This is a genomic window from Saccharopolyspora karakumensis (assembly GCF_004349225.1).
In the GTDB taxonomy this organism is placed as follows: domain Bacteria; phylum Actinomycetota; class Actinomycetes; order Mycobacteriales; family Pseudonocardiaceae; genus Saccharopolyspora; species Saccharopolyspora endophytica.
The window spans coordinates 112,928-169,957 of the sequence record NZ_SMLA01000006.1 but is presented as its reverse complement, the minus strand read 5'-3'; the positions used below and the strand labels follow the sequence as shown (position 1 = coordinate 169,957).

The following is a 57,030-nucleotide window of genomic DNA, read 5'->3' as shown; positions in this document are numbered from 1 at the left end:
ACCCGGAGTTCGGCAAGGACATCAGCTTCTACGTCTTCCAGCTGCCGTTCTGGCGCATGGTGCTGTCCTGGGCGTTCATCGCGGTGACCGTGTCGTTCCTCGGCGCGCTGGTCACCCACTACATCTTCGGCGGCATCCGGCTCACCGGCCGCAGCGGCCAGCTGTCGATGCCCGCGCGGGTCCAGCTCGGCGTGCTGGCCGGTCTGTTCGTGCTGCTCAAGGCGGTCGACTACTTCTTCGACCGGTACGACCTGCTGCTGTCCCAGCGCAACAACCTGTTCACCGGCGCCAGCTACACCGACCTCAACGCGGTGATGCCGGCGAAGCTGATCCTGATGTGCATCGCGGTGTTCTGCGCGCTGGCGTTCTTCTCGGTGATCTTCCTGAAGAACCTGCAGATCCCGGCGCTGGCGACGGTCCTGCTTCTGCTGTCCAGCGTCGTGATCGGCGCGGTGTGGCCGGCTCTGCTGGAGCAGTTCTCGGTCCGCCCGAACGCCAACCAGCGCGAGGCCGTCTCGATCGAGCGCAACCTCGCGGCGACGAAGTCGGCGTTCGGCATCGGTGACGACAAGGTCAACTTCGTCGACTACCCGGGCAAGACGCAGCTGCAGCCCAGCGAGGTCGCCGACGACAAGGGCACCATCCCCAACATCCGGCTGCTCGACCCCAACGTGCTGTCGGCGACGTTCACGCAGCTCACGCAGCAGTACAACTTCTACGGCTTCCCCGACAAGCTCGACGTCGACCGCTACCGGGACGCCAACGGCCAGCTGCAGGACTACCTGGTCGCGCTGCGCGAGATCAACACCGACGGCCTGGCGGTCAACCAGCAGAACTGGATCAACCGGCACACCGTCTACACCCACGGCAACGGCTTCATCGCCGCACCGGCCGACCGTGTCGACTCGACCTTCAACGAGGGCGCCACGCAGGGCGGCTACCCGGTCTTCCAGATCAGCGACGTCGCCAACAAGGGCCAGGGCGGCATCCCGGTCGAGCAGCCGCGCGTCTACTACGGCGAGCTACTCGGTCCCGACGACTACGCGATCGTCGGCGGCAACCCGGGTGAGGCCCCGCGCGAGTACGACACCGACACCCAGCAGTTCACCTACGACGGCCGCGGCGGCGTGCCGATCTCCAACCCGTTCCAGCGGCTGGCCTTCGCCGCCTACTACGGCGAGCGGAACTTCCTGTTCAGCGGTGTGATCGGCGAGAACTCCAAGCTGATCTACGAGCGCAACCCGCGCGACCGCGTCCAGAAGGTCGCGCCGTGGCTCAAGCTCGACGGCGACCCGTACCCGGCGGTGGTGGACGGCCGCATCAAGTGGATCGTCGACGGCTACACCACGCTGAACAACTACCCGTACTCGAAGCTGACCGAGCTGGGCGAGGCCACCAACGACACCCTCACGGGCGTCGAGCGCCAGCCCAACCAACAGATCAACTACATCCGCAACTCGGTCAAGGCCACGGTCGACGCCTACGACGGCACCGTCGACCTCTACGCCACCGACGAGAACGACCCGGTCCTCAAGACCTGGGAGGGCGTGTTCCCCGGCGTGGTCAAGCCGGCCAGCGCCATCTCGCCGGAGCTGCGCGAGCACTTCCGGTACCCGGAGGACATGTTCAAGGTGCAGCGCAAGCTGTTGACCGAGTACCACGTGGACAACCCGGGCGACTTCTTCTCCACCCAGACCTTCTGGGAGGTGCCCAACGACCCCACGGCTCGCGGCACCGTCGGCAGCAGCGAGGGCCAGCAGCCGCCCTACTACGTGCTCGCCCAGGTCGAGGGTCAGGAGCAGCCGAACTTCCAGCTGACCAGCGCCTTGACCGCGCTGCGGCGGCAGAACCTCTCGGCGTGGGTGTCGGTGTCCTCGGACCCGCAGAACTACGGGCAGATGACCGTGCTGCGGTTGCCGACGAACACGCTGACGCCGGGTCCGAACCAGGTCCAGAACCAGATGGAGTCGACCCCCGAGGTCACCGAGAACCGGACGCTGTTCAACAACCCGAACGTCACGGCGATCTTCGGCAACCTGCTCACGCTGCCGGTGGCCGGTGGGCTGCTCTACATCGAGCCCATCTACATCCAGCGCAACGAGCAGGAGTCGTACCCGCAGCTCGCGCGGGTGCTGGTGTCCTTCGGCGGCAAGGTCGGCTTCTCCGAGACCTTGCAGGGTGCGCTCGAGCAGGTCTTCGGTTCCGGAGCGGGCCAGGCGACCCAGCCGGGCACGCCCGAGGGGCAGCCCCAGCAGCCGGGTGAGCCGCCCGCACCGGGGACGCCGGAGACCAGCCAGGAGGTCGGCGCGATCCGCGACGCGCTGGAACGAGTCCGCAAGGCCCAGCAGTCCGGCAACTTCGCCGAGATGGGCCAGGCGTACCAGCAGCTCGACGACGCCATCAAGCGCTTCGAGCAGGGGCAGGGCACCGGCGGCTGAGCCGTCCTTGTGTAAGTCGGCGGGGTGGGCGACCGGCGCGGTTGCCCACCCCGCCGACGCATCTGAAGGCCAGGTCAGGACAGGTGCGGAACGCTTTAGCCACCCCCGGTTTGAACGGCCTTCACCCGGTCCGTAAGCTAGTGCCTACAACAGAACGAAGCGGCTGGAATCTTCAGCCGACGGCGCGGGGTGGAGCAGTTCGGTAGCTCGCTGGGCTCATAACCCAGAGGTCGCAGGTTCAAATCCTGTCCCCGCTACGAGAAGCGTGTTCAATCCCCTCGGCTGGCGCCGAGGGGATTTTTCCGTTGTTCCTGTGTCTTTACGGGGGCCGAGCCCCCGCAGGCCCCCCACGGCGCGGTGGTTGGGCCGGGGTTGATCGTGGCGGTGGTTCCCGGCTTGGTGAGCTGGGGAAATCGGTTTCGGGACCCCCGTGCGAAGAGTGGTTTTCGGGGGTGTAGAGTTCTACTTACAACAGAACGAAGCGGCTGGAAAGTTCAGCCGACGGCGCGGGGTGGAGCAGTTCGGTAGCTCGCTGGGCTCATAACCCAGAGGTCGCAGGTTCAAATCCTGTCCCCGCTACGAGAGAAAAAGTGCCTCCGGTCTTCCGGAGGCACTTTTCTTTGCCTTCAGTCCTTCAGTCCTTCAGTCCTTCAGTCCTTCGGCCCACTTGCGAGCGCAGCCGGGGGAGCAGACCCTGCCCTCGCCTCGGACCACGGCCGTTTGGCGCATGGTGCGGCCGCAGACCATGCAGGAGTCCGTCTCGGCGCCGCGCTGCACCGGGACCATGGACTTGGCTCGTTCGGTGACCTTCTGGGTCACCTTCTCCTTGCTCTCGTTGACCTTGGTACGCAACCAACTGCGATGCACGCCCGAACCTCCTGCTTTCCATGCCGTGCGCCCGCCGGCGACCCGGCGGCCAACAGCAGCGTGAGGGTTACCACCTGTAGTTGTGCAGTTTCAGAACGTGATAGCACCTCATTGCGCGGCCAAGAACCCCCATACAGGCGAACGAGCGGGCGGGCGGTTGCAATGCGTGCACCTAGCAGGGCTGCATTCGGGTGGGATCTGTGATCGTCGAGGCCCCGCGCGCCGAAAAACCGGTAATCCCGGTCTGGAACCAATGGCGGAATGGTTCGTCCACTCGGACCAGTCAAGTGCAACCACTGTGGACAGAAGCGCCGACCACTGTGGACAGCTCCCTCGGGACGTGGCACCGTTGGTGCCGTGAGCGAGCTGAATGCGACATCCGCTGCCCTGTTGGGACTACTGCACGAAGGGCCGAAGACCGGTGGCCAGCTGGTCGCCGCGGCCACCGAGCGCTTCGCCGGGTTCTTCAGCGTCACCCGCAGCCAGGTGTACCGCGAGCTGCCCGCGCTGACCGAGGACGGTCTGCTGCGCCTCGGCAAGCAGGGTCCGCGCTCCAGTCAGCAGTACGCGATCACGGCCGCCGGGAAGAAGGCCTTCAAGGCGTGGCTGAACACCGCGCCCGGGCCTGACAACGTCCGCAGCCCGCTGATCCTCAAGCTGGTCTACTCCGGCACCCTCACCCCGCGCCAGCGCGCCGCGCTCGTCGAGTCCGCCCGCGCGCAGACCGCCGTGAAGATGGACGAGGCCCGCAACGCCGCCAAGACGGCGGGCGACCCCTACGAGAAGGCCGCCGCCGACTTCACCGTCGCTTACAACCGCGCGATCAACAAGCTCCTGGATTCGATTCCCGACTGACGCCCGGGACCGCTCGCGAACAACGGCTGCGCCGCTCGATCGGCGCAGCCGTTGTTCGCGTTCGCCCGCAGGAGAAAGCCGATCAGTGCCGTCCTCGTGGGCGGCCGCTCATCGGTGAAGTACCCTGAGCTCTGTGAATCCCGACGTCGCGGCCTCCCTCAAGGAACTGTCCAACACGCTCGAAGGCATCGAGAGCGTGATGGATCTCGACGCACTCCGCGCGGAGATCTCCGAGCTGGAGCAGGAGGCGGCCAAGCCCGATCTCTGGGACGACGTCGAGAACGCGCAGCGCGTCAGCAGCCGGCTGGTGCACCGGCAGGCCGACCTGCGCCGCATCTCCGAGCTCCGCCAGCGCGTCGAGGACCTCGAAGTCCTCTACGAGCTCAGCGAGGACGAGGGCGACAGCTCCGGTCTGGCCGAGGCCGACGAGGAGCGCGACCACCTCGCCAAGGACCTCGAAACCCTGGAGGTCCGGACCCTGCTCTCCGGCGAGTACGACCAGCGCGAAGCGATGGTCACCATCCGCGCCGAGGCCGGTGGCGTCGACGCCGCGGACTTCGCCGAGATGCTGATGCGCATGTACCTGCGCTGGGCCGAGCGGCACTCCTACCCGGCCGAGGTCTACGACACCTCCTACGCCGAAGAGGCCGGCCTGAAGTCCGCGACGTTCCGGGTCAACGCGCCCTACGCCTACGGCACCCTGTCGATCGAGCAGGGCACGCACCGCCTGGTGCGGATCTCGCCGTTCGACAACCAGGGCCGCCGTCAGACCTCCTTCGCCGGTGTCGAGGTGCTGCCGGTCGTCGAGGAGACCGACCACGTCGAGATCCCGGAGAAGGACATCCGCGTCGACGTCTTCCGCTCCTCCGGCCCCGGCGGGCAGAGCGTGAACACCACCGACTCGGCCGTGCGCATCACGCACATCCCGACCGGCGTGGTGGTGTCCTGCCAGAACGAGAAGTCGCAGCTGCAGAACAAGGCCGCCGCGATGCGCGTGCTCCAGTCCAAGCTGCTGGCCCGCAAGAAGGAGGAGGAGCGCGCCGAGCTCGACGCCCTCAAGGACGGCGGCTCCAGCTGGGGCAACCAGATGCGCTCCTACGTGCTGCACCCGTACCAGATGGTCAAGGACCTGCGGACCGAGCACGAAGTGGGCAATCCCGACGCGGTTCTCGACGGCGACATCGACGGTTTCCTGGAAGCCGGGATCCGCTGGCGCCGCCAGCAGCAGAGCGTGGCCTGATCGACGCCCAGCGCGTCCGTTAAAATCCCAGGTCACAAGAGGTGCGACCACCTCTGTGGGTGAGTGCGGGTCGCCCTATCGGGCGGGGGTAAACTCCCGGCCGTGATCCGCCTTGAGCACGTGTCCAAGACGTACAAGACGTCGACCCGGCCCGCTCTCGACGATGTCTCTGTGGGCATCGACAAGGGCGAGTTCGTGTTCCTCATCGGGCCATCGGGCTCCGGGAAGTCGACGTTCATGCGCCTCCTGCTGCGCGAGGATGTGCCCAGCCGTGGCCGGGTCTTCGTCGCGGACTGGAACGTCGCGAAGCTGCCCCGCCGCCGGGTGCCCCGGCTGCGTCAGCGCATCGGCTGCGTCTTCCAGGACTTCCGGCTGCTGAACAACAAGACCGTGGCCGAGAACGTCGCGTTCGCGCTGGAGGTCATCGGCAAGCCGCGCGCCGACATCCAGCGCGTGGTGCCGCAGGTGCTGCAGCTGGTGGGCCTCGACGGCAAGGCCGACCGGATGCCCAACGAGCTCTCCGGTGGTGAGCAGCAGCGCGTCGCCATCGCGCGCGCCTTCGTCAACCGGCCGCTGGTGCTGCTGTGCGATGAGCCGACGGGAAACCTGGACCCCGACACGAGCCAGGACATCATGCTGCTGCTGGAGCGGATCAACCGCACCGGCACCACCGTCGTGATGGCCACGCACGACCACGGCATCGTCGACTCGATGCGCCGTCGCGTCGTGGAGCTCAGCCTCGGCCGGGTCATCCGCGACGACGCCCGTGGCGTGTACGGCGTCGGCCGCTGATCCGGCGCGACCCGATCGCCCGGCCCGTGCACCCGAGGACACACACCCCCGAACGGCAGGAAAGCTGACCCAAGATGCGTGCGAGCTTCGTATTCAGCGAGGTCGTCAACGGCCTTCGGCGCAACGTGACGATGACCATCGCGATGATCCTGACGACCGCCATCTCGGTGGGTCTGCTCGGTGGCGGTCTGCTGGTGGTCCGGCTCATCGACAAGATGCAGGACACCTACCAGGACCGCGTCGAGGTCGTGGTGTTCATGACCGACGACGTCAGCGCCAATGACACCGACTGCAGCCAGCAGCCCTGCGCCTCGGTCATGTCGTCGCTCAAGAAGGCCGAGGGCGTCGAGTCGGTCAAGTACGAGAACCGGGAGCAGGCGTTCGCCAGCTTCAACAAGGTCTTCGAATCCCAGCCGGAGCTCAAGGACGTGGCCCGCGCCGAGGCGATGCCGGCCTCGTTGCGCGTGAAGCTCACCGACCAGGAGCGCTTCCCGCAGATCCAGGCCGAGTTCGCCAGCAAGCCGGGCGTGGACAGCGTCGTCGACCAGGCCGAGTACCTGGACCGGCTGTTCGACATCCTCAACGGCGTCCGCAACGCGACGTTCTCGATCGCGCTGGTGCAGGCGTTGGCCGCGTTGCTGCTGATCTCCAACACCATTCAGCTCTCGGCGTTCACCCGACGCACGGAGACCGGCATCATGCGCCTGGTGGGCGCGACCCGCTGGTACACGCAGCTGCCGTTCCTCCTGGAAGCGATGGTGTCGGGTCTGATCGGTGCGGTGCTGGCGATCGCCGGTCTGCTGATCGCGAAGGCGGCGTTCATCGACAGGGTCATGGGGCCGGTGCTGGGCACCGGCATCATCCCGGCCGTCGAATGGGGCGACATCGCGCTGATCTCGCCGATCCTCCTGCTGGTCGCGGGGGCGATCTCCGCGGTCACCGGTTACGTCACGCTCCGCCTGTACGTGCGGCTGTAGCCTGGTGCTCGGCGGCCCCTGCGGAAGGGGCCGCCGAGTTCGGCTTAACCGGGTGACACGAGGACTAGAGTTGTTCGCATGGTGAAGGAACGCGGCCGCAAGGTCATCTCGCAGAACCGCAAGGCGCGGCATGACTGGTCGGTGCTCGACGTCTACGAGGCCGGCATCGCGCTGACCGGGACCGAGGTCAAGAGCCTGCGCCAGGGCAAGGCGCAGCTCGTCGACGGCTTCGCCACTGTGGACGACGGCGAGGTCTGGCTGCGCAACGTCCACATCCCCGAGTACACCGAGGGGACCTGGACCAATCACGAACCGCGGCGCTCCCGCAAGCTCCTGCTGCACCGGCACGAGATCGAGCGGCTGGTCGGCAAGATCAAGGAGAGCGGGCTGAGCCTGGTGCCGATGTCGCTGTACTTCAGCGACGGCAAGGCCAAGGTCGAGCTCGCGCTGGCGCGAGGCAAGAAGGCGCACGACAAGCGTCAGGACATCGCCAAGCGCGATATGGAACGCGAGATCCAGCGCGCCATCGGGCGCGCGCGAAAGGGCCGGCGCTGACTTGACGGCACCGCACGACGACAACCGAATTCCCGCTTGGCTGGACGAACTCGGCTTGCCGGGTCTGGTCGACATCCACACCCACTTCCTGCCGCCGAACGTGCTGGACAAGGTGTGGGCGTACTTCGACAACGCCTCCGAGCACTACGGGATGCGGTGGGACATCTTCTACCGGCACGACGAGTCCACCCGGGTGCGGCTGCTGCGCGAGTTCGGGCTGCGGGCGTTCGCCCCGCTGGTCTACGCGCACAAGCCCGCGATGGCCGCGTGGCTCAACGACTGGGTTCGCGATTTCGCCCAGCGCACGCCGGACGCGGTCCCCACCGCCACCATCTACCCCGAGCGCGGCGTGGGCGACTACCTCGCTCGCGCGCTGGACGCGGGGGCCCGCTGCGTGAAGATGCACGTCCAGGTGGGCTCGTTCGACCCGCGCGACCCGCTGCTGGACCAGGCCTGGGGCCTGCTCGGCGAGACCGGCGTGCCGGTCGTCGTGCACTGCGGGCACGGTCCGATCGGCGGCGCCTACACCGGGCTGGACGTGTTCGAGGGCGTGCTGCGCAGGCATCCGAGGCTCACCGCGGTGCTGGCGCACGCCGGAATGCCCGACTACCTCGCGGCGTTGAACCTGGTGGAGCGCTATCCGCGGGTACACCTGGACACGACCATGGTCGGTGTGGAGTTCAGCGAGAAGTTCGCGCCGCTGCCCAAGGACTGGGCCGCCCGGATCGCCGCGCACCCCGACCGGATCGTGCTGGGCACCGACTACCCGAACATCCCGTACCAGTACGCCGACCAGCTCGCGGCCATCGCCGATTGGGCGGGCGGCGACCCCCGGCTCGGCAAGCCGTTCCTGCGCGCGGTGCTGCACGACACACCGGCGAAGCTGCTGGGTTTGAAGGTATGAGGGGTACGGGAATGATCGCCGGGGCCCGAGGCGTTATCCTGATGGACACCGGTTCGACAACCGGTGGCAAGTGGAGCATGGACATGGGGGTGAACGGTTTCGACTCCGTACGTTGATCCTTGGGAAGCGTGCCGGTGCAGGCGGGAGACCACCGTGAGCGTCGCCGCAAACAAATAAGCGCCGACAAGAGTCAGCGCGAGTTCGCCCTCGCCGCCTGAGCGAGGAGCGACTCTGTCGGACCGGGAACGCCTCCGTCCCGGAATCCGGCATCAGCTAGGAGGCTCTTACCGCTGGGTTCGGTCGCGGGACCCAGCGGGACATCAAACAGCGACTGGGCTCGTCACACCGGCTAGTTCGCGTGACCGGTGGAGCCGAGTAGAGGCATAGCGGACTGCGCACGGAGAAGCCTTGGTGAAGCGACGGAGGACCCGGGTTCGATTCCCGGCACCTCCACGGACCTCGGGGCGAGGTGTGTTCGCGGAATGCGCGGACCACCTCGCCCCGTCGTGTTAGTAGCGGGGGCCGAGCCCCCGCAGGCCCCCACGGTGCGGTGGCCGGGTTCGGCTTCGTCCCTCGTGGTGTTCCCGGCCTGGTCTCCGCAGGCAAACGCGGCTCTCCTGGTGCTCCTCGTCTTCTTCCCGGTGTTTCATGGGGTGACGATGGTGAAGTTCGGGTTCGGGTTGGCCAGGTAGCTGAAGAGTTCGGTGATTCTTCCCGGGTTCCCCGTTGTTCGTGCGCGGCCTTCGGCTACCAGGTCGTCGGTGGTCGTGGCGCCCAGGAGGACTTCTCGGAGGCTTTGCTCTTCGAGGGTGACCTCGGCGTCGGGTTCGCCGGCCGCCGGTCCTGTTCCTCTGATGTGGACCATGACCCCGTTGCGGAGGCGCTGGGTGTGCTGCCGGCCGCCGTCGACGTTCCAGCGGATCGTGATGTCCGCGTCCCAGCACTTCGGACCGTCCACCCTGATGGCCAGCGCCGCGAAGAGCTGATCCAGGTCCAGCGCGCGGAGCACGTCCGGTGACGAGGTCACCGTGGGCGTGCCGACCGGTCCGTGGCGCAGTTCGTGGGCTCCCATGAGGTAGAAGTTGCGCCAGGGACCGTTCTCGCAGCCGTAGCCGAGCTGCTCCAGGGCGTCCGCCTGCAGCGCCCGGGCCTCCTCGTGGTCTGGCCGGGCGAACACCACGTGGTTGACGACCTGCGCGACCCAGCGGAAGTCACCCTCCTCGAAGGACTCGCGGGCGCGCCGGACCACCTCGTCGGCGCCGCCCATGAACTCCACGTACCGCTCGGCGGCCTCGGCGGGAGGGTGTTCCCACAGGTGGGCCGGGTTCCCGTCGAACCAGCCCAGGTACTTCTGGTAGACCGCCTTGGTGTTGTGGCTGACCGAGCCGTAGTACCCGTGGGTGTGCCAGGCGCGCTCCAGCCCGGGAGGCATCTCCATCCGCTCGGCGATCTCCAGCGGCGTCAAGCCCTCGTTGATCATCCGCAGCGTCTGGTCGTGCAGGTAGGCGTAGAGGTCGCGCTGCTCGGACAGGAATTCGACGACGCGGTCGCGGCCGACCACGGGCCAGTGGTGGGAGGCGAAGGCGATGTCGGAACCCTCGGCGAACAGGTCGATGGCCTCGGTGAGGTAGTCCGCCCAGGCGTGCGGGTCGCGCACCTCCGCTCCGCGCAGGGTCAGCAGGTTGTGCAGGTTGTGGGTGGCGTTCTCGGCCATGCACAGCGCCGCGTGGTCCGGGAAGTGGATGTTGAGCTCCGCCGGGGCCTCGGTGCCCGGCGTGAGCTGGAAGACCATCCGGATCCCGTCGACGATCTCCGACTGGCCGGTCTCGGTGATGTCGTGGGTCGGCGGCACCATGCCGAGAGCACCGGTCGAGGTGGTCGGGCCCAACCCCGCGCCGATCTGTCCCCGTGGCCCCTTGGCCAGCGCGGCTCCGTACATGTAGGCCGCGCGGCGGGCCATGGCGGTGCCGGCGTAGACGTTCTCGCTGACCGCGTGCGCCACGAATCCTCGCGGCGCGAGCACCGGAATGCCGGCCTCGAGCTCCGCCTCGGTGACGACGCCGCGAACTCCGCCGAAGTGGTCGGCGTGGCTGTGGGTGTAGAGCACGCCGGTCACCGGGCGGTCGCCGCGGTGACTGCGGTAGAGCGTGAGCGCCGCAGCAGCGGTCTCCGCGGACAGCAGCGGATCGATGACCAGCACTCCGCGGGAACCTTCCACGACCGTCATGTTGGACAGGTCGAAACCGCGGACCTGGTAGATGCCCTCCACGACCTCGAAGAGACCGTGCTCGACGCACAACCGGCTCTGCCGCCACAGACTGGGGTTGGCCGTGTCGGGGCAGTCCTGGGCGAGGAAGCCGTAGGCGTCCAGGTCCCACACGACCGCTCCCGACGAGTCGCGGATGAGCGGATCCTCGGCCGTCCCGAGGAAGCCGCGGCGGGCGTCGTCGAGGTCGCGGGTGTCGTCGAACGGGAACGTCTCGCGCACCGCCGCGTTGCCCGCCGCGATCGCCGGCCGAGCGGGCTGAGGACTGGTTTCCAGGGACATCACGACCTCCCGTTCGGCGGGTTGGCGACACCGCCTTCGCGACCTCCGGCAATCGTCACCGGAGACGTCCGCCTGCGCCAACCGGGCGCGGGACACCGCGTGCCGACCCGTCCGGGTGACACGAGCAGGCCCGGGCGGCGGGCGCGGGATCGCGTTCGGAATGCGCCGGGAGCTCGGGAACCTACGCTCGGTTCGGGCGTTCGGGAGGGCGGTGCGGATGTCGGCGAACACGTCGGGCGAACGGCGGGGCGGACCGGATCCGCTCCTGCGCCACGCGCAGATCGCCTGCGTGTACCTGGCCGTGGGCGTGCTCGCGGTCCTCGCCTACGCGGTTCGCGGCATGCTCGTGCTGGTGTTCCTGGGCTTCTTCCTCGCCCTCGGAGTGGAACCGGTGGTCGGCTGGTTGCAGCGGCATCGCTGGCGACGCGGCCCGGCGGTCGGCGCGGTCGTGCTGGGGCTGCTGCTCCTCCTCGGAGTGGCGATCCTGCTGGTGCTCGTCCCCGCCATCAGCCAGGTCGGGCACTTCGTCGAGCGCATCCCGAGCCTGGTGTCCGGAGTCGGTGCGAACCTCGGATCCGGTGAGCTGCGCGCCCATCTGCGCGATCCGGCGCTGCACGAGCAGGTCAAGGCCGCGGCGAGCAGCGCGGCGAGCGTCGTCCTGCAGGCGCTCACCGCTGGGTTCACCGCGCTGGGAGTGGTTTTCGGCGGTGTCTTCGCCGCCGTCACCGTCGGCGCGCTGATGGTCTACTTCTCGCTCGCCATGCCGCGACTCCACAGCGCGGTGGCGCGCTCCGGCGAAGGGCATCCGGGCCGGGCGGACGCCCTGCACGCCGCGATGGGCCGGGTGAGCGGCTACGTCACCGGTCAGGTCGTCGTATCGTTGTGCGCCGGTGCCGCGTCGTACGTGTTCTTCCTGGTCGTGGGCGTGCCCTACCCCGCGTTGCTCGCCGTGGTGGTCGCGCTGCTGGACACGATCCCGCAGCTCGGCGCGACGCTCGCCTCGCTGGCCGCGACGCTGGTGGCGTTGAGCCAGGGGCTCTCGCTGGCCGTCGTCACGCTGCTGTTCTTCGTCGTCTACCAGGCGGTCGAGAACTATCTGATCGCTCCGCGGGTGTTCGCCCGGACCGTCGAGTTGAGCCCCCTGGAGGCGTTCGTCGCGATCCTCGTCGGAGGTGCGTTGGCCGGTGTGCTCGGCGCGATGCTGGCGCTCCCCGTGGCCGCCGCGTTGAAGATCCTCGTCCGCCACGCGCAGGTGGAGATTCGGGGGAGCGCGACGTGATCCCCGGCTCCGCGAACGGTCCCGATGATGTCGTGCACCGGGTCGAAAGTCCTGGTCAGGCTGCGGATTCGGGGAAACGGAGTGATGCTGGCCCCACAACACCTCGGCGAGGAGGAGGCGTTCGACATGTCCAGTCCGAACACGGGACAACAGGCCGGCGGCGAACGGCCGACCGAGCGGCAGGTATCCGAGCAGCGCCAGGCGCCTGAGCAGCGGCAAGCGTCTGAGCCGCGGCACGCGGCCGAGCCGCAGCAGGCGGATGAACAGCGGCAGGCAGCCGGGCAGCGGCAGGAATGGGCGATGTCCAGGGCCCGGTCGGATGCCGGTGGAGCGGGGTGGCTGGCCTTCGGCGGCTGGGTGCTGGCGCTGGCCGGTGCCTTCAACATCATCGCCGGGCTGACCTCGCTGTTCCGCCCCGACTACTTCGTGGTCGGCGGTGGCGAGCTGCTGGTGTTCAACTTCGACGCGTGGGGATACATCTGGCTGGCCTTCGGACTCCTTCAGCTGCTGGCCGGTGCGGGGTGCCTCGCCGGGCAGCGGTGGGCTCGGATGACCGGGATCGGCCTGGCCGGGTTGTCGGCGATCGGGCACCTGACCTTCCTGGCGGCCTTCCCGGTCTGGGAGCTCGCCTCGATCGCGCTCGCGGTGCTGGTCATGTACGCCCTGGTGGTGCCGGACAAGAACGCCGTCGCCTGAGCTCGGCGGGGCGCAGCGGCGGTTCCGGTCCGAACCGCCCATGATCGGACTCCCCTTCGTCCGGTGAGTTCGGACCAGAACCGCCCGCGGCTTGCGCCCCTCACCAAGCGGACCGGGTCGCTCGCGCCCGGTCCGCTTGGTGGCGAGTGGGGCGGATGAGCTCGATTTGGAACGAACGATTTTCAGATTCTCCCGAGGATGTGAGTCCAGACGCAGCGATCTGCGTGACATCTGGCCTGGGTTTACCCCCATTCGGAACAGCGCTCATCACGCTACGACCTCTCCGGGCCGATGTGGGTGAGGCAACGGGTGGCCGGACCAGCCTTGCCTGACTCTCAAGGCCGGGGTGCCCATCCGGACGGTGTTGGTCCGAATCGCCCGTGGTCGAGGTTCGATGGGCCTGGTCGCGGCTGCCGCTGGGTGGGGGAGGCAGCGGGCCGCGCCCTGGCGGAATGGGCGCTCGACGACACCGGGCTGACCAGGCTGGAGCGGATCGCGGACGCCGCCAACGGGGCCTCGGCGGCTGGCCGAGCGCATCGGCTTCACGCCCGCCCGGACGTTGCTCGACCACGTGGAGAACCGCAACGGCACCTCCTCGGACGCCGTGCTCGTCGTGATGCGCGAGGCACGCTGAAGTTCGACCCGACCGCGTCCTCGCGGGTTCCGGCGCCGCTCCACCGATTTCGGCCCCACCGGCCGGAATCGGCGGGCGCTGGTGTCGCGGCACGACCCGAGCGCCCGGTTCACCCACGCGCGGTCCGCGCCCAGTCCGGCCCGCCCGCCGACGTCGGGTTCGCCACCCCGGAGGAGGCCGCCCGGCTGGTCCTCGACACCCTGGGGCGATGATGACGGTGAGCAGGCGCTGAAACCGAGCGTGGCAGAATGCGCGTGTTCGAAAAACCCAGAGTATCCACATGACCACGGGCGATGAAGGGTTCGGAACCGGTGACCGAGAGCAGCACACCGACGATGCAGGACGCGCTGCTGGCGCTGCAACGCTACTGGACCGAACGAGGTTGCATGATCATGCAGCCGTTCAACACCGAGGTCGGAGCCGGCACCGCCAACCCCGCCACGATGCTGCGGGTGCTCGGTCCGGAGCCCTGGCACGTCGGATACGTCGAGCCCAGCGTCCGCCCTGACGACGCCCGCTACGGCGAGAACCCGAACCGGCTGCAGACGCACACCCAGTTCCAGGTGATCCTCAAGCCCGACCCGGGCAACCCGCAGGAGCTCTACCTGGGCAGCCTCGAAGCGCTCGGCGTGGACACCAAGGCGCACGACATCCGCTTCGTGGAGGACAACTGGGCGTCCCCGGCGCTGGGCGCCTGGGGCCTGGGCTGGGAGGTCTGGCTCGACGGGCTGGAGATCTCGCAGTTCACCTACTTCCAGCAGGCCGGTGGCCTGGTGCTCGACCCGGTGTCGGTGGAGATCACCTACGGCATCGAGCGCATCATCATGGCGCTGCAGGGCGTCGACCACTTCAAGGACATCCGCTACTCCGACGGCGTCTCCTACGGCGAGATCTTCGGCCAGTCCGAGTACGAGATGAGCCGCTACTACCTCGACGACGCCGACATCGAGGCCACCCACCGCATGTTCGACACCAGCGCCGCCGAAGCGGACCGGCTGCTGGACCTGCGGTTGCCCTCGCCGGCGTACGTGCACGTGCTCAAGTGCAGCCACATGTTCAACGTTCTCGACGCGCGCGGCGCCATCAGCACCACCGAGCGCGCCAAGGCGTTCGGGCAGATGCGCAGTCTCACCCGCCGCGTCGCCCAGCTGTGGGCGGAGCGCCGCGACGAGCTCGGCCACCCGCTCGGCGTGGTCGAGGCGGTGCCCGCCGCGACGGCCGGTGAGCTGCCGACGGTGAGCGAACCTGCGACGCTGCTGTTCGAGATCGGTCTGGAAGAGCTCCCGCACGCGGACGTGTCCACGATGGCCGGTTCGGTGCGCGACTCGCTGGAGTCCAAGCTCGCCTCGACCCGCCTGGCGCACGGCGAGATCAGCGCCTTCGCGACGCCGCGGCGCATCATCGTGCAGGTCGCGGACGTCGCTCCGGCCGAGCCGGACGCCGAGCGCACCGTGCGCGGCCCGAAGACCTCCGCCGCCTTCGGCGAGGACGGCACGCCCACCAAGGCCGCGCAGGGCTTCGCGGGCAAGCACGGCGTCTCCCCCGAGGAGCTCAGCCGCGTCGAGGCCGACGGCGTCGAGCACGTCGCCGTGGTGCGCACCGAGCAGGGCCGCACCGCCCCGGTCGTGCTGGCCGACCTGCTCGCCCAGCTGGTGGGCGAGCTGCGCGCCGACAAGAACATGCGCTGGCGCGACCCGAAGCTGTCCTTCAGCCGCCCGGTCCGCTGGCTGCTCGCGCTGCTCGGCGACACCCCGCTGCCGGTGGCGGTGTCCTCGCTGGTCAGCGGCACCACGACCCGGGTGCACCGCACCGCCGCCGAGCCCGAGGTGCCGGTGGCCTCCGCCGACGGCTACCTGGAGTTCCTGGCCGGGCACGGCATCGTCGCCGATGCCGCCGAGCGTCGCCGAGCGATCGTCGGTGCCGCCACCGAGCTCGCGGCGAGCGTCGGCGGCACCGTCGACCTCGCCGGTGAGGCCGGGCTGGTCGACGAGGTCACCAACCTGGTCGAGCGGCCCAACCCGATCCTGGGCGGTTTCGCCGAGCGCTACCTGGAACTGCCCGAGCAGATCCTCACCACCGTGATGCGCAAGCACCAGCGCTACCTGCCGGTGCGCGGCGAGAACGGCCTGCTGCCCCACTTCGTGGCCGTCGCCAACGGCGACTGCGACGTCGACCTCGTCCGCGAGGGCAACGAGTCGGTGCTCCGCGCTCGCTACGAGGACGCCGCGTTCTTCTGGCGCGCCGACCTCAAGCGCAAGCCCGAGGAGCTGCGCGAGGGTCTGCACAAGCTGACCTTCGAGGAGCGGCTGGGCTCGATGGCCGACCGCGCCGACCGCATCACCCGGGTCGGTGTCGCCCTCGGCGCCACGACCGGGCTGTCCGGGGCGGATCAGGAGACCGTCGCGCGCGCCGGTGCGCTGGCGAAGTTCGACCTCGCCTCGCAGATGGTCGTCGAGCTCTCGGGCCTGGCGGGCACCATGGCCCGCGAGTACGCGCTGCGCGCGGGCGAAACCCCGGCCGTGGCAACGGCTCTGGCCGAGATGGAGCAGCCGCGCGGAGCCGGTGACAAGCTCCCGGAGAGCAACCCGGGCGCGGTGCTGGCGCTGGCCGACCGGTTCGACCTGCTCGCGAGCCTGTTCGCGATCGGTGCCAACCCGACCGGCAGCTCCGACCCGTTCGGCCTCCGCCGCGCCGCCGGTGGTGTGGTGACGATCCTGCGTGCCACCCCGGCGGCCAGCGCCATCACGCTGCGGGCGGGTCTGGAGGCCGCGAGCACCGAGGTCGCCTCGCAGGGCTCCACGCTCAGCGACGAGGCCCTGGCCGAGGCGCACGAGTTCATCGTCCGCCGCTACGAGCAGCAGCTGCTCGACGCCGACCACGAGCACCGGCTCGTGCAGGCGGTCCTCCCGCTCGCCGACGCCCCGGCGGTGGCCGACACGACGCTGGCCGAGCTGGAGAAGCGGATCAACGACGAGGACTTCGCCGCGCTGGTCGCAGTGATCCAGCGGGCCCGCCGCATCGTCCCGGAGGGCACCGAGCCCGCCTACGACGCGGACCGCCTCACCGATCAGGCCGAGCGCGACCTGCACACCGCGGTCGCCGAGGTCGCCGGCCGGTTGTCGGACACCACGACCCTCGCCGAGTTCACCACGATCGCCGGCCCGCTGGTGGCCCCGATCAACACGTTCTTCGACGAGGTCATGGTCATGGCCGAGGACGCCGAGCTCCGCAAGGCCCGCCTCGGCCTGCTGGCCACCATCACCGGCCTCGCCGACGCGGTCCTCGACTGGCGAGCTCTCTGACGCACACCACCAGGGGGGCCCGGATCCGTCGAGGATCCGGGCCCCTTGTGCCACGCCCGCGAAGTTCGCGATGAGCGAGTTCGACCGCGCCATCGGTCACCACCGCCGCTACCGCACCGCCGGTCTCGCGCGGGTGCTGGGCGACGCGGGCCTGGAGGTGCAGCGCTGCCACTACATCAACGGCCCCGGGCTGCTGGCCTGGTACGTCACCTGCCGATTTCTGGGCGGTCGGCCCAAGGAAGGCGCCCTGCTGACGGCCTACGACAAGCTGTACGTGCCGATCGAGCGGCGCATCGAGCCCAAGATCCGGATGCCGTTCGGGCAGTCGGTGTTCGCGGTCGCGCGGTGCCGCTGATTCAGCCCGCCAGGGTCAGGGTGGGGAGGTCGGTGCCGATGGTGCCGACGACGACCTGTCCGTGGAGGTAGGGGACGCGCAGGGCGCTGAGGCCGTCGGCGCTGATCCGGGTGCCCGAGGTCGTGGCTCCGGCGAAGGAGATCTCCACGGGCTCGGGGACGGCGGCCTGGGCGCGGTCCCAGCTCTCCCTGGGGCTGGTGCGCTTGAGCTCCTCGTACGAGGAGTGCCGGAAACGCAGGAAGGTGCTCAGCACCTCGGGCAGCAGGTGCTCCTCGACCTCCTCACCGGCCATCGGGATGCTGGTGATCACCACGACGTCCGAAGAACGGCCGGTGCCGTAGGCCAGCCGCACGTCCCGCAGCTGCAGGCCGAACCCGGAGGTGCCGACGACCACGGGCTCTCCGGGGCCGTCGGCGAGCACCGCGAGCGGGTGGCCGAGCGCGAACGCCGCCTCGGCGACGGTGGGCTTGGTCTTGCGAGAGATGTGGACCAGCCGCAGCGCGTCGTCGTAGCTGCGGCCGGTTTTGGCGGTGAGGTCGCGGGCCTTTTCCTCATCGGACTTTCGGGTCATCGAGCGGGTCTCCCCAGGGGTGTTGGAACGTTGATCGAACGCTAGCGGCGCCCCCGGCGAAACCCAACCCCGAGATTCGACCCTGACCCTTCTGACCTGCTACGACCTCACGAACTTCAGGGTGTCAGCAGGCGTCCATGCCCGCCACGTCCTCCAGGCCGAAGTCAGCGAGGTACCCGTCGTCCTTGAACGCGAAGATGTAGCGCACTCCCGGCCGTCCCGGAACGTCCGCGCCGTAGGTGAAGTCCATCGGCGGCACGTTGTACAGGTCCGGGTAGATCGCCCGGACCTGGTCGAGGGTCTGACCGAACCCGGCGCCCTCGGGCGTCCGCATCCTGTCGGTGCCCTGGATCTCCACCACGCCGCGGGTGGGGTGGACGAACACGCCGTTGCCCGGGTGACCCTGGCCCTCCTCGGGCCGGAAGTCGAGCACGTTGCAGCCCTGCGGCGGCTCGCCCGGGGTCTCGTCGACGACCAGTCCGGTGGCCAGCGCGTCCTGCTCGGACTGGCCCAGGCACAGCGTCTTGTAGCAGTCCGGCCCGATCGGGACGGGTTCCTCCGCGGCGCTCGCGAGCCCGGTGCCCCCGACGGTCAGCGCCGCGGCCAAAGCCCCCGCGATCCCCAGTGCACGTCGCATGTTCACTCCCCCAGTGAGTCGGTGCGTCCAACACCCAGCAGACGTCCCGGGCACTCCGGAGGTTGCCGCGGTGGGCTCCCGCGATTCAGTTCGAGGACCGATCGTTCTCGCTCGGCGGAGGCCGGGTTCCGCGTCAGTCGAGTTCGATGGGGACGGTGCCGAGAACGCCGTAGCTGACGGCCCAGTACACGACATAACCGGCGAGCAGCACGAAGCCGTGCCAGCGGCGCAGGCGCCCGGTGGACAGGAAGTACGCGGCCAGCGCCGTGAGCACCACCAGAGCGGGCAGGTGCCAGCTGAGCACGCTCGAATCCACCACGAGACCCCCTGCGAGCAGGATGATCCCGAGCTTGCCGGTCACCGAGAACACGACGCTGCCGATGACGTTGCCGACGCCGATCTCCGGAGCTCCGCGCCGGGTGGGTTCGACGGTGAGGAAGATGTCCTCGATGGTCAGCACGAGCGTGGCGATGGTCGCGCCGAACAGCGTGCCTTCGAGGCCGAACTCCTCCAGGATCCCCTCGGTGCCCATGCCGGTGGCCCACGCGCCCGCGATGAGCCCGGCCAGCGCGAGGACCGCGAGCGCGGCTCCGGCCCAGCCGGGCAACCTGCGCGCCTCGGCGAAGGGCATCCGGTCGGCGAAACCGGGCTCCTTCGGCACGTCCGGAGGCAGCTCGGCCACCGCGGTCCCGCCGCCCTCGCGGGTCGTCGCGAACGCCTCGTACAGCTCGGCGTCGCGGAACACCGGTCGCGCGCCCCGGGATTCGCGCACCACGACGTAGCCGAGGAACGCCACGAACAGCGCCAGCAGCACCAGCCCGACGAACACGTTCATCGGCGCGAACGCCACGAACCCGATCAGGACCAGGGGAGCGACGGCGAACAGCACCAGGTAGTCGCGCGGGACGTTCACCTTCGTCGGCGTGAGGATCGCGGCCAGGGCCAGCACGACCCCGGGCAGGGAGAGCGCCGTGCCGAACACGATTCCCAGCGCGACGCCGTCGAGCTCCTCCATGTTGAGCGCCACGCCGAGGAAGATGTCGTCGAATTCGATACCGGTGAAGATGATGGCCAGCAGGAACACCGAGATGCGGAGCCCGGCGGCCATTCCGACGAGATATCCGACGAGCTTCTCGGCGCTGTAGATCAGCAGTGCCGCGCCTGCGGCGAAGATCAGGATCGATTCCATTGGCGCCTCGAAACATCGTGCCGACGGTGCTCGCTGGTCAAAACACCATCGCGTCGCCGAGGGCGGGTGGCAACCCGTTGCTCGACGGGCGGGATCGCATTCGCAATGAACGGGTGGTCGAGCGCAACCGGCGGTGGGGTGTTGCGGCGATGCGGGAGACTGTGGGTGTGACGGCTGGGACGTGGTTGATGCTGGTGTACCGGGTTCCGGGGGAGCCCACGAGGCTGCGGGCGACGGTGTGGCGCCGGCTGAAGGCGGCCGGGGCGGTGTACCTGGCGAACTCGGTGGCCGTGCTGCCGGAGTCGGCCGAGGCCGAGCGGGCGCTGCGCAAGCTGCGGGTCGAGATCGAGGGCATGGGCGGCACCGGGCAGCTGCTGCGGGCCGAGGCCCTGGCGGGGCAGGACGAGGTGGTCGCCGCGTTCCACGGTGCCCGGGACGCCGAGTACGAGGAAGTCCTGTCGCGGTGCGAGGACTTCCAGGCCGAGATCGACAAGGAGACCGAGGCCGGCAAGTTCACCTACGCGGAGCTGGAGGAGAACGAGGAGGACCTCGCCAAGCTCCGCCGCTGGCTGGACAAGATCCGCGCCCGCGACACCCTCGGAGCCCCGCGCGCGGTGGAGACCGTCGCGGCCGTGGACGCCTGCGCTCGCTCCCTGGACGCCTTCGCCGAACGCGTGTACGCGGCTGAGGCGAGCACCTGACCGGATGGTGTCACTCACCAATCCCTACCTGCGAAGTCTAACCATCGTTACACTCGTGGCATGACACTGGTGACTGCCCTGCTGAGCCTCGCCGCGGGTCTGCTGCTGGCCTGGCTGGCGCTCGTGGTGGTCCTGCTGGTGATGTGCCCGCGCAAGGGCGTGCTGTCCGAGGCGCTGCAGCTGCTGCCGGACACCCTGCGCCTGCTGCGCAGGCTGGCGGTCGACCCGGAGATGCCGCGCGGTGTGCGGGTGCGCCTCGGCGCCCTGCTGGCCTACCTCGCGCTGCCGTTCGACCTGGTGCCCGACTTCGTCCCGGTGCTGGGCTACGCCGACGACGCGATCGTCGTGGTTGCGGTGCTGCGGTCCGTGGTGCGCCGGGCCGGTCCCGACGCCGTGCACCGGCATTGGCCGGGCTCGGACGAGGGGTTCGCGGCGTTGTCGCGGCTGGCGGGTCTGCCGCAGCGCTCCCTCGACTAGCGTGAATTTCACGCTTTTGGAATAATCAAGCGCGATTATCGGGTCGATTCTGCTGAAATGCCGCCCGAATTTCTTGCGCGGAAACCCCGGACCCGAGGAAACTCGGTCTCACCATTCGACCTTGTTCTTCGGGGGTGAAATCCGGTGCGGTTCGACGTGCTGGGGCCGGTTCGAGTGCGGCACGGCACCGCGGAGGTACCGGTTCCAGGGCTGCTGCGGCAAAGGCTGCTCGCCCTCCTCCTCGCCCACGCCAACACGCCCGTTTCGGCTGAATGGCTCTCGGCCGCGCTCTGGGGCGGCGAGCCGGAGCGGCGCGGCGGCAGCAAGCTGCACCTGCTGGTCCACCGGCTGCGCAAGACCCTCGGCGAACCTGAACGCCTGGTCTCCGACGCGGGCGGCTACTGGATGCACGTCGAACCCGACGAGCTCGACGTGGAGCGCTTCGAAACGCTGCTGGACCTCGCCGAGCGCAACTTCGACCCGCAGCGCCGGGCCGACATGCTGCGCCAAGCCCTGCGCCTGTGGCGCGGAAGCCCGTACCAGGACCTCGACCTGACCGAGCTGGCCGGCGAGGCGCAGCGCATCGACGAACGCCGCCTGGTCGCGCTGGAACAGCTGCACGCGGCCGAACTCGACTGCGGCAGGCACGCTTTCATCATCGCCGAGCTCACCGAGCTAGTGCGCGAGAACCCGCTGCGGGAACGCCTGCACGCGCTGCTGATGACAGCGCTGTACCGCTCGGGCAGGCAGGCCGACGCGCTCGCGGTCTACCGCCGCGCGCGCCGGACCGTCGTCGACGAGCTGGGGCTGGAACCGGGCCACGCGCTGCGGGAGCTCGAACAGCGCATCCTCGCCGGCGAGCACATCGAGTTCGAGCCGCCCACCGCGCGCCCGGTGACGCGCCCGGCGCAACTTCCGCACGACGTACCGGGTTTCGTCGGTCGCGACGCCGCGCTGGCCGAACTCGACCGGCTCAGCGAGAAGCCCGAGGTGCCCATCGCCGTGGTCGCCGGTACCGCAGGGGTCGGCAAGTCCGCGCTGGTGACGCACTGGGCGCACGCCGCGCGGGACCGCTTCCCGGACGGGCAGCTCTACGTCGACCTGCGCGGCTACGGCCCGGACCAGCCGCTGACGACCACCGAGGTGCTGGCCGGATTCCTGCGCGCCCTGGGCATTCCCGGCGATGCGATCCCCGCCGACGCCACCGAGCGCGCCGCCCGCTTCCGCACCGTGGTCGACCAGCGGCGGATGCTCATCGTGCTGGACAACGCCGCCGCACCGGGCCAGATCCGCCCGCTGCTGCCCGGAACGCCCACGAGCTTCGTGGTCGTCACCAGCCGCGATTCGCTGTCCGGGCTCAGCGCCCGCGACGGCGCGTACCGGCTGGTCCTGGACCGCATGGAGGCCGACGAGGCGCACGCGCTGCTCACCGACCGGCTCGGCGAGCAGGTGATGAGCGCCGAAACCGCCCAGCCGCTGATCGAGCGGTGCGCCCGGCTGCCGCTGGCGCTGCGGGTCGCCGCCGAGCGCATCCACCAGAGCACCAGCCGCGACGTGGGCGAGCTCCTGGAGGACCTCACCGACGAGCAGCGCGGTCTGGACGCGCTGGACACCGGCGACGAGCACACCTCGGTGCGCGCGGTGTTCTCCTGGTCCTACCGGAACCTGCCCGAGGACGCGGCCCGCCTGTTCCGGCTCTACGGCTTCACCTGCAGGCACGCCGGTCACCGCATCGGCGTCTTCGCGCTCACCGCCCTGCTGGGCGCCGACGACGTGCAGACCACGCGGCGGCTGCTGGACGTGCTGGTCCGCGCGCACCTGCTCACCGAGGTCAGCTACGGCCGCTACGAGATGCACGCGCTGCTCGGCGACTACGCGGCCGAACTCGCCGAGCTGGAGCAGGATCGACCGGCGATCGTGGCCCGGTTGTTCGGTTTCTACCTGCACACCGCCGATCAGGCGCTGCGCATCCTGCAGCCGACCCGGGACCCCGACGCGGGCGGCCTGCCGCGACCGGTGGCGATGCCGACCCTGTCGAACCAGGAGTCGGCGGTGAACTGGCTGGACACCGAACGCCCCAACCTCATGTGCGCGGCGGAGAGCGCGGCCAAGGCGGGCATGAACGACCTGGTCGATCTCCTGTTCCGGATGCTCCACGGCTACCTGTCGGGCGAAGCCCGCTACTTCGACGACGCAGAACGCCTCCGAGTCCTGGCGGCAGGAGCCCCCGCCGAAGACTGCTGAACGGGTGGTGAACAGCGCGGGAATTGGTGGCTGAACTCGGTCGATCGAGGACTGGGGGTTAATACCGTTACGACCCAATTCGTTTCGCGGAGGCGGTCGTGACTGGGTTCCCGTGGCAGGAGATCCTCGCAGCTCTCGGTGTGCTGATCCCGGTGATCGCGTTCGTGTGGGAGTTCGCGATCGTCGGGCGCAAGCGGCTCGGCTACCGGATACAGATGGACACCACGCCCTCCGGGCTCAACACGGAGCACGCGCGGGCTTGGCAGCGCTTGGAGCGCAAGTCCGGTGAGCGGCTGAAGCACCCGTCGTTCGTGCTGATCCGCATCGAGAACATCGGCAGCGCGCCCATCAACACCGGCGACTACGCCACGCCCGACACCGACAACCTCGGCCTGTCCGTGAGGTTCCCGGGACGCACCGTCGCCGGAGTGCTGGTCACCGAGCTCAGCGACGACAACCTGGAGAGCTTCTTCCACAAGGACAAGTGGCCGGACGCCAGCGACGAAGAGGAGGAGGACGGCCACAAGGTCGGCATCGTCAAGCTCCCGAAGGTCAAGCTCAACCCCGACGACCACTACAAGGTCCTCGTGGTGCTGGAACGAGCGGGCAAGCAGGAGGGCACGCTGCCCGAGCCCGAGGTGGTCGGCACCATCACCAAGGCCGGGGACGGCCGGATCTCCAAAACCCGCGGCCAGACCGGAACTCCGCGCTGGGTCGTCGCGCTGATCTGCTTCCTGCTCATGGTCGGCCTCACCGAGCCGTTCATCTTCGGCCAGACGATGGGAACGGGCGCCCCGCTGGAATGCGCCAGGGGAACCCTGGAGGTCACCGGCTCCACCGCCTTCAAACCCGTGGTGGACCAGGCGGCCAAGAGCTACGAGGACTACTGCTCCGACGCGGACATCGACACCAGCGGGATGCGCGGCAGCGTCGACGGCCTGCAACGGCTCGAAGGCGAGAGAGACCCGAAGCTCCGAGCGAACACGGTGGTCTTCTCCGATGGCGGCGCGGCCGCCGATTCCCCGGCCCTGGTGCCCCGGCCGAAGGCGTTCATGCTGTTCAGCATCATCGCCAACCCCGGAACCGAGGTCCACAACCTGACGCAGGAGGAGCTCCGCCGCGTGCTGCGCGGCGAGGTGCGCAACTGGGCGGAGCTCGGCGGCAAGAACCTGCCGGTGGTCGTGGTAGACCGCGAATCCGAGTCGGGAACCCGGATGACGTTGGAGGAGCGGTTCTTCGGCTCCTCCGCGCAACCCGGCGAGAACTCGACCGACTGCGAGCAGGTGCGCGGCGACGCCGCCGGGCAGGTGCTGCGCTGCCGGCGCACCAGCACCCCCGCGATGCTGGAGACGGTCGCGAACATCCCCGGGGCCATCGGTTACAGCGAGTCCTTCGCGGCGAACAGCAACCCCGGTGTCATCGAGGTCCGCATCGACGGGCAGGCCGCCGACTTCGACGCCGCCGAGGCGGGCGCCTACCCGTACTGGCAGACCGAGTACGCCTACACCTACGGCGAACCGGCCCCGGAGTCCCTGCCGGCGAAGTTCCTGCGCTTCCTCACCTACCAGGAGGGCGTCGACATCCTGCGGCACTCCGGCCACCGGCCCTGCGCCGAACTCCGCGACGCCGTCAACTGCGAACCTTCCGGGCCGCAGTAACCCGCTTGGGGGGCGAATTCGAAAAGCCCTGGTGCCGCGGTAATCCGTTGGCGGCGAGGGTGTCAGGGAGTGGTGCTGGAGTCGGTTCGAAGGGCTCTGCGGCAGTGGCGGATCATCTCGCGCGCGGCGACGTTGGCCCCGGGCCGCCAGGTGATCGCGAGCAGGGCGGGACCGGTGGCGTCGGTGATCGGCAGCGGGGTGAGACCGGGGTGCTCGGCGGCCATCGACTCGCTGAGGATCGCCACGCCGAGCCCGCGCAGCGCCAGGTCGGCGATCGCGCCCGCCGCACTGGCCTGCAACGCGATCACCGGCTCCACGCCGCGCGCCGCGCAAGCACGGTCGAACACCGCCCGCAGGCCCGTTCCGGGCGGCATGCAGACCACCGGGTGCGCGGCGAGTTCGCCGAGCGCGACCGCGCGCCCGGCCAGCTCGTGATCTTCGGGGACGGCCGCGACCAGCGGCTCGCTGAGGATCGTGAGGGTTTCCAGCCCCTCGGGCGCGGTTTCGGCGCCGATCAGCGCGAGGTCCAGCGTCCCGCTGCGCACGTCCTCGACGAGCCGGTCGGAGTTGTCCTCCCGCAACGACAGCTCCACGCCCGGATGCGCGCGGTGGAATCCGGCGAGCGCGTCGAACAGCGGCGTGACCGTGCAGCCGATGACCATCCCGAGGCTGAGGTTCCCGCGCAGCAGCCCGGTGATCTCACCGACCGCCTGCCCCACGGCGCCCGCCGCGGCCAGCGCGTTGCGCGCGTGCTCCAGCGCCGCCTTGCCCGCCGTGGTCAGCTCCGCCGCTCGCGCGGAGCGGTCGAACAGCTCCGCCCCGAGCTCCTTCTCCAGCCGCCTGATCTGCGCGCTCACCCCGGACTGGCTGATGTGCACGCGCTGCGCGGCCCGGGTGAAGTTCCGCTCCTCGGCCACCGCGACGAAGTACTCCAGCTGACGCAAGTCCACAACCGCTGATTCTAGTTCCCATAAGAACCATCCGTTGGACTTCTGGCGAGGGTCGACGCAGGCTGGACCCGCGGCCGAGAGGAGAACCGACATGCGCGATAAGGCCCGCGAACCCGAAGACCTGACCAGGCTCTTCGTCGAACGAAGCAACGCAGGCGACGCCGAAGGAGTGGCCGAGCTCTACGAACCCGACGCGGTACTGGCCTACCCGCCCGGCGAGACGACGGTGGGCCGCGACGCGATCCAGGCCCTCTGGGAGGAGGTCCTGGCCAATCGCCCCCACTTCGAACCGGAACCCTCGTTGCCCACCCTGATCAGCGGCGACATCGCCCTCACCGCGACCCCGCCCGAGGACGGCACGGGCGCCCGAGCCCAGGTCGCCCGCCGCCAACCCGACGGCACCTGGCTCCGCCTCCTCGACCAACCGGAGTTCCGCCCGCCCCGGTGACGAGCGGTCAGTGGAGGTGGGAGAGCCAGAGGTGGTCCTGGGCCCTGGTCATCGCCACCAGGCGGCGGCGCTCGTGGGTCTCGCGGTCCTCGCGGGAATCAGCAGGGGGAGCGGGTTCGGCGGGCAGGAACACCGTGCGGAACTCCGCTCCCTTCGCCTCCAGGACCGTTCCGACCAGGGTGTCGGAGGTGTCGCGGCCGTCCCAGGTCGCCAGCGGTAGCGCGGTGACACCGGCGTCGCGCAGCACGCGCAGCCAGTGCTCGGTCGCCGACTCGGTCTCGGTGATGATCGCCGCCGACGCGCCGTCGTCGAGCGCCAGCAGCGCGCCCAGCAACGCGCGCTCCTGGTCCTTGCCGTGCCACTCGACGACGCGCCCGCCGCTGCGCACCGGCAGCGCCGCGCTCAACGGCAGCGACGGCCCCTCGTCGTAGCGGTTGATCGCCTCCACCTGCCCGGCGCGTTCCAGCACCATGCCCCGGTTGCGGTAGTCGTTGCGCAGCACCTCACCGCGCCCGTGCAACGAGATGCCGGCTTCGGACAGCCGCCAGCCGCCCGCCAGGGCCTGCTGCTGCCCGTCCCCGACCAACAGCAGCTGATCCGGTTCGTCGCCGCTGATCGCGTGCGCCAGCCGCAGCCCGATCAACGTCAGCTCCTGGGCTTCGTCGACCACCACCCCGGTGTACTGCCGGGGCAGCGGCCGCCGCTCCAGCTCGGCGAGCGCGCGCTTGAGCACGTCGTTGTGGTCGAAGACGCCGCGCTCGGACAGCTCCCGCTCGTAGTCGCAGTAGAAGCGCCAGGCGTGGGACCGGAAATCCGCCGGCAGCTGACCGCCCCGGCCCTTCCGCGAGACCGTCCGGTAGGCGTCGAACGACGAGAGCCCGCGGCCCTTGATCACCCGGTCGATCTCGTCCTTCCAGTACTCCCGCGAGTTCCGGACACCGCGCAGCACCTCGTCCCGCGACCACACCGCGTCGAACGCCCGCCGCACCTCCTGCTCGTCGACGTCGGCCGAACGCCCCCGCCCGGCGAGGAAGTCCCGCGCCCACCCGTGCAGCGAGGTGAACTCGATCTGCCCGGACAGCTCCGGGGCCATCTGCGCGAACCGGCCGGCGGCCCGCTCCGGGACCCGGTCCAGCGGCGCGGTGTAGAGCAGCTTGCCGTCACCGCGACGGGCCAGGTAGGCCAGCCGGTGCAGCGCGAGGGTGGTCTTGCCGGTCCCGGCCGGGCCGCTGATCTGCGCGGGACCGGAGAAGCTGCGACGCACCGCGCCCAGCTGCGCGTCGTCGAGGAAGTAGCGCCAGTCCCGGAAAGGCCACCGGGACGGCGGGGCGACCGGCTCCTGCAACACCTCGGGAACGCTGCCGCGCTGCCTCGGGATGCGCTGGGAGTTCCACATGATCGGCGTCAGGTCGAAGGTGCGGCTGTCGAGGTGCTTGGCCAGCGCCAGCGCCTCGTCGGCGGTCAAGATCCGCTCGCCGCGCTTGAGCAACCGGTCCAGCTCGTCCTCGGTGATCGCCAGGTGATCGGCGCTGCGGCCCTTGCGCCCGGTGTGCTCGATCGGATGCACCACGACCGTGCGCAGCACCGACTCGCTGAGCATCCCGGGCCCGATCGCGGCCCCGGCCAGCAGCTCGGCGGTCCACACGAACGCCGCCCGCGAGTCCTCCCAGTCCGGCTCTGCCTCCCGGAGCAGCACCACCAGCACGCCCATCCGGCCGACGAGCACCAGGTCCGGCCGCTGCCGGGGAGTGTGCGGTGCGAACTGGTTGAGCAACGGGTACCAGCCGTTGTCGCGCTCGGCGGCGAAGCGGTGCAGGACGCGCTTCTGCCACGTCGGCAGAGGCCGGTCCCGCAGCTGGGCCTCCGCTTCGCGCCGGAGTAATTCCTGGCGGTGGTGGAAAGTCCCGGTCACGGCGCCTCCTGTCCAGCTCCACCCGAGCTTGATCGCGCGCAGCGTTGAACACGCTCGGTATCGACATTAATGCGTTCCGTTGCGATTTCGAGCGAGTTGGGACGGCGTCACCTGGATGTAGCAGGGGGCTGATCGTTGACCAGGAACTCCAAAGTGGAGATCGGCAGCGCGCCGTGCCCGAGGACGGTGTCGTGGAACCGGCTGATGTCGAAATCCGAGCCCAGCCGCTGCCGCGCGGCGTCCCGGATCCGCTCGATCTCCAACCGCCCCACCAGGTACGACAGCGCCTGGCCGGGGTAGACGATGTAGCGGTCGACCTCGGAGGCGGCCTCCAGGTCCGACAGGGTCGTGCTGGAGATCATCGTCTCCAGCGCGCGTTGCCTGCTCCAGCCGAACTCGTGCAGCCCGGTGTCGACGACCAGCCGCGCTGCGCGCAGCAGGTCCTGCACGACCATGCCCAGCCGCATCAGGTCCCCGGAGTACAGCCCCATCTCGTCGGCCAGCCGCTCGGTGTAGAGCCCCCAGCCCTCGGTGTAGGCGTTGAACCCGGTGAGCCTGCGCAGCAGCGGCAGCTCGGTGAGCTCCTGGGCCAGGCTGATCTGCAGGTGGTGGCCCGGAACGACCTCGTGGAAGGCGATGACCTCGGCGGCGAACCGAGGGCGCTGCTCGGCGCGCAGCGTGTTCGCGAAGTACACGCCGGGCCGCGAGCCGTCCAGCGCGGGCGACATGTAGAAGCCGATCGGCGTGCTCTCCGACGGGGTGCCCGGCACCGGCCGCACCTCGCACGGCTGCTGCGGCAGCCGCCCGAACCACCGCGGCGCCTCCGCGGTCGCCCTGTCGATCGCCACTCGCGCGGCGGTCAGCATCTCGTCGGGCTCGTTCCAGCACAGCGACCGGTCGGTCTGCATCCGCCGCAGCACCGCCTCCGGATCGGGTTCGCCCCAGAGCCGTTCGCCCAGCCCGGAGATCTCGGCGCGCAGCGACGCCAGCTGCGAGCGCCCGATCTCGTGCAGTTCACCTGGGGTGTGCTCGGTGGTGGTGTGGGCGTGGATGAGCCGCTGGTAGATCTCGTGCCCCTCGGGCAACCAGCACAACCCCGGCTGTTCGGCGTCCCGCGCGTGCGGGGCGATCTCCCGCGCCAGGACCTCGCGGTACTCGGACAGCGCCGGGTTGACCACCTCGCGGATCAGGCGTTCGCGCTGTTCGGAGAGGTCGTCGGGGAGCTGCTGGGTGAGCAGCGGGTCCTGGTCGGGGTGGGCCAGGCGGGAATCCAGGTCCGCGATCGCGCCGTCCAGCAGCAGGCGCACCGGAACCCGCCCGGCCCGCACGCCTTCGCGGTGGCGCTGCGCGGCAGCGGCGGTGAAGTCGGGAACGCGGGCGATCCGCCGCAGGTAGTCCTCGGACTGCTGCCTGCCGCTCACCGGCACCTGCCCGAGGTGGAACAGCAGGCCCGCGACCGGCGCGAACAGGTTGCCGATCACGGTGTACTCGGGGGAGCGGGCGTCGAGCCGGTCGACCGTGGACTGGGCGTGCTGCACGACGACGGCGACGGTCAGCCGCTCCTCCAAGCTGGAGTGGGTGGTGTCGACGGCCATCGCCCGCACCCGGATGTCCTCGGCGTGATCGCGCTGGGTGAGCTCCGCCGCGGCCGAGATGTCCGGCAGCAGGTGATCGCGGCCCGGCAGCCCGTAGAGCGAGGCACCGATCGGGTCGGAGTCGAGTTCGAGATCGAGCAGTTCTTCGGCGAGCTGATCCGGCGTCGTCACGCGAACAATCCTGCCCCTCCGCACCGACATCCGGCAGGGCGACGCGGAACGGGATTGGTTGAGGGGACAATGAACCTGTGGACCCGCTGCACGATCCGGACGACGAGACCCTCCTCGACCCCAGGCAAGCCCGCGAGCTGGCCGGGCTGGTCGAGACCGCCCGCCTGGCCTCGGCCGTGGTCCGCTACGGCATGCGCACCCGGGTGGGCGTGGCGACGGTCGTGCTCAACCAGGACAACCCGCTGCCGGTCGCCAACCACGCGTGCGCCCTGTGGGGCACCGGCGCGCAGGTGGCGGGAACGCTGATGGACCTGGAGCAGGTGTTCGCCGAGGCGGGCCGTTCCGAAGCCGTCGTCTACGCCTCGCCGACGACCGTCGGGGAGATCGAGGGCATCGCCGACGACGCCGCCTGGCGCGCAGTCGAGGAGCAGGTGGTGCTGCTGCACCGCACCCGGGGCTTCAGCCGCGGCGTCACGCGCCCGGCCGAGGACCGCGACCTGGAGGGAATCGTCGAGCTCTACGCCGACGAGACCGGTCTGTCCGAGGAGGGCGAGCAGCGCCTGGCCCGCCACCTGGCACATCGCTTCGACGAGAACCGCAGCGTGCTGCTCGTCGTCGACGACCCGGGCGTCGACCGGATCGCCGGCTTCGTCCAGGGCTTCGTCGAGCGCGGCGTCGGCCTCGTCGAACAGGTCGTGGTCCGCCCGGGCCGCCGTCGGCGCGGCATCGGCCACGACCTGGTCACCGAAGCCTCCGAAGAGCTCCGCCGCATGGGCGCGCTGCTGGTCGCGGCCCACACCGAGGAAGGTGGCACCGCTCAGCGCTTCGCCGAAGCCATCGGCTTCGACGTCGCCTACGGAGTAACGGCCTACGCCCGCAGAATCGACGACTTGCTCTAGAACATTTCTGGCGCTTGCTTTGCGTGGCGGTGCGGGTGGCGGAACCTCAGCGGTCCTCCGGGTCCGGGCGCCACTCCTGATGTATGCCAATACACGGCGTCGCGGCGTCCTCCCCAGAGAACCGCTGAGAACCCGCTGCGGTGCGGGTTGAGTCCCGCACTTGAAGCGACGGCAGCGGCTTTGCCGCATTTGTGAACATCTTTGCTCTCGCGTTCCGCGATCTGGGTTTCGGCCGCGTGGGTGAGGTGCGCGCCACGAAAGCGCTTCGGCGGAATTTCCTCGCATGCGCGTGGCGTTGGTTGCTGTGGCTCGTACTGTCCAGAATCCGGGAGGAAGCCTGTGTCCAGCGGCTCAGCGTCAGAGACGACCACCACGAGCCAGGGCCTCTCCTCCCTGCCCCGGGAGATCTGGATCCTCGGTGCGGGCAGCTTCATCGTCGCCGTCGGCATGGGCATCGTCGCGCCCGCGTTGCCCGCGTTCGCCACGAGTTTCGACGTGGGAGTCACCGCCGCCGGATTCATCGTCAGCGCCTTCGCGATGATGCGCCTGCTGTTCGCCCCGCTGAGCGGACGCCTGGTCTCGGCGGCGGGCGAGCGCACGATCTACGTCATCGGCATCACGATCGTCGGCATCAGCAGCACGGCGTGCGCGTTCGCCGACTCCTACTGGCAGCTGCTGATCTTCCGCGCGCTCGGCGGCATCGGTTCGACGATGTTCACCGTCGCGGGCGTGGGCCTGCTGATCCGGATGTCGCCGCCTCACCTGCGCGGACGCGCTTCGGGAGTGTGGGCGACGAGCTTCCTTCTGGGCAACGTCTCCGGTCCGATCGTCGGCGGCGTGATGGTCGGCTACTCGCTGCGGCTGCCGTTCGTCACCTACGGCATCGCGCTGTTCGGCGCCGCCTTCCTCGGCTGGTTCCTGCTGCGCAAGTCGACGCTGGCCGCCCCGCTGGGTGATGACGCGACCCCGTCGATGCCGCTGGGCGAGGCCATGCGCATGCGCTCCTACGTCGCCTCGCTGCTGTCGAACTTCGGCAACGGCTGGGCGGTCTTCGGCGTGCGCATCGCCCTGGTCCCGCTGTTCGTGGTCGAGGCGCTCAAGGCGCCGCAGTCGATGTCCGGCATCGCCCTGTCGGTGTTCGCCGTCGGCAACGCCGGCGTGCTGCTGCTCTCGGGACGCATGACCGACCGGCACGGCCGCAAGCCGATGGTGCTCATCGGCCTGGTCGTCTCGGGCGTGGCGACGGCGTCGTTGGGCTTCACCACGTCGGTCCCGGTGTTCCTGGCGGCGTCGCTGATCGCGGGCATGGGCGCGGGCGTGCTCAACCCGGCGCAGAACGCGGCGGTCGCCGACATCATCGGCGGCAACAGGCGCGGCGGAACGGTGCTGGCGACGTTCCAGCAGGCCGCTGACCTCGGCGCCATCCTCGGACCGCTGATCGCCGGAGTCCTGGCAGACACCGTCTCCTACCAGGCCGCGTTCCTGGTCACGGGTGCCACGGCGGCCCTCGGCCTGCTGGCCTGGGTGGGTGCTCCGGAGACCCGTCCGCGCCCCGAATCCGGCACCGAACAGGTGCGCGCCGCGGCCTGAGGTGTTGATCGCCCCCGTTCCGGGTACTCGGGTGTGACGCCGCCGGCGTTGCGGTAGCCCCTGCCCGATGCGGGAGGACGACATGAACACCACCGGTATTCCGGGGCACGAGCTGACCGAGGACCTGCTGCTGCGGGAACTCCGGCACCTGCACCAGACGCGCAACGAGACGTTCCTGCACGGCTCGCCGGACGCGCTGCGCGAGCACACCGCCCGCACGTTCGAGCTGGAGCAGGAGTACCTGCGCCGCTATCCGGAGCGCGACGTCGACCCGCGCCGAACGCGCGATGGTGCACGAGGGGAGCCGCAGCATGCCTAGTCCACGCGTGGTGATCATCGGTGGCGGACACGTGGGGCTCACCCTGGCCCTCCGCCTGCAGAAGAAGCTGGACCCGGGTGAGGCGCGGGTGACGGTCATCGACACCCAGCCGCACATGACCTACCAGCCGTTCCTGCCGGAGGCCGCCGCCGGTTCGCTGGAACCGCGTCACGTGGTGGTTCCGCTGCGCGAGGCGCTGCGCCGCTGCGAGGTGCTGACCGCGCAGGTCAACCACATCGATCACGCCAACCGGTGCCTGGCGGCGACGCTGGGCGACGGCAAGGTCGAGACGCTCGACTACGACATCCTGGTTCCGGTCCCGGGCTCGATCTCGCGCGCGCTGCCGATCCCGGGCCTGGCGGAGGAGGGCGTCGGGTTCAAGACCATCGGCGAGGCCATCTACCTGCGCAACCACGTTCTGTCCAGATTGGACATCGCGGCGAGCACCGAGGACGAGCGGTTGCGCCGAAGGCTGCTGACGTTCCTGTTCATCGGCGGCGGCTACGCGGGCATCGAGGCACTGGCGGAGCTGCAGAGCATGGCCCGCTACGCGATCCGCAGCTACCCGCAGCTGTCCGAGCACGACATGCGCTGGGTGCTGGCGGAGGCGATGGGCCGCATCATGCCCGAGGTCAGCCCGCACATGGGCGAGTACACCAAGCAGCAGTTGGAGAACATCGGCATCGAGGTCAAGCTCAACACCACCGCGAGCTCCCTGGTGGACGGGCACGCGGTCCTGTCCGACGGAGACGACTTCCACGCGGACACCATCGTCTGGACCGCCGGCGTCAAACCGCACCCGATGCTGGAGGACAGCGATCTGCCCCGAGATTCCAAGGGGCGCCTGGAATGCACGACCAGGTTGCAGGTCAAGGGCACCGACAACGTGTTCTCGGCAGGCGACTGCGCCGCCGTCCAAGACCTCACCAGCAGCGACCCGGAGGCGTTGACGAGCCCCTCGGCCCAGCACGCGGTCCGCCAGGCGAAGCTGCTGGCGGACAACATCGTCGCCCAGCTGCGCGGCGAGGAGCTGCAGGAGTACCGGCACAAGCACGCGGGCTCGGTCGCGGGCCTGGGCCTGTTCCGGGGCGCGGCGGAGGTCTACGGCATCAAGCTCAAGGGACTCCCGGCGTGGCTGCTGCACCGCGCGTACCACCTGATGAAGATGCCGACGACGTCCCGCAAGGCCCGCATCCTCGGCGACTGGCTCCTGGAACTCCCGTTCCGCCGCCAGGTCGTCGCCCTGGGCGAACTCCACGACCCGAGAGCGGAGTTCGTCAAAGCCGCCAACACCAGAGGCCTGCCGAAACCCCACGGAACGACCGCCGCGGGATGACCGGAGTGACCGTCCTCACGGAGTCCCCACGGCTCCGTGAGGACAGGTGTCGTCGATGAAGGCGACAGCACGCGTTTGCCCAGTTCAGGGCGGTTCGCCACTTTATGGGGACCCCCTGAAAACGGCCCCGAACGGCTGTTGTACTGTATTGGCACACGAGATGAGCGGGGCGGAAACAAACCGAACACCTCGGGAAAACAGAACAAGGGGCTGTGGCGCAGCTGGTAGCGCACTTGACTGGCAGTCAAGGGGTCAGGGGTTCGAATCCCCTCAGCTCCACCCCAGTGACCAGGGCCGATGCTTCCGAGCATCGGCCCTGGTTCGTTGTTGCCTGTCTAACTGCCTGTCCAACGATCGGCCCCAGCCTCGTGGACGCCACACGTCGCCCACGAGGCTCGGGTCTCTCGTTGCGGGTAACGGTTACAGGTCGGCGGTGGGGCGGTCCTTCGACTGGTCTTGAACATCGGTATAGAGCGGCGACGCCGTCGTGGGCTGCTTAAGGCGGTTGCGGCCAGAGCGTCTTCCGACGCGTTGCATGGATTCGGCTATCTCGTTATTCATGGTTAGCCGCAGCTTGGCGACCGCGTCGCTGTCGGGGAGGTGCACGGCCTTCCATTCGGGTGATCCTTCGGAGCTTGACGATCGGGTTCCGACCACGAGCGATGTTGTTACGAGTGCCTCGCGAACCTTCTTCTGAAGAAGCACGCTTTGGCGTACTTTTTTCCGTAACGATCCTCGGCGGCTACTTGTATCGCCTCGCGGTGATCCGCCACCATTCCTGACTCCAAATGGGCCATGTTCCCCGCCTCTGCAATAAAGGAAGACAAAAACATGATGCTTGTCTTCCTTGAGTATGCGTTTGGTCTGATCTAGAAGCGGGTCAACGCAATCCAGTAGATGCCCCTGCGTATTGGCGATTCCTTCTGAGGGCTTCTTAGTGCCGTATCGCTTCAAGCTCCGTTCGAGGGTTCGTCCGCTCGAGGCCGCTTCAGAGTGATGCTCGCCGCCAGCAAACGAACCATGACCTGGACGATACTGGGCGGTCCGCTTCGACAGGAGTGAAACCATCCGTGGAAGGCCGCCATCACGAGTTCAAACTCGGGTAGCGCCGTCCGGTCGTTCGAATGTTCTTCGCGTCCCAGTTCACGCTGTCCACCAACGGCATCCCCTGGCGCGACCCGGAAGCCGGGAAAACGGAACTGCGCTCCGCCGAATTGCGACTCCGGCAACGGGGTGATCCGAACCACCCGGAAGAGTTGTTCCGAAATAGCGCTCTTGTTCAGCGGGTCAGAGCGGGACATCATTCGTCGCACCGGACCCGCAATCGGGAATCCGGGCCCGGGAGGAAACTCGACGCGCCCGGGAAGAAATGAGAGAAGGGACGCCATGAAACGCACCTACGAACCACCCGCGCTGATTCCGCTCGGCTCCTTCCGGAAGAAGACCGGCCTGCTGCTGAAGCGCGGCAACGACCGGCTCATCCTCAGCAAGAACTGACGTGGCGAAACGGCACTGATGTCAGCCACTGATCACAAGACGAGCCACGGCGTGGCGCACTTCGCGGTCTTCCCCGACTGCGTGGGCGCACCAGCCGTGGTTCGTCGCATCGGATCCGCAGACGCCCAAATCGTCCCGCACGCCTCCGGCCGACCGTGGCTCGTCGGTCTCTGGGGTGACATCGTCCACGCCGAGGCTGGCAGGGCGCGCATCGCGATCATCGGCTGCTGCCCCGTCGAACAGCGAGAACTCGCCCGGCACGCCGCACAGTTGCGCGACGTGGCCCAGCTCGACCACCTGGCGCGCACGCTCCCGGGTAGCTTCCACCTCGTCGCGGAACTCGACGGGTGCCTGCGCGTGCAGGGATCGGCAGCGGGACTGCGCTTGGTGTTCCACGCGGAGGTGGACGGGGTGGTCGTGGCAGCCGACCGCGCAGACCTGCTCGCAGCCGCCATCGGAGCCGAACCGGACCGCAGCCGGGTGGCGGCCCGGTTGCTGTGGCCGTTGCCGCATCCGCTGCCCGAGCAGTCGATGTGGCGACAGGTCGCCGCAGTGCCTCCGGGGTCGGCGCTGATCGTGCACGGTGCCGCGCACGCCCGGTACTCACGGTGGTGGGACCCTCCCCAGGCAGTGCGTTCCATCGCCGAGGCCGCTCCCGACATGCGCGAGGCGCTGACCACCGCGGTCGACGTCCGAGCCCGCGGCAGGACAGTGAGCTGCGATCTCTCCGGCGGCCTGGATTCGACCTCGGTGGCCTTCCTCGCCGCCCGCTCAGCGGCGAAGCTGCTGGCCAGCACCTGGCCCGGCCGCGACCGGGGGGATACCGACCTGTGGTGGGCGTTGCGCGCCGCCCAGCACCTGCCCGAAGTCGAGCACATCGTCTGGCCCGCCGAGCAGTCACCGCTGGTGTACGCCGGCCTGCTGGGCATCGACGACCTGGTCGACGAGCCCACCATCGGCGTGATGGACCGGGCGCGGGTGCTCGCCCACCTGCCGGAGCTGCGGGACCGGGGCAGCGAGCTGCACCTCACCGGGATCGGCGGCGACAACGTCGCTTGGTGCTCCGAGGCGTACTACCACCGACTGTTGCGCCGCCGGCCGCTGTTCGCGCTGCGCCAACTGCGGGGTTTCCGCGCGCTGTGGCAGTGGCCGCTGGCGGCATCGGCGCGCACGCTCGCCGATGCCCGCTCGTATCGCCGATGGCTCGCCGACGCCACCGATGACCTCACCGGCCCTCCACCGCCACCGGTCGAAGGCTCCCTCGGCTGGGGCGCTGCCCCGCGGGTCTTCGCGTGGATGACCGCCGATGCTGCTGACCTCGCCCGTAGGGTGCTGCGGGAGGCGGCGGCGACGGCGCGGCCGCTCGCCCCGGACCGCGGCATGCACGGCGATCTCGAGCAGATCCGCGCGTGCACCCGGTTGCTCCGCCAGTGGGATGAGATGGCCGCGCGTGCCGGCCTGCCCATGGCTTCACCGTTCCTGGACGACCGGGTCGTGGAGGAATTCCTGACGGTGCGCCCGGAGGAACGCGTCACGCCGTGGTACTACAAGCCGGCGCTGGCCGCGGCGATGCGCGGCATCGTCCCCGACCGCTGCCTGCACCGCGCGAACAAGGCCCAGGCCGCGCTGGACGCCAGCGCGGGACTGCGCGAGCACTGCGGCGACCTCGTCGCGCTGTGGGAGAACTCGCGGCTGGCCGAACTCGGCCTGGTCGACGCGAAGCAGCTGCGCGACCTGGCCCTGCGCCCAGACACACCGGCCCTGCGCGAGGCGATCCTGTACTCCACGATCGCCTGCGAAGTCTGGCTGCGCGCTCTCGAACCCGCACCAACCCTGAAGGGACGAAGAGAATGCAGTTGAGCACGCACGTCTCCACCACCGAAACCGAGTACGGCACCGTGCTGCTCGACGAGCGCAGCGGCCAGTACTGGCAGCTCAACCCCACCGGTGCGCTGGTCGCCCGTACCTTGCTGTCCGGTGGTGGCGAAGAGGACGCGATCACGGCGCTGGCCGCGGAGTTCGACGTGGACCGCGACCAAGCCGCTCGGGACGTTGCTGCGCTGCTGTCCGAGCTGCACGACTGCGGGTTGGTGCGGCCGTGACCACGCCGAGCGCGATCAACCGACCCACCGGCGTCCCGTTCGGGCGCAGGGCCGCTGCGACGTTCGCGGTCGCCGTCGCGCACCTGCTCGCTCTGCTGCCGCCGCACCGCCTCCGGAAGGTCCTCTCGCTGCTACGTTGCGGTGCGGCGCCCGCGACGTTCCAGCACGCGGAGGACGCCAGGAACGCCGTGTGCGCGGCCAGTCTCGCGTGCGCGGGGCCACGCGGTTGCCTGCCCCGGTCACTGGCGACGGCGCTGCTGTGCCGGTTGTCCGGCGCGTGGCCGACGTGGTGCACGGGCGCCCGCAAGGCCCCGCCGTTCGGCGCGCACGCCTGGGTCGAGGTGGACGGGCACCTGGTCGGCGAGGAGGTGCCGGACGACTACTTCAGCCGACTGGTCGTCATCGCTCCGTGCAGCAGCTCAACGGGCTGACCGTGCGGAAGGCGAGCACTACCGGGCAGGTGGGACTCGGCGAACTCGTACGGCTGATGAGCGGTCACCACCGCACCATCGCTGTAGCCGTCTCGCTGACCCTCGCGGGTGCCGGACTCGGCCTCGCGCAGCCGCTGGTGGCCAAGCGGGCGGTGGATGGTGCGTCGGGCAGCACCGGGGTGTGGCTGCTGCTCGGCGGTCTGGTGCTGCTGTTCCTGGCCGAAGCCGTGGTCAACGCCTGCGGCCGGTACCTGCTGGAGCGGATGGGCGAGCGGGTCGTCCTCGGTCTGCGGCGCACCATGGTCGACCGGCTGCTGCGGCTGCGGGTGGGCGTCTACGACGACCACCGCGTTGGAGACCTGGTCTCCAGGGTCACCACTGACACCACCCTGGTCCGCGACGTGATGTCCCAGGGCGTGGTGGACCTGTTGACCGGCGCGTTGACGGCGGTCGGCGCGCTGGCGTTGATGTTGTGGCTCGACCCGGTCCTGGTACTGCTGGTCACGCTGACCGTCGCGGTGGCCGCTGCGGTCGTCGCAACGCTCCTGCGCGGCATCCGTGCGGCCAGCGAGAACGCGCAGTCCGCCGTCGGCGCGCTCGCCGCGGACCTGGAGCGCGCGCTGGGCGCGATCCGCCTGGTGCGCGCCAACCGTGCCGAGCAGCGGGAGGCCGAACGCGTCGGCACGCAGGTCGACGCTGCCTGCGCGGCGGGGGTGCGCACCGCGAAGCTGGCTTCGGTGATGGCGCCCGCGGTGGAGTTGGCGGTGCAGGGTTCCTTCCTGCTGGTGTTCGTCATCGGCGGGATGCGGGTCGCCGGGCACACGAGCTCGCCGGGTGACCTGGTCGCCTTCCTGCTCTACGCCTCCTACCTGGTGGTGCCGCTGTCGTCGATGTTCCAGGCCGTCGGCCTGCTGCAGAAGGGCATGGGGTCGCTGCAGCGCATCGAGGAGATCCGCGCCCTGCCGGTCGAGCAGGACGCGCCGCGCGCGGCGGTGCGCCCCGTCGCCGCCGGATCGGCGCTGGAGTTCTGCGACGTCCACTTCGGATACTCCGAACGCTCGGTCCTGCGCGGGGTCTCGTTCACCGTCGCGCCGCGGAGCACGGTGGCACTCGTCGGCCGCTCCGGGGCGGGCAAGAGCACGGTCTTCGCCCTGGCTGCGCGCTTCTACGAACCGGTGCGGGGCGCGGTGCTTCTCGGTGGTCAGCCCGCCAGCGCGCGGAGCTTGGACGACTGGCGGTCCCGGATCGCCCTGGTCGACCAGAACGTCCACGTGATGCACGGGACGCTGTGGGAAAACCTCACCTACGCGGCTCCGGATGCGGACCCGGCCGAGGTCGAGCGCGTCGTCGAACTGGCCAACCTCGGCGAGGTCCTGCGGCGGCTCCCGGACGGGCTGCACAGCTGTGCGGGGGAGCGCGGCGGGGCTCTGTCGGCCGGGGAACGGCAACGCGTGGCGATCGCCCGAGCACTGCTGGCCCGCCCCTCGCTGCTGCTCCTGGACGAACCGACGTCGCACCTGGACCCGCTGAACGAGGCGCTGCAGGCGGAAGTCGTGGCCAACGTCGCGGCGGAGTGCGCGGTGCTGGTGATCGCACATCGGCTATCCACCGTGCGCCACGCCGACGAGATCGTCGTGCTGGACGACGGGCAGGTGGTCGCGGCGGGCGATCACGACGGGCTGCTCGAGACCTGCCCGCTCTATCACCGCCTGGCGGTCCCCGGCACGGCGACCGGTCGGCCGCCGGGGAAGCTCGGCGAGCTCCGGCTGTGATGTGCCTGGCAGTCAGGGGTCAGGGGGTCGAATCCCCTCAGCTGCACCTCGATGACCAGGGACGATGATTCCGAGCACCGGCCCTGGTTCTTTGCTGCCTGTCTGATCGACCGTCCGCGGGGCAGGGTGGCTTCCTCGTCATCGCCTTCGCGGTCGTGGGGTCGTCGATCTTCCTACTTCTTGTGCACGTGGTCGGCTCCGAAAACCGCTGGGGCTACGGAGGGCAGGTCGCCCACGTACTCCTCGGTGCGGTCCTTCACCAAGGTCTGGCGACGATCGGTCGCCGCAGCCATCGCGTCGACGACTGCGCAGAGCACCGCGTACACCTCTTTGCTCACCCCGACCCACGTTCCATCCGGTCGCATGAGATACGCGTGCGCTTGGCGCGTGGACATCGCCCTGACCAGTTCAGGCAGGCCCTTGATGAGGTCGCCGAGCTCCTCCGGGCCGCTTGATGAGTTCTGTCCTGGCTGCGCCAACCTTCCCCCTGCTTGGGGTTTCGAGCGGAACCTGGGTTTGAGAACGAGCTCGAAGAATACCGAGTCGTCCGACGTTCCGGGCTGAAAATCCGCGCAGGCTCCGCTTGGAAGGAACGGTCCACCGTCGTTCGGCGCGGAAGTGCATCCATCCGCGAACGCCGGATGCGGGGACGGTTGCGAACTCCAGGGGTCGCCGCTCGAAGGTGACCGGTGCTCTACTTCGCTCTTTCGTCCAGGGAGCGTTGGATCGGTTCGTAGTGGGTCGTCACTGCGAGGCGGAAGCGTTCGGGGTCGCCTGCTTCTGCCGCTTCGAGCATTTCGCCGTGGGCTCTGGCGGTGCGTTCGAGGTCCACTGCGACGGAGACGCCGAGTTTGGGGACCACTGCTGTGTGGACGTCCCAGAAGGCGCCGACCAGTTGGCCGACGAGGGAGTTGTCGAGTCGGGCGAGGAGGCCGGTGTGGAAGGCGCGGTCTTCGTCCGGGAACGGTGAGCCGCTGGTGGCCTTGGCGACCATCTCCTTCACCAGGGCGTGCAGTTCCGGGTTGGTGGTGCCGCGGAAGGCGTCGACGATGCGCTCGGCCATGGCGAGGTCCAGCGTCAGGCGCAGGTCGATCACCTCGCGGAGGGCGCGGAGGTCGTCGCCGGGGACGAGAACGCCTCGGAAGACCAGGGATTCGACCAGCGCGTCGAGCGACATGTTCCCCACGAACGTCCCGTGGCCGTGCCGCACCTCGACGATGTCCAGCGTGGTCAGCTGGCGGACCGCTTCCCGCACGTTGGAGCGCGACACGCCCAGGTGCTCGCACAGCTCGGCCTCGGTCGGCAGCAGGTCGCCCGGCTGCAGGCCTTCGCCGAGGATGTAGTCCTTGATCCGGTCGGCCGTCGTCTCGTGCCGAGGGGCCGCCCGCCCGCCGGGCTTCACGCCGGCGGAGCGTCCGCCTGGCCGGCGATTGGCAGTGCGCATCTGATCCTCTCCTCGTCCTCGTGCCCGGACTCTACCCGACGTAGGACATCAGATCTCCTGTCCGATCAGGCTTTACAACACCCCGCTCCTGGCTCTACCGTTCTGCGGACGTTAGACATCAGACATCCTACGTCGTGATGCATGGCCTGCAAGGGAGCAGAGGTGCAGCAGATGGACGGTCAGAAGCCCGTGGGGAGTTCGTCGGTGCCCTGGTACCGGCAGCTCGAGCGGAGTCAGTGGAAGGCGTTCCTCGCGGCGTGGATCGGGTACTTGCTCGACGGCTTCGACTTCGTCCTCATCACCCTGGTCCTGACCGAGATCAGCGCGGACTTCGGCCTCACCGACGTGCAGGCGGCCACGCTGGTGTCCGCGGCGTTCATCTCGCGCTGGATCGGCGGCCTGGCGATCGGCGCCTACTCCGACCGCTTCGGGCGACGGGCGGGGATGGTGCTCAGCATCGCCCTGTTCTCGCTCGGCACCCTGGCCTGCGGCCTCGCACCCAGCTACGGGGTGCTCTTCGCGGCGCGGCTGATCATCGGGCTGGGCATGGCCGGCGAGTACGGCGCCAGCTCGACCTACGTGATCGAGTCCTGGCCCACCAGGATGCGCAACAAGGCCAGCGGTTTCCTGATCTCCGGCTACTCGATCGGAACCGTGCTCGCCGCAGGCGTTTACAGCCTCGTCGTCCCGTCCTTCGGGTGGCGGGCGCTGTTCATCATCGGGCTGCTGCCGATCGGCGTCGCTGTGTGGTTGCGCCGCAGCCTGCCCGAGTCGCGGGACTGGAAGAGCCAGCAGGGCAAGGACTCCGACGCCCCGCCGGTCACCGAGACCCTGTTCGGCGGACCGCGCACGCTGGTGAACATCGCCACCGGAGTGCTCGCGACCGTCGCGCTCGTGGTGATCTTCACCGCCGGTGGTGTCCCCACCTGGCTCGTCGCGGTCCTCGGGCTGCTCGTGGCCGCGGTCTTCGTGTCCTACGTGGTCCAGTTCTCCGGGCCGCGCTGGCCCACCGGTCTGGCCGTGATGGCCATCGTGTTCTGCGCCTTCCTCTACTCGTGGCCGATCCAGTCGCTGCTGCCGACCTACCTCAAGACCGACCTGGGCTACTCACCCGCCGAGGCGAGCCAGGTCCTGTCGTTCTCCGGGCTCGGCGCCGCCGTGGGCTGCATCGTCGCCGGGTTCACCGGTGACCGCTTCGGCACCCGCCGCGCCTACTGGGGCAGCCTGCTGATCTCGCAGATCGTGATCTTCCCGGTCTTCGCGGTGGGCGGATCGAGCCTCGTGGTCCTGGGTGCGCTGCTGTTCGTGCAGCAGGTCTTCGGCCAGGGCATCTCCGGTCTGCTGCCGAAGTGGATCGGCGGCTACTTCTCCATCAAGCAGCGCGTCGCCGCCCTCGGCTTCCTCTACAACGTGGGCGCGCTCGGCGGGGCGGTGGCTCCGACCCTCGGCGCCACCCTCGGGGCCTCGATGAGCCTCGGCACCGCGCTGGCCGTGCTGTCGTTCTCCCTGACCACCGTCGTGCTCGTGCTGATCGGCATCGACGCACCTGCCCGCCTGCAACGACTCCTGAGGCCCGACGCCGCCGACGCGATCGACGGCGCTGCGGCCCGCACCGCCTGACCCCGACCACACGACGAGAACCACGAGGAAGAACCAGATGAGCACCGCTGCGATCACGGGCGTCGTCCCGCCCGTGTGCACCCCGCTGACCCCCGAGCTCGACGTCGACACCGCCTCGCTGGAACGGTTGCTCACCTTCCTGATCGAGGCCGGGGTGGACGGGCTGTTCGTGCTCGGGTCCAGCGGCGAGACCGCCTACCTCACCGACCAGCAGCGCGCGAGCGTGATCGAGGTCGCCACCTCGGTCGCCGCAGGTCAGGTCCCGGTCCTCGCCGGGGCGATCGACATGACCGCGCCGCGAGTGCTCTCCCACGCCCGCGCGGCCGCGGGTGCCGGGGTCGACGCGGTGGTGGCGACCGCGCCGTTCTACACGCGCACCCACCCGGCCGAGGTAGAACACCACTTCCGGACCGTGGCCGCCGGGGTCGACGTGCCCCTCTACGCCTACGACCTGCCGGTGTCGGTGCACACCAAGCTCTCCGCGCAGCTCCTGCTGCGGTTGGCCGACGACGGCGTCATCACCGGGGTCAAGGACTCCAGCGGTGACGACGCCGGTCTGCGGCGGCTGCTGCGGATGCGCGGCGTGCGTCGGCCCGTCGTGCTCACCGGTTCGGAGCTGACCGTCGACAACGCGCTGGCCAACGGCGCCGACGGCGTCGTGCCCGGTCTGGGCAACGTCGACCCGCACGGCTACCTCGCGCTCGCCCGGCACGTGCGCGATGGCGACCTCAAGGCCGCGGCCGCCGAGCAGGACCGGCTCGCCGATCTCTTCGGCATGGTCGAGGCCGGAGACCCCGCGCGGATCGGCCCCAGCTCCGCAGGGCTGGGATCGTTCAAGGCCGCTCTGCACCTGCGCGGCATCATCGACTGCCCTGCGACGATGCCGCCGCAGCTCCCGCTGACCGAGCAGGAGGTCGCCACGATCCGGACCCTGCTCGACCGGGCGGGCCTGCTGTGAGCGACGTCCTCATCGGCGTGGACATCGGCGGCACCGAGATCGTCGCGGGCCTCGTCCACGACGGCGAGCGGGTCAGCGCCCGGCGCAGCTGCCCGACGCCGCGCACCGGGGGAGGCGACATCGTTCATCGGGCGAACGACCTGGTCACCGGTCTGATGGGGGAGAGCGCCGAACCTGTCCGCGCCGTCGGTGTCGGTGCCCCGGGCACGATCGACCCGGTCACCGGCCGCGTGACCTCCTGCACCGACACCGTGCCCGGCTGGCTGGGCACCGAGATCGCCGGTCCGCTGTCCGAGCGGGCCGGGGTGCCGGTCGCGGTCGACAACGACGTCCGGGCCGCCGCGACCGCCGTGGCGCTCGACGCGCGGGTGCGCGAGCACGGGCGGGTCCTGCACGCCTCGCTGGGAACCGGGGTCGGCGGGGCGCTGATCGTCGACGGTCGCGTGCTGCGCGGGCGGTTCGGGACCCACGGGGAGATCGCCCACCTGATCGCTCCCGAACCCGGTCACCTGCCGTGCGGCTGCGGACGTCACGACCACCTCGAAGCCGTCGCGGCGGGACCCGCGATCGCCGCCGCGTACACCGCGACGAGCGACGACGACGGGCTCACGTTGCACGAGGTCGCCGCCCGGCTCCGCGATGGCGAGCAGCGCGCCGCCGTCGTCGTCGAACGGGCCGGGCGCCTCCTCGGGAGGACGCTGTCCGGCCTGGTCACCGCTCTCGACCTCGACGCCGTCGTGGTCGCCGGCGGTGCGACCGCGCTCGGCGCACCGCTGCTCGACCCGTTCTCCGAAGCGCTCGACGCCGAGTCGCGCCCGCCCGGCAGGAACACGCCCGTCCTGCTCCCCGCCACGCCCGACACACCCGTGCTCGGTGCGGCACTGGTTGCCGCGCACCACCTTCCCGGAGGTCGCCCATGAATCGCGACGGTCTGATCCAGCAGCTCGCCGGAGGTCTGATCGTGTCCTGCCAGGCCGGTCGCGGGCACGCGCTGCGCGACTCCGCCACGATCGCGCGGATGGCCCGTGCCGCCGCGGACGGCGGAGCGCGCGCGATCCGCTGCGGCGGAGCCGGTGGCCTCGACGACGTCGCCGCCGTGCGAGAAGCCGTGGCACTGCCGGTGATCGGGCTGACCAAGCAGGACCGCGACGGCGTGTTCATCACGCCCACGCTCGACGACGCCGTCGAGGTCGCCCGCCGCGGCGCCGAGATCGTCGCGCTGGACGGGACCAGCAGGCCACGACCCGACGGCCTCGACCTGGCTGCGGTGATCAAGGCCGTGCACGCCGAAGGTGCGCTGGTGATGGCCGATGTCGCGACGCTGCCCGACGGGGAGCTCGCCGCCGCTGCCGGTGCCGACCTGGTGGCCAGCACGCTGTCGGGGTACACCGAGGACACGGCGGGTCGCACAGGCCCGGGCCCTGACCTCGAACTCGTGGCGGGCCTGCGCCGTGCGCTCCCGGATCAGCCGATCGTCGCCGAGGGCCGGTACCACTCGCCGGAGTCGGTCGCCGAAGCACTGCGCCTGGGGGCGACCGCGGTCGTCGTCGGGACCGCGATCACCGACCCGACCTGGATCACCCGCTCCTTCGCCGAGGCCGCGGGACCGTAATGGGCTGATCGCGGCCCCTTGCGCGCGTCGAGACAGGGAACGCGATGACGCGAGGGGTGCGGTCGGAGCTGGGGAGTCGGTCATTTCGCCACCTGCCTCGGGGCCGCCGTCGTCCTCATCGCGGTCGTGGCGGTGGCGGCGCCCCGCCTCCGTCGCCTGCGCGGTGCCGAGGGGGCGAGTGAGACGAGCGGGTCGAGTGGGTAGTCCTCAACTGGACCGATGGCACGCCGCGGGAAGGACAGGACATGACCAAGCGCGATGAGATGCGGGTCGACAAGGCACTGCAAGGACTCGAGTTCCCCGCTGACCGCGAACAGCTCGTCGACTTCGCCACCGACCGCGAGGCCGACGCCGAGACCCTCACCGCACTCCGGTCGATCCCAGCGCGCCGGTACGCCAACAAGGACGAGGTCATCGAGGCCGTCCCGCAGGAACCCGAAGGAGACGCCCCCGGAGGTACGGCCCGCGGCTGACCAGGAGTTTCGCCCGGCAGGCGACTCCGATCGACGATAACTATCGTGACCGGCATGACTCGGGGGTTCATGTCGGTGGTGGCGTTCGTGCTGGTGACGGCGGCGTGCGGGGCGCCCGCACCGCCGCCGCCAGCACCACCCGCGCCCGCAACACCCCCGGCGCCCAGCCCGTCCGCGCCTCCTCCCGCGCCCGCGACGCAGGTCGAGCAGGCTCCTGACGGGTTCGTGCGGTTGCGCGACGTCGACCCCTCGATCGTCGAGGAGGTCCGGTACGCGACGCCGCACAACTTCACCGGCGACCCCGTGCCCGGCTACGACGAACCGATGTGCGTGCTCACGCGCCCGCTCGCCGAGGCCCTGCACCAGGCTCAGCAACGGCTCGTCGAGCAGGGCTACACGCTCAAGGTGTACGACTGCTACCGGCCGCAGCAGGCCGACGACCGGTTCGTCGAGTGGGCGAAGGACGTCGATGACCAGCGCATGAAGGCCGAGTTCTACCCGGGCCTGGACAAGTCGCAGCTGTACTCGGCCGGCTACATCGCCGAGAACTCCGGGCACAGCCGGGGCAGCTCGGTCGACCTGACCCTGGTGCGGCTGCCCGTGCCCCCGCAGCGCGCGTACGTGCCCGGCGAGCCGCTGGCCTCGTGCACGGCGCCGGTGGGGCAGCGGTTCCCGGACAACGGCGTCGACATGGGCACCGGCTTCGACTGCTTCGACGACAGGTCGCACACCGACGACCCGCGCGTGACCGGCGAGGCCCGCGCCAACCGGGAGAGGCTGCGCGACGCGCTCACCGCTGTCGGGCTGAAGGGCTACACGGGGGAGTGGTGGCACTTCAACCTGCCTCAGGAGCCCTTCCCGGACGAGTACTTCGACTTCCCCGTCAACAGCGCGGCCTTCCGCTGAGAGCTGTCCACTTCTCGCCAGAACAGCGAGCGTCGTTGTACTACGCAACTTCTCGAGTGGTGCGTCGTTGTTCACCCCAGAAGTCGACTCCGTCGACGACGCGCACGGGTCGCGGTGATCGGCCGCGGACCCGATCGACTCGCGCAGTTCGCACCATCCAATGACGCAGGGAGCGACCGCATGCCCCGATCCGCCCACCACCCGCCCGCGGTGCGCCGGCTGGTCACAGCCACCGCGTTGTCGCTGTTCATCGCCGGTTCGCAAGCCGTTCCCGCGATCGCCGACGACGCGCCCAGCACGCCCGGCATGGTCAGCGCCGGGTTCTACGATCCGCCCGCCGAACTGCCCGCGGCCGACGGGGCCCTGGTGCGCACCGAGGAGCTGCCGCTCGCGCTGAGCCTGCCCAGCATCGGCGGGCAGCAGATGCCCGGCACGGCGACCCGCCTGATGTACAAGACGACCGACTCCAACGGGCAGCCCGCAGCGGTGACCGGCGCCTACATCGAGCCCTCGGCGCCGTGGCGCGGCGAGGGCCCGCGCCCGCTGGTGGCCGTCGCGCCCGGGACCATGGGCCAGGGCGACTCCTGCTCGGCCTCGATGGGCCTGGAACGCCCGATCAACTTCGACGGCAACTCGGTGTCGGTCGGCTACGAGGACATCGCGATCTACCGGTTGCTGGCCGAAGGCGCGGCCGTGGTCGTCACCGACTACGTTGGCCTGGGCACCACCGACCGGCTGCACACCTACGTCAACCGCGTCGACGGCGGGCACGCGGTGCTGGACGCCGTGCGCGCGGCCCGTCAGCTGCCCGACGCCTCGGTCACCCCAGACTCGCGCGTCGCCCTCTACGGCTACAGCCAGGGCGGCGGCGCCACGGCGTCGGCCGCCGAGCTGCAGCCCGACTACGCCCCGGACGTCGCGCTCGCCGGCGCCTACGTCGGCGCCCCGCCGGCGAACCTCATCGAGGTCATCGAGGGCATCGACGGCAGCGTCCTGGTCGGGGCGCTCGGCTGGTCGCTCAACGGGTTCATCCAGACCCACCCCGAGCTGCAGTCCGTCGCCGACGAGTACCTCAACGAGGACGGCAAGGCGGCGTTGGAAACGCTGTCCACGTCGTGCGTCGGTGACGGCATCGCGCGCTTCGCCTTCCGCCGCAGCGCCGAGTGGACCACCACCGGCCAGACCCTCGGCGAGGTCGCCGAGGCCGAGCCCGCGGTGCGGGACGTCCTCGACGACCAGCTCATCGGCACCAGGAAGCCGGCCACGGCCGTCCGCGTCGTCACCGGCGTGCAGGACGACGTCGTGCCGCACGACCAGGCCCGGCAGCTCGCCGTGGACTGGTGCGACCAGGGCGGAGAGGTCACCTACCAGCCCATCCAGGTCCCGGATCTCGGCAAGGGCCTGATGGTCAACCACATCACGCCGCTGCTGGCCGACCAGACCAACGCGATCTCGTGGCTCACCGACCGCCTCTCCGGAGCGGCGGCGATCAACAACTGCAACACCCTGCCGGACCAGCCCTGACCGATCCGCATCACCAGGGGTCACGAGCGCGCGCTCGTGACCCCTGATGCGTGAGTGGCCGCGACCGCCCAACGCGACTGGCGAACTCAGCGCGGGGTGAGGGCATCTGCTGCTGGGGTGTTCGGCGTGGCCGTGTACATCACCAGCTGGAGGTTGCTGCCCGCCAGCAGCAGGGTTTGCAGGTCGAAGTCGAGCACGCCCAGGCGGGAGTGGTGCAGGCGCTTGCGGAGCGTCGTCCTCGGGCGCACGTCGTGGTCGCGCCAGGCAGCGGCGAAATCGGGGCTGCGGGCGGCGAGCTCGTTGATCAGCTCGCTCAGCGCGCGGTCGGTCGGGTAGCGGGCGCTGGCCGTGCGCAGCTGGGCCGCGGTGTGCTGGACGAACTCGCCCTCCTCGCCGGGCGGAGCGGAGCAGAGCATGTCGCGCAGCAGGAGCGGCAGCTTCAGCGCGTTGCGGTCCTCGGCCGGGATCCGGCCGAAGTCGGTGATCAACGCGACCGCCGCGTCGTTCCAGGCCACGATGTCCTGCCGCTCGTCGACGAGGTAGGCCGGGATGTGGCCGAGCTGGTCGAGCATCCGGCGGGTCTCGGCGGGCACGGGCCGACGTTCGCTGGTGGCGGGCGGGATCTGCCCGGCCAGCCGCGCCACGTGCTCGCGCTCGGCGTCGGTGAGCCGCAGCGCCGTGCTCAGCGCCGCCAGCACCTCGGGCGACGGGTGCGAGACGCGGGCCTGTTCCAGCCGCTCGTAGTAGTTGACCGAGATGCCCGCTTGCGCGGCGACCTCCTCGCGGCGCAGACCGGGAGTGCGCCGGGCCCGCTTCCCCGGCGGGTCGACGGCGGCCGGGACCCGATCCGGGTGCAGCGACTCCCTGCGCCTGCGCAGGAAATCGGCCAGGTCAGCTCTGCTCACCCGATCAGAATGGCACGGCCCGGCGGGCTTGGGCACCCACTGGCGGTCCGGGGCTCAGCGGGCAGTTCCCCACCGGCACCGCCGCGACCAGGCTCGGTGGCACGACCCGATGAGCGCTGGAGGGAAAATGCCGCGCACTCCTGAAGAGACGATGCGCAGACTGCTGGATCTGATGCTGCGCGAGGACACCGACGCCGTGGCCGACCTGTGGGCCGAGCACGGCATCACGGAGTTCCCGTTCGCCGCGGGGAATTCGCCGCGCAGCCTGGCCGGACGCGAAGAAGTCCGCCGGTACCTCGCCGGATTCCCGCAGCTGTGCGACATGCGGGAAGTCCACGCGTTCACCGCGCACCGCACGCAGCGGCCGGACACCGCGATCGTCGAGTACCGCGCGACCGGGCGCTCGCTGCGCACCGGGAAGCCCTACCGGATGGACTACGTCGTGGTGATCACCGTCGAGGACGGGCTGATCACCCGCTTCCGGGACTACTGGAACCCGCTGGCCAACGCCGAGGCGTCCGGAACGCTGCCCGAGCTGGTCGCATCGCTGAACTCGGAGGTCGCCCGATGACCGTTCTCGTGACCGGCGGAACCGGGAAGACCGGGTCCGCCCTGGTGGAACTCCTGCGCGCCGACGACGTTCCGGTGCGGGTGGCCAGCCGCAACCCGGTGATCGGCGACCCGAGCTCGATCCGGTTCGACTGGCACGACCCGGCCACGCACGCGCCCGCGCTGCGCGGCGTGGATTCGGTCTTCCTCGTGGCTCCGGTGAACTCGGTGGACCCGATGCCGCTGGTCGCGCCGTTCCTCGCCGAGGCGAAGCGCCTCGGGGTGACCCGCGTGGTGCTGCTGGGTTCGGCCATCGTGCTGCCGAACGCGCCCAGCGCGCTGGAGATGGCGGACGCGGTCCGAGCCCAGCCGGGCTGGGTCGTGCTGCGCGCGTCGGCGTTCATGCAGAACTTCCTCAGCCCGCACCCGGTGGGCGAGCGGATCCGGCGGCACGGGGAGATCCGCACGGCAGCGGGGGACGGACGGGTCGGGTGGATCGACGCGCACGACATCGCCGCCGCCGCGTTCGCCCTGCTGCGGCCCGGCGCCGAACGCGCAGGTCAGAGCGACTACCTGCTGACCGGTCCGAAAGCTCTGAGCTACCGGGACGCCGCGGCGATCATCACCGCCCGCACCGGTCGTGAGGTCCGCGTGTTGGAGATCGGAACGGACGAGCAGGTCGCCCACTACCGGGCTTCGGGTGTCTCGGAGGAGTTCGCGTCGAGCATCGCGGCGGTGGAGGACGGCATCCGGGATGGCCGGGACGACCAGGTGAGCACCGCGGTTCTCGACCTGACCGGCCGCCCGCCCCGGTCCTTCGAGGAGTTCGCCGACGTCCACGCGGCGGCGTGGTCCGACGCGTGACCAGGCCGCAGCGGCACGGTCCCGCTCTCCTTCGAGCGCGGCGGTCAGCGTCTCCGTGATCGTGAGTTCCCTGAGGATCACCACGGGATCGCGTTGAGCAGACCGGCGCTGAAGGCGCCCAGGGCCACCGCTGCCGAGACCGCGGCGAGGACGTTGGTCTTGCGCTGGCGGCTCATCGACCGGAGGGAGTTCGACTCCGCACGCGAATCCATCCGAGCCAGCCTGCTGGCGATCGAGTTCAGCGCGTCCGCTCCCTCGCCCCCGGGCACCGGCTGCGAGGGGGCGGGCAGCGGTGAGTAGCCCTGGTCGTACCCGGACCCGGGCGGCGCCGCGGGAGCTCCGCCGAAGGCCGGGAACGGCTCCTCGTCATCGGTGGCCGGCGCGGGGGTGACGCACGGATCGGTGTCCTCGAACGCGCTGATCGCGACGGCGCCGGACCGGTCGGGGCCGGTGTCGCGGCGGAGGCTGGCGGACTCCATCGTCGCGGTGATGGCCCGCAGCTCGGCGACGACCATCTGCATGGCCCGCGACGCCTCGCGAGCCTGCCGCTCCTGCTCGCGCTGCTGCTTCCAGCTGAGCCGGAACGCCCAGATCGACAGCAGCGTGGCCGGGATGGCCAGCACGAACGATCCGATGCTGCCGAGCCAGGAGGTCGTCTCCAACGGGCTCACCGGGTCCTGCGTCAGAAACCACCGCACGCGGCGAAGATTACCGGAACGCGCGCGGCGAAAACTGCTGTTCGAGGGCTTCGCGGGTCTGCGGCGGATCGGTGGACGCGGGTGCAGAATCGGAGCACGTCCAACCGAGGGGGCTCGTTGCGATGCCCGAGTTGTTGCCCGCTCTGCCCGATGAGACCTTCCGGCGCGTGCTCTGCGTCGTCGCACACCCGGACGACATGGAGTACGGCACCTCAGCGGCCGTCGCGCGCTGGAGGTCCCGGGGCATCGACGTCGGATACCTGCTGCTCACGCACGGTGAAGCGGGCATGCCCAACCCGCCTGAGGAGACCGCGTCGCTGCGCTTGGCCGAGCAGCGGGCGGCGTGCGAGACGGTCGGCGTCGAACACCTCACCGTGCTCCAGCACCCCGACGGCGTGCTGGTCTACGGCCTGGACCTCCGCCACGACATCTGCCGCGAGATCCGGCGCTTCAAGCCGGACGCCGTGGTCGGCACGCCGTACGAGATCGAGACACCGATGGGGTTCAACCAGTCCGACCACCGCGTCGCGGGACTGGCGACCATCGACGCGATCAACGACGCGGGCAACCGGTGGATCTTCCCCGAGCAGATCGACGACGACGGCCTCGACACGTGGAGCACGCGGTGGTTCCTCCTGCCGGGGATGGTCGGCGAGCTGGACGCGACGCACGGCGTGGACGTCACCGGCAGGCCGATGCAGCTCGGCGTCGCCTCGCTGGAAGCCCACGGCGCGTACCTGGCCGCGATCCCGGAGCACCCCGCCCCGGCGGACTTCATCCCGAAGATCCTGGCCGCCAACGGAAAGCTCCTCGGCACAGAGCACGCCGTCCTCTTCCGAGCCTTCGACCGCCACTCCCCTCCAGACTTCCTCGAAGACCTGGCTTAGGGGTCTCGTGGTTGCTTTGCGTGGCGGTGCGGGTAGCGGAACCTGAGCGGCTTCGCGGACTCCGTGCGCCGCTCCTGATGTATGTCCAATACACGGCGTCACGGCGTACTCGCCACGAAGCCGCTGAAGAAACCGCGGCGGTGCCGGTTGAGTCCCGCACTTGAAACTGCGGCTCCGCCGCATCCCCATGCATTTCCTTGGGCGCTGTGAGCTGCGTCGTGGTCCGACGCAGCTCACAACGGATTCGGCGGGCTGTTCTGCCGAAAGCGGTGTGGGGCAGTGGGGTTCGCCGTAGTCTGGTTCTGGAAGGTCGTGGGACAGCTGGGGGTGGCGTGACGCTCGTCGGGCGGGACGATTCGTTGCGCGTTCTGGCCGATGCCACCTCGGCCGCGAAGGTCGGGCAGGGGTCGTTGGTCGTGGTGCGGGCTGATCCTGGCATCGGAGTCACGGCCCTGCTGGAAGCGCACCTCGCGGCGATGCGCGACTCCGGACTGCACCTCCACCGGGTTCCGGTGCTGCGGCCGAGCGGACGCACATCGCTGTCGGCCGGAACACCGGACTGGGACGAGCCCGCCGTGGTCGTCATCGACGACCTCCACCACGCCGACGACGACACGCTGCTGACGTTGCACGGCCTCGCCGAGGAGGTCTACGGCCGCCCGCTGCTGGTCGTGGCAGGTCGGCATCGCGGCGTCGCACCGGAGCGCTTCGCCGCGCTCGACCGGTTCGCCATCGTGCACGACCTCGCCCCGCTGGACGACGACGCCGTCAGCGCGATGCTCCAGGGACCGTCGCCGAACGCGGCCGACGCCGGGGGGAACCCGTGGCTGCTGAGCCGGATCGACGACGCGGACAGGGTCGCGCAGGTGACGTCGTGGGCCGCGGACCTGGCCGGGTCCGACGTCGGCGTGCTGCGCTGCGCCGCCCTGCTCGGCGACGCCGCCTCCGTCGACGACCTCGCCGCGGTGGCCGCTGCGACGCCGACCGACGTGCTCTCCGCCGTCGGCAGGATGTCCGCGCGAGGCTTGGTCGACGAGTCCGGCGGCGAGGTGCGGGTGCGATATCCGCTGGTGCGCGACGACATCGCCGCCGCATCGACGGGCTTGCGCGGCTCGGTGGCTCGCGCGCTCGCCGACCGGGGAGCACCCGCCGAGCGCGTGGCCGACCACCTCGTGCACGCGCCGGTGGACCCCTGGACGGTGGACTGGCTCGCCGCACGCGCCCACCAGCTGACCTCCCGAGCCACCCCGGCCGTGGCGCGACTGCTGGAACGGGCGGTGGCCGCGCTGCTGCCCGGCGACCCGCGGTTGCCCGAGCTGCGGGTGGCGTGGGTCGAGGCGCTGCTGTGGAGCGGACGGACCGAGCAGGCGCGCAGGGTCGCCTCCGAAGGTCTGCTGGCCGACCCGGACGAGCCCATCCGGCACCGGCTGCTCGTCGTGCTGGGCGTCATCGCCAACGGTGAGTTCGACGCCGAAGCGGCCCTCGCGGTCTGGGAAACCGAACGGCGCGAAGGGGAACTGCCCGCACGCCTCGCCGCGCTCGACGCCTACGCCCACCTGCTGGCCGGAGACCTGGAAGCCACCCAACGCGCGGTCGCCCGGGCCGGTCGGGCAGCTGGCGACGACCCGCTCGTGGAGGTCTACCTGTGCAACGTCCGCGCCATCGGGCAGTGCCTGCTCCGCGACTACGCCGCGGCCGGTGACCAGCTGGATCGAGCCTCGGTTCTGCTGGAGGTCTCCGCCTACGACCGCGCGCAGTGGCTGATGTCGCGGTTGCTGCGGGCGGTGCTGCAGAACCTCGAACACGACCCCGCCGTCACCGAGACCATCGAGCAGGCGCGCCCGGTCGCCCGCGAACTCGGCCTGGGCTTCCTGCCGTGGACGCACACCATCGCCGCCGTGACGGCGCTCAACTTCGGCGAGTGGGACCGGGCGCTGGCCGAGGTCGAGGACGGGCTGGCGCTTCCGCACCAGCACGGCATGGCGGGACCGCTGCACGCGGTCGCGGCCACCATCCTGCTGAACCGCGGCGACCTGCCGACCGCGCGCGTGCACGCCGAACTCGCCGACGAAGCCGACCTGTACGGCGTGGCGATGTTCTACGAGTCCTTGATGATGGTCACCCGCGCCGTGCTGGCCGGCGTCGACGGCGACCTGAAGCGGGCGGTCGACATCGTGCGCGACGTCGTCGACCACGACGTCGGGATGCGCCACGACCGCTCGGTCGCCCCGGTCTGCGTCCCGCTGGTGCGCATCGCCGTCGCCGGGGGTGAACGCGACCTCGCCCGCCGCCTCATCGACCGGATGCGGGAGTGGAGCGACGAGGACGACAGCAGGATCGGCTACTGCACGGGCCTGGTCGACCGCGACGTGGACCGGCTGCTCGCCGCCGCGCAGGACTTCGCCGACAACAGCACCCCGCTCGCCGCCGCGCAAGCCGCGCAGGACGCGGCGGTGGCGCTGGCCGCCTCCGGCAGGTCCGATGCCGCCAAAGCCGCCTACCAGAGCGCGATCGACGGGTTCGCCGCGATGGCTGCCCACCGGGAGATCGATCGGACCGCCGCCCACCTGCGCTCCTACGGGGTGCAGCTGGGCGCGTCCGGCCCGCGCGGACGCCCCAAGCACGGCTGGGACAGCCTCACCGGCGCCGAGGTGCGGGTGGTCGAGCTCGTCGCCCAGGGGCTGACGAACCGCGAGGTCGCCGAGCGGCTGATCCTGTCCGTGCGCACGGTCGATTCCCACGTGTCGCGCATCCTGCGCAAACTCGACTGCGCGTCCCGCCTCGAACTAGCGGTCAAGTACCGAGACCGCTCTTAGGGCCACGTGGCGTGGTTGCTCTGGTTGGCGGTGCGGGTGGCGGAACCTGCGGCGGTGCCGTGCTGAGTCCCGCACTTGAAGCAGCGGTTCCGCCGCATTTCTGACCCGTCTCCGCGCGAACATCAGCAACATCACCGATGTTTCGGGGGCCGCCTTCTGGTGATCTTTCGGTACCGCGCTGGAGGGGCGCCGCTGGCATGGGGGCAGCGGGCGCTTTTCGCCTTCCAGCGCCGCGACTTCGGCCGCGGGTACCGGCCGATCAGAGGAAGGCGGAACCGGACATGACCGAATCCGGAGAGGTGAACGTCGTCGCCGCGGCGTCCGCGGGGGTGCAGGACCTGGCGAGGGCGACCACGTCCGTGCTCGAGGAGGCCGGGCCGGTCGGCGAGGTGGGAAAACCCGTCGTGCGCACCCTCACCAACGTGTGGGAGGGCTACTTCGGCTCGCCGATCCCGCCCGAGGGCACCAACTGGAACGCCTACACCCACGAGCAGCTGTACGCGATGGTGTGGGAGAACGCCGACGTCGCCGACGTCACCGGTGTCGCCGACGAATGGGGCAGGCACAGCACCGAACTCGCCGGCCACGCCGATGCGATGCAACGGCACCGGGTGGAGATCGGCACGCACTGGAACAGCGAGTCCGCCGATGCGGCCACCAGCAGGCTCGGGCAGATCGGTGACCGGACCTCCGGCGTGGGGGAGCGGGCGAGCACCGTGTCCGACGCCGCCCAGAACGCGGGCGACGCGCTGGCTTCCGCCCGGAAATCGATGCCGCCACCGCCCGGGGACGCGACCGGAGCCGTGATGGGCACCGGCGTCGCCGGGGCGGGCGCGGGTGCGGTGGTCGGCGGTGTCATCGGTGCCGCTGCGGGAGGTGTCGGCGCGGTGCCCGGCGCCATGATCGGCGCGGCCGTCGGTGCCGCCGCGGCCGGCGGGACCAGCATGTTCCTGGCCTCCGCCAACGCCGCCGAGAAGAAGGCGGAGGCGGTGCACGTCATGTCGCAGTACGAGGCGGCGTTGCGGCGCAGCAGTGCCGCGATCGCTCCGGCCGAAGCGCAGGGCGCCGGCTGGGGGTCGGCGCCCGCGTCCACCTCGGCGGCGGGGTTCTCCGGCGCGGGTGGAGCGGCCACCGGCGGTGGAGTGCCGTGGGCGAAGTTGGTCGGTGGCGCCGATCCGCTGGGCGGAGCGGGCCGCGCGGGCGCGGGGCTCGGACTGGTCGGTGCGCGGGGCCTGTTCGGCGGACCGGGCGCGTCCGGTGCCGGTGCGAACGGGGCGGCGCCCGCCCGGGGAGCCGCCGGTGGTGAGGACGACGAGCAGGTGCACGAGAACAAGCTGCCCACGATCGACCACGGACTTTTCGACGACGACCGACCGGCCAGCGCGCCGGTCATCGGCTGAGAGGGGAGCGGACCGTTGAGCGGATACCGAGTCACCACCGAGAACCTCGCCGCGCAGGTCGGAGAGCTGTCCGAGGTCGGGGACCAGACCGAGCGACTGGTGAGCTCCGCGCGGCAGCTGGCCGAGCGGATGCCGATGCTGGGCACCGCGCCACCCGCTCTGCACCTGGCGACGCGGTTGCGGCAGAGCGCCGGCGAGTCCGGGCTGTCCCACGAGATCACGGCGGCGCGCACCGAGCTCGGCGACTTCCGCAGCGCGCTGCACGAGACCGCCACCGGCTACGAGAACACCGACACCGCCGCCGCGGACGCGTTGCGCGGCACCGAGGGGACGGCGACATGACGACCGCGCTCACCCGTCCGCGCAGCGACGGGATCCACTTCGGACAGATCGAGCTCGACCTGCTCGCCTCGCACGCCGGGGTGAACTGGCC

The 57,030-nt window shown here is 70.2% G+C and carries 53 protein-coding genes, 3 tRNA genes and 1 other RNA gene (2 of these 57 only partly in view); 44 read left to right on the top strand and 13 right to left on the bottom strand.

The features are described 5' to 3' along the window. The 3 genes from E1202_RS06680 to E1202_RS06670 all read left to right on the top strand — a co-directional run. A protein-coding gene (locus E1202_RS06680; RefSeq protein ID WP_132681702.1) for a UPF0182 family protein crosses the window boundary here: on the top strand, positions 1-2,438 show its 3' portion. The gene continues 445 nt to the left of window position 1, outside the view; only the last 2,438 of its 2,883 coding nucleotides appear in the window; its start codon lies off the left edge, out of view; its stop codon occupies positions 2,436-2,438. A gap of 183 nt (positions 2,439-2,621) precedes the next feature. After that, positions 2,622-2,695: transfer RNA gene (locus E1202_RS06675), tRNA-Met, on the top strand. Between the two features lie 248 nt (positions 2,696-2,943). Further along, positions 2,944-3,017 (top strand) — tRNA-Met (locus tag E1202_RS06670). A 63-nt stretch (positions 3,018-3,080) separates the two neighbouring features. Here E1202_RS06670 and E1202_RS06665 read toward each other — a convergent pair. Further along, entirely contained in the window at positions 3,081-3,305 is a 225-nt protein-coding gene (locus E1202_RS06665) for a hypothetical protein (RefSeq protein WP_132681666.1), read from the bottom strand. A 357-nt stretch (positions 3,306-3,662) separates the two neighbouring features. Here E1202_RS06665 and E1202_RS06660 point away from each other — a divergent pair, with 357 nt between their 5' ends. From E1202_RS06660 to ssrA, 7 genes are all read left to right on the top strand, one after another. Then, positions 3,663-4,160, top strand: coding sequence for a PadR family transcriptional regulator (locus tag E1202_RS06660; protein WP_132681665.1), 498 nt, complete (start codon positions 3,663-3,665; stop codon positions 4,158-4,160). Between the two features lie 133 nt (positions 4,161-4,293). After that, a complete protein-coding gene (gene prfB / locus E1202_RS06655) occupies positions 4,294-5,400 on the top strand; it encodes a peptide chain release factor 2 (RefSeq protein WP_132681664.1) in 1,107 nt (368 codons plus the stop codon). Between the two features lie 102 nt (positions 5,401-5,502). After that, positions 5,503-6,192: a cell division ATP-binding protein FtsE gene (gene ftsE / locus E1202_RS06650; protein WP_132625127.1), complete on the top strand. Its 690-nt coding sequence runs from the start codon at positions 5,503-5,505 to the stop codon at positions 6,190-6,192. 74 nt (positions 6,193-6,266) lie between these two features. Continuing rightward, on the top strand, positions 6,267-7,169 hold the full coding sequence (gene ftsX / locus E1202_RS06645; RefSeq protein WP_132681663.1) for a permease-like cell division protein FtsX: 903 nt from the start codon (positions 6,267-6,269) through the stop codon (positions 7,167-7,169). Positions 7,170-7,247: 78 nt separating this feature from the next. Beyond that, the gene (gene smpB / locus E1202_RS06640; protein WP_132672953.1) at positions 7,248-7,724 is read left to right on the top strand and encodes an SsrA-binding protein SmpB; all 477 of its coding nucleotides are present in this window, start codon (positions 7,248-7,250) and stop codon (positions 7,722-7,724) included. Position 7,725: 1 nt separating this feature from the next. Then, positions 7,726-8,628: an amidohydrolase family protein gene (locus E1202_RS06635; RefSeq protein ID WP_132681662.1), complete on the top strand. Its 903-nt coding sequence runs from the start codon at positions 7,726-7,728 to the stop codon at positions 8,626-8,628. Positions 8,629-8,713: 85 nt separating this feature from the next. Next, positions 8,714-9,084: a transfer-messenger RNA gene (ssrA, locus tag E1202_RS06630) on the top strand. A 190-nt stretch (positions 9,085-9,274) separates the two neighbouring features. Here the strand turns inward: ssrA and E1202_RS06625 are convergent. Further along, positions 9,275-11,176 (bottom strand): alkyl/aryl-sulfatase, encoded by a 1,902-nt coding sequence (locus E1202_RS06625; protein WP_132681661.1) that lies wholly within the window; start codon positions 11,174-11,176, stop codon positions 9,275-9,277. A gap of 217 nt (positions 11,177-11,393) precedes the next feature. Between E1202_RS06625 and E1202_RS06620 the strand changes: the two genes are divergently transcribed. The 5 genes from E1202_RS06620 (at position 11,394) to E1202_RS06600 (ending at position 17,442) form a co-directional block, all read left to right on the top strand. Beyond that, entirely contained in the window at positions 11,394-12,455 is a 1,062-nt protein-coding gene (locus E1202_RS06620) for an AI-2E family transporter (protein WP_165943756.1), read from the top strand. Between the two features lie 84 nt (positions 12,456-12,539). Beyond that, positions 12,540-13,151: a DUF7144 family membrane protein gene (locus E1202_RS06615; protein WP_165943755.1), complete on the top strand. Its 612-nt coding sequence runs from the start codon at positions 12,540-12,542 to the stop codon at positions 13,149-13,151. A 420-nt stretch (positions 13,152-13,571) separates the two neighbouring features. After that, positions 13,572-13,997, top strand: coding sequence for a hypothetical protein (locus E1202_RS06610; protein ID WP_132681658.1), 426 nt, complete (start codon positions 13,572-13,574; stop codon positions 13,995-13,997). Positions 13,998-14,096: 99 nt separating this feature from the next. Further along, entirely contained in the window at positions 14,097-17,087 is a 2,991-nt protein-coding gene (locus E1202_RS06605; RefSeq protein ID WP_235877789.1) for a glycine--tRNA ligase, read from the top strand. Between the two features lie 70 nt (positions 17,088-17,157). Next, positions 17,158-17,442 (top strand): hypothetical protein, encoded by a 285-nt coding sequence (locus E1202_RS06600; protein WP_207918489.1) that lies wholly within the window; start codon positions 17,158-17,160, stop codon positions 17,440-17,442. A 1-nt stretch (position 17,443) separates the two neighbouring features. On the opposite strand, the gene E1202_RS06595 is transcribed toward E1202_RS06600, so the two are convergent. The 3 genes from E1202_RS06595 to E1202_RS06585 all read right to left on the bottom strand — a co-directional run bounded on the left by E1202_RS06595 (position 17,444) and on the right by E1202_RS06585 (position 19,839). Next, the gene (locus E1202_RS06595; RefSeq protein ID WP_132681657.1) at positions 17,444-18,013 is read right to left on the bottom strand and encodes a hypothetical protein; all 570 of its coding nucleotides are present in this window, start codon (positions 18,011-18,013) and stop codon (positions 17,444-17,446) included. 124 nt (positions 18,014-18,137) lie between these two features. After that, a complete protein-coding gene (locus E1202_RS06590; protein WP_132681656.1) occupies positions 18,138-18,650 on the bottom strand; it encodes a hypothetical protein in 513 nt (170 codons plus the stop codon). Positions 18,651-18,783: 133 nt separating this feature from the next. Continuing rightward, positions 18,784-19,839: a sodium:calcium antiporter gene (locus tag E1202_RS06585; RefSeq protein WP_132681655.1), complete on the bottom strand. Its 1,056-nt coding sequence runs from the start codon at positions 19,837-19,839 to the stop codon at positions 18,784-18,786. 149 nt (positions 19,840-19,988) lie between these two features. Between E1202_RS06585 and E1202_RS06580 the strand changes: the two genes are divergently transcribed. The 4 genes from E1202_RS06580 to E1202_RS06565 all read left to right on the top strand — a co-directional run bounded on the left by E1202_RS06580 (position 19,989) and on the right by E1202_RS06565 (position 24,919). Continuing rightward, complete coding sequence (locus tag E1202_RS06580; RefSeq protein ID WP_165943754.1) at positions 19,989-20,540, top strand: Chromate resistance protein ChrB; 552 nt, start codon at positions 19,989-19,991, stop codon at positions 20,538-20,540. Positions 20,541-20,600: 60 nt separating this feature from the next. Further along, the gene (locus E1202_RS06575) at positions 20,601-21,017 is read left to right on the top strand and encodes a YkvA family protein (protein ID WP_132681654.1); all 417 of its coding nucleotides are present in this window, start codon (positions 20,601-20,603) and stop codon (positions 21,015-21,017) included. Positions 21,018-21,161: 144 nt separating this feature from the next. Further along, a complete protein-coding gene (locus tag E1202_RS06570) occupies positions 21,162-23,261 on the top strand; it encodes an AfsR/SARP family transcriptional regulator (RefSeq protein ID WP_132681653.1) in 2,100 nt (699 codons plus the stop codon). A 98-nt stretch (positions 23,262-23,359) separates the two neighbouring features. Beyond that, positions 23,360-24,919 carry a substrate-binding domain-containing protein gene (locus E1202_RS06565; protein WP_132681652.1) on the top strand — a complete coding sequence of 520 codons (1,560 nt, stop codon included), beginning with the start codon at positions 23,360-23,362 and terminating at the stop codon, positions 24,917-24,919. A 62-nt stretch (positions 24,920-24,981) separates the two neighbouring features. Here the strand turns inward: E1202_RS06565 and E1202_RS06560 are convergent, their stop codons facing one another. Next, positions 24,982-25,869 (bottom strand): LysR family transcriptional regulator, encoded by an 888-nt coding sequence (locus E1202_RS06560; protein ID WP_132681651.1) that lies wholly within the window; start codon positions 25,867-25,869, stop codon positions 24,982-24,984. Positions 25,870-25,960: 91 nt separating this feature from the next. Between E1202_RS06560 and E1202_RS06555 the strand changes: the two genes are divergently transcribed. Continuing rightward, the gene (locus E1202_RS06555; RefSeq protein ID WP_132681650.1) at positions 25,961-26,317 is read left to right on the top strand and encodes a YybH family protein; all 357 of its coding nucleotides are present in this window, start codon (positions 25,961-25,963) and stop codon (positions 26,315-26,317) included. Between the two features lie 7 nt (positions 26,318-26,324). Here the strand turns inward: E1202_RS06555 and E1202_RS06550 are convergent, their stop codons facing one another. Both E1202_RS06550 and E1202_RS06545 read right to left on the bottom strand, forming a co-directional pair. Further along, entirely contained in the window at positions 26,325-28,229 is a 1,905-nt protein-coding gene (locus E1202_RS06550; protein WP_132681649.1) for a UvrD-helicase domain-containing protein, read from the bottom strand. 107 nt (positions 28,230-28,336) lie between these two features. Then, positions 28,337-29,995 (bottom strand): DUF885 domain-containing protein, encoded by a 1,659-nt coding sequence (locus E1202_RS06545; RefSeq protein ID WP_235877787.1) that lies wholly within the window; start codon positions 29,993-29,995, stop codon positions 28,337-28,339. A 77-nt stretch (positions 29,996-30,072) separates the two neighbouring features. On the opposite strand from E1202_RS06545, the gene E1202_RS06540 reads away from it, so the two are divergent. The 5 genes from E1202_RS06540 (at position 30,073) to E1202_RS06520 (ending at position 34,418) form a co-directional block, all read left to right on the top strand. Then, complete coding sequence (locus E1202_RS06540; RefSeq protein WP_132681647.1) at positions 30,073-30,894, top strand: GNAT family N-acetyltransferase; 822 nt, start codon at positions 30,073-30,075, stop codon at positions 30,892-30,894. 339 nt (positions 30,895-31,233) lie between these two features. Continuing rightward, entirely contained in the window at positions 31,234-32,484 is a 1,251-nt protein-coding gene (locus E1202_RS06535) for an MFS transporter (protein ID WP_207918488.1), read from the top strand. A 67-nt stretch (positions 32,485-32,551) separates the two neighbouring features. Next, positions 32,552-32,803, top strand: a complete 252-nt coding sequence (locus E1202_RS06530; RefSeq protein WP_235877784.1) for a DUF6158 family protein — start codon at positions 32,552-32,554, stop codon at positions 32,801-32,803. Next, the gene (locus E1202_RS06525; RefSeq protein WP_132681646.1) at positions 32,796-34,139 is read left to right on the top strand and encodes an NAD(P)/FAD-dependent oxidoreductase; all 1,344 of its coding nucleotides are present in this window, start codon (positions 32,796-32,798) and stop codon (positions 34,137-34,139) included. Before E1202_RS06530 ends, E1202_RS06525 begins: the two co-directional genes overlap by 8 nt. Before the next feature lie 206 nt (positions 34,140-34,345). After that, positions 34,346-34,418: transfer RNA gene (locus E1202_RS06520), tRNA-Ala, on the top strand. 671 nt (positions 34,419-35,089) lie between these two features. On the opposite strand, the gene E1202_RS06515 is transcribed toward E1202_RS06520, so the two are convergent. Continuing rightward, entirely contained in the window at positions 35,090-35,527 is a 438-nt protein-coding gene (locus E1202_RS06515; protein WP_132681645.1) for a hypothetical protein, read from the bottom strand. Between E1202_RS06515 and E1202_RS06510 the strand changes: the two genes are divergently transcribed. The 5 genes from E1202_RS06510 to E1202_RS06490 are packed head-to-tail and all read left to right on the top strand — an operon-like array spanning position 35,526 to position 39,941. Then, on the top strand, positions 35,526-35,636 hold the full coding sequence (locus E1202_RS06510; RefSeq protein WP_132672993.1) for a keywimysin-related RiPP: 111 nt from the start codon (positions 35,526-35,528) through the stop codon (positions 35,634-35,636). The two genes, E1202_RS06515 and E1202_RS06510, sit on opposite strands and share 2 nt — an antisense overlap. An 18-nt stretch (positions 35,637-35,654) precedes the next feature. Then, positions 35,655-37,496 (top strand): lasso peptide isopeptide bond-forming cyclase, encoded by a 1,842-nt coding sequence (locus E1202_RS06505; protein WP_132681644.1) that lies wholly within the window; start codon positions 35,655-35,657, stop codon positions 37,494-37,496. Further along, complete coding sequence (locus E1202_RS06500; RefSeq protein WP_132672996.1) at positions 37,487-37,738, top strand: lasso peptide biosynthesis PqqD family chaperone; 252 nt, start codon at positions 37,487-37,489, stop codon at positions 37,736-37,738. Before E1202_RS06505 ends, E1202_RS06500 begins: the two co-directional genes overlap by 10 nt. Next, positions 37,735-38,169: a lasso peptide biosynthesis B2 protein gene (locus tag E1202_RS06495; protein ID WP_132681643.1), complete on the top strand. Its 435-nt coding sequence runs from the start codon at positions 37,735-37,737 to the stop codon at positions 38,167-38,169. Before E1202_RS06500 ends, E1202_RS06495 begins: the two co-directional genes overlap by 4 nt. After that, positions 38,148-39,941, top strand: a complete 1,794-nt coding sequence (locus E1202_RS06490) for an ABC transporter ATP-binding protein (protein WP_235877782.1) — start codon at positions 38,148-38,150, stop codon at positions 39,939-39,941. Before E1202_RS06495 ends, E1202_RS06490 begins: the two co-directional genes overlap by 22 nt. 173 nt (positions 39,942-40,114) lie before the next feature. Here E1202_RS06490 and E1202_RS31270 read toward each other — a convergent pair whose 3' ends face one another. Both E1202_RS31270 and E1202_RS06485 read right to left on the bottom strand, forming a co-directional pair. Continuing rightward, complete coding sequence (locus E1202_RS31270; RefSeq protein ID WP_165943753.1) at positions 40,115-40,279, bottom strand: hypothetical protein; 165 nt, start codon at positions 40,277-40,279, stop codon at positions 40,115-40,117. A gap of 356 nt (positions 40,280-40,635) precedes the next feature. Next, positions 40,636-41,385: a FadR/GntR family transcriptional regulator gene (locus E1202_RS06485; protein ID WP_132681642.1), complete on the bottom strand. Its 750-nt coding sequence runs from the start codon at positions 41,383-41,385 to the stop codon at positions 40,636-40,638. A gap of 171 nt (positions 41,386-41,556) precedes the next feature. Between E1202_RS06485 and E1202_RS06480 the strand changes: the two genes are divergently transcribed. The 7 genes from E1202_RS06480 (at position 41,557) to E1202_RS06450 (ending at position 48,478) form a co-directional block, all read left to right on the top strand. Further along, a complete protein-coding gene (locus E1202_RS06480; protein WP_132681641.1) occupies positions 41,557-43,005 on the top strand; it encodes an MFS transporter in 1,449 nt (482 codons plus the stop codon). A 37-nt stretch (positions 43,006-43,042) separates the two neighbouring features. Continuing rightward, positions 43,043-43,963, top strand: a complete 921-nt coding sequence (locus tag E1202_RS06475) for a dihydrodipicolinate synthase family protein (protein ID WP_132681640.1) — start codon at positions 43,043-43,045, stop codon at positions 43,961-43,963. Next, entirely contained in the window at positions 43,960-44,883 is a 924-nt protein-coding gene (locus tag E1202_RS06470) for an ROK family protein (protein WP_165943752.1), read from the top strand. The genes E1202_RS06475 and E1202_RS06470 overlap by 4 nt, the downstream gene beginning before the upstream one ends. Continuing rightward, positions 44,880-45,575, top strand: coding sequence for an N-acetylmannosamine-6-phosphate 2-epimerase (locus E1202_RS06465; protein WP_132681638.1), 696 nt, complete (start codon positions 44,880-44,882; stop codon positions 45,573-45,575). Before E1202_RS06470 ends, E1202_RS06465 begins: the two co-directional genes overlap by 4 nt. Before the next feature lie 245 nt (positions 45,576-45,820). Continuing rightward, a complete protein-coding gene (locus E1202_RS06460; protein WP_132681637.1) occupies positions 45,821-46,048 on the top strand; it encodes a DUF2795 domain-containing protein in 228 nt (75 codons plus the stop codon). Positions 46,049-46,102: 54 nt separating this feature from the next. Next, a complete protein-coding gene (locus tag E1202_RS06455; RefSeq protein WP_235877781.1) occupies positions 46,103-46,954 on the top strand; it encodes a M15 family metallopeptidase in 852 nt (283 codons plus the stop codon). 180 nt (positions 46,955-47,134) lie between these two features. Next, positions 47,135-48,478, top strand: coding sequence for a lipase family protein (locus E1202_RS06450; protein ID WP_132681636.1), 1,344 nt, complete (start codon positions 47,135-47,137; stop codon positions 48,476-48,478). A gap of 86 nt (positions 48,479-48,564) precedes the next feature. Here the strand turns inward: E1202_RS06450 and E1202_RS06445 are convergent, their stop codons facing one another. Next, entirely contained in the window at positions 48,565-49,383 is an 819-nt protein-coding gene (locus E1202_RS06445; protein WP_132681635.1) for a helix-turn-helix transcriptional regulator, read from the bottom strand. A 127-nt stretch (positions 49,384-49,510) separates the two neighbouring features. On the opposite strand from E1202_RS06445, the gene E1202_RS06440 reads away from it, so the two are divergent. After that, the gene (locus E1202_RS06440) at positions 49,511-49,954 is read left to right on the top strand and encodes a nuclear transport factor 2 family protein (protein ID WP_207918487.1); all 444 of its coding nucleotides are present in this window, start codon (positions 49,511-49,513) and stop codon (positions 49,952-49,954) included. Then, on the top strand, positions 49,951-50,796 hold the full coding sequence (locus E1202_RS06435; protein ID WP_132681634.1) for an NAD(P)H-binding protein: 846 nt from the start codon (positions 49,951-49,953) through the stop codon (positions 50,794-50,796). The genes E1202_RS06440 and E1202_RS06435 overlap by 4 nt, the downstream gene beginning before the upstream one ends. A gap of 77 nt (positions 50,797-50,873) precedes the next feature. On the opposite strand, the gene E1202_RS06430 is transcribed toward E1202_RS06435, so the two are convergent. Continuing rightward, on the bottom strand, positions 50,874-51,494 hold the full coding sequence (locus E1202_RS06430) for a hypothetical protein (protein WP_132681633.1): 621 nt from the start codon (positions 51,492-51,494) through the stop codon (positions 50,874-50,876). Between the two features lie 122 nt (positions 51,495-51,616). Here E1202_RS06430 and E1202_RS06425 point away from each other — a divergent pair, with 122 nt between their 5' ends. The 5 genes from E1202_RS06425 to E1202_RS06405 form a co-directional block, all read left to right on the top strand. Beyond that, positions 51,617-52,381 carry a PIG-L deacetylase family protein gene (locus tag E1202_RS06425; RefSeq protein WP_132681632.1) on the top strand — a complete coding sequence of 255 codons (765 nt, stop codon included), beginning with the start codon at positions 51,617-51,619 and terminating at the stop codon, positions 52,379-52,381. Positions 52,382-52,713: 332 nt separating this feature from the next. Beyond that, on the top strand, positions 52,714-55,197 hold the full coding sequence (locus tag E1202_RS06420; protein ID WP_132681631.1) for a LuxR family transcriptional regulator: 2,484 nt from the start codon (positions 52,714-52,716) through the stop codon (positions 55,195-55,197). Between the two features lie 281 nt (positions 55,198-55,478). Further along, complete coding sequence (locus E1202_RS06415; RefSeq protein ID WP_132681630.1) at positions 55,479-56,597, top strand: hypothetical protein; 1,119 nt, start codon at positions 55,479-55,481, stop codon at positions 56,595-56,597. A 15-nt stretch (positions 56,598-56,612) separates the two neighbouring features. Then, the gene (locus E1202_RS06410) at positions 56,613-56,939 is read left to right on the top strand and encodes a hypothetical protein (RefSeq protein WP_132681629.1); all 327 of its coding nucleotides are present in this window, start codon (positions 56,613-56,615) and stop codon (positions 56,937-56,939) included. Then, positions 56,936-57,030: the start of an ESX secretion-associated protein EspG gene (locus E1202_RS06405; protein WP_132681628.1), read on the top strand. The gene runs 721 nt beyond the window's last position; 95 of the gene's 816 nt are visible here — the first part of the coding sequence; its start codon is at positions 56,936-56,938; its stop codon lies beyond the right edge, outside the window. The genes E1202_RS06410 and E1202_RS06405 overlap by 4 nt, the downstream gene beginning before the upstream one ends.

Coding starts and splice junctions, on each gene's coding strand:
- ftsX (WP_132681663.1), top strand. CDS start 6,267: ATGCGTGCGAGCTTCGTATTCAGCGAGGTCGTCAACGGCCTTCGGCGC.
- smpB (WP_132672953.1), top strand. CDS start 7,248: ATGGTGAAGGAACGCGGCCGCAAGGTCATCTCGCAGAACCGCAAGGCG.
- E1202_RS06625 (WP_132681661.1), bottom strand. CDS start 11,176: ATGTCCCTGGAAACCAGTCCTCAGCCCGCTCGGCCGGCGATCGCGGCG.
- E1202_RS06620 (WP_165943756.1), top strand. CDS start 11,394: ATGTCGGCGAACACGTCGGGCGAACGGCGGGGCGGACCGGATCCGCTC.
- E1202_RS06615 (WP_165943755.1), top strand. CDS start 12,540: ATGCTGGCCCCACAACACCTCGGCGAGGAGGAGGCGTTCGACATGTCC.
- E1202_RS06600 (WP_207918489.1), top strand. CDS start 17,158: ATGAGCGAGTTCGACCGCGCCATCGGTCACCACCGCCGCTACCGCACC.
- E1202_RS06595 (WP_132681657.1), bottom strand. CDS start 18,013: ATGACCCGAAAGTCCGATGAGGAAAAGGCCCGCGACCTCACCGCCAAA.
- E1202_RS06590 (WP_132681656.1), bottom strand. CDS start 18,650: ATGCGACGTGCACTGGGGATCGCGGGGGCTTTGGCCGCGGCGCTGACC.
- E1202_RS06585 (WP_132681655.1), bottom strand. CDS start 19,839: ATGGAATCGATCCTGATCTTCGCCGCAGGCGCGGCACTGCTGATCTAC.
- E1202_RS06580 (WP_165943754.1), top strand. CDS start 19,989: ATGCGGGAGACTGTGGGTGTGACGGCTGGGACGTGGTTGATGCTGGTG.
- E1202_RS06575 (WP_132681654.1), top strand. CDS start 20,601: ATGACACTGGTGACTGCCCTGCTGAGCCTCGCCGCGGGTCTGCTGCTG.
- E1202_RS06555 (WP_132681650.1), top strand. CDS start 25,961: ATGCGCGATAAGGCCCGCGAACCCGAAGACCTGACCAGGCTCTTCGTC.
- E1202_RS06530 (WP_235877784.1), top strand. CDS start 32,552: ATGCGGGAGGACGACATGAACACCACCGGTATTCCGGGGCACGAGCTG.
- E1202_RS06525 (WP_132681646.1), top strand. CDS start 32,796: ATGCCTAGTCCACGCGTGGTGATCATCGGTGGCGGACACGTGGGGCTC.
- E1202_RS06510 (WP_132672993.1), top strand. CDS start 35,526: ATGAAACGCACCTACGAACCACCCGCGCTGATTCCGCTCGGCTCCTTC.
- E1202_RS06515 (WP_132681645.1), bottom strand. CDS start 35,527: ATGGCGTCCCTTCTCTCATTTCTTCCCGGGCGCGTCGAGTTTCCTCCC.
- E1202_RS06505 (WP_132681644.1), top strand. CDS start 35,655: ATGTCAGCCACTGATCACAAGACGAGCCACGGCGTGGCGCACTTCGCG.
- E1202_RS06500 (WP_132672996.1), top strand. CDS start 37,487: ATGCAGTTGAGCACGCACGTCTCCACCACCGAAACCGAGTACGGCACC.
- E1202_RS06485 (WP_132681642.1), bottom strand. CDS start 41,385: ATGCGCACTGCCAATCGCCGGCCAGGCGGACGCTCCGCCGGCGTGAAG.
- E1202_RS06480 (WP_132681641.1), top strand. CDS start 41,557: ATGGACGGTCAGAAGCCCGTGGGGAGTTCGTCGGTGCCCTGGTACCGG.
- E1202_RS06475 (WP_132681640.1), top strand. CDS start 43,043: ATGAGCACCGCTGCGATCACGGGCGTCGTCCCGCCCGTGTGCACCCCG.
- E1202_RS06465 (WP_132681638.1), top strand. CDS start 44,880: ATGAATCGCGACGGTCTGATCCAGCAGCTCGCCGGAGGTCTGATCGTG.
- E1202_RS06460 (WP_132681637.1), top strand. CDS start 45,821: ATGACCAAGCGCGATGAGATGCGGGTCGACAAGGCACTGCAAGGACTC.
- E1202_RS06455 (WP_235877781.1), top strand. CDS start 46,103: ATGACTCGGGGGTTCATGTCGGTGGTGGCGTTCGTGCTGGTGACGGCG.
- E1202_RS06450 (WP_132681636.1), top strand. CDS start 47,135: ATGCCCCGATCCGCCCACCACCCGCCCGCGGTGCGCCGGCTGGTCACA.
- E1202_RS06440 (WP_207918487.1), top strand. CDS start 49,511: ATGCCGCGCACTCCTGAAGAGACGATGCGCAGACTGCTGGATCTGATG.
- E1202_RS06435 (WP_132681634.1), top strand. CDS start 49,951: ATGACCGTTCTCGTGACCGGCGGAACCGGGAAGACCGGGTCCGCCCTG.
- E1202_RS06425 (WP_132681632.1), top strand. CDS start 51,617: ATGCCCGAGTTGTTGCCCGCTCTGCCCGATGAGACCTTCCGGCGCGTG.
- E1202_RS06415 (WP_132681630.1), top strand. CDS start 55,479: ATGACCGAATCCGGAGAGGTGAACGTCGTCGCCGCGGCGTCCGCGGGG.